Origin of the sequence: Azospirillum formosense, assembly GCF_040500525.1 — a bacterium.
In the GTDB taxonomy this organism is placed as follows: domain Bacteria; phylum Pseudomonadota; class Alphaproteobacteria; order Azospirillales; family Azospirillaceae; genus Azospirillum; species Azospirillum formosense_A.
On the sequence record NZ_CP159405.1, the window covers coordinates 505,001 to 561,572 of the forward strand.

Here is a 56,572-nt window from a genome sequence, read left to right on the forward strand (position 1 = left end):
CCGGCGTGTCTCGATGGGAGTCGTGGGAGAAGGCGCGTCAGCCCGCCGCCGCTTGCACGACGGCGCGGGCGCCCTCGGCGTAGAGCCGGCGCAGCGCGTCGGTCACCGCGGCGGTGAAGCGCGGGTCGCGCGGCAGGTCGTCGCCGAAGACGGCGGTCAGCCCGAACAGGGCGGACGCCAGACGGTCGGCGTCCGGTCCGGCCTCGGCCGCCAGCTCGGCGAGCCGGGCGGCCATGGGGTCGCGCACGTCGATGGGACGGCCGGCCTCGTCGGTGCCGGAGACGTAGCGCATCCAGCCCGCCACCCCCAGCGCCAGCCGGTCGATCGGCGCCCCGGCGGCCAGACGGTCGCGGATGGTGCCGAGCAGCCGCTGCGGCAGCTTCTGCGTGCCGTCCATGGCGATCTGCCAGGTGCGGTGGCGCAGGGCCGGGTTGCGGAAGCGCTCGATCAGCGCGTCCTTGTAATGGCCGAGGTCGGCGCCCGGCGGCATGTGCAGCGTAGGCCCGGCCTCCTCGTCCATCAGGCCGCGGATCAGCCGGACGAAGGCCGGGTCGGCCATGGTGTCCGACACCGTCTCGTAGCCGGCGAGGTAGCCGAGATAGGCGAGCGTGGAGTGGCTGCCGTTGAGCAGGCGCAGCTTCATCGTCTCGTAGGGATGGACGTCGGGGACCAGCTCCGCCCCCTCCAGCTCCCAGGCCGGGCGCCCGGTGGGGAAGCGGTCCTCGATCACCCACTGGCTGAACGGCTCGGTCACCACCGGCCAGGCGTCGCGCAGGCCCAGCCCGTCCGACACGCGGTCGCGGTCGGCGTCGGTGGTGGCCGGCACGATGCGGTCGACCATGCTGTTCGGGCAGGCGACGTTTGCGGCGAACCACGTCCCCAGGGCCGGGTCGCGCAGCTCGGCGTAGCGGCGCAGCAGGCCCGCCGCGGTGTCGCCGTTGCTCGGCAGGTTGTCGCAGCTCAGCACCGTGAAGGGCTCCACGCCGGCGGCGCGGCGGCGGATCAGCGCTTCCACCAGGAAGCCGGGCACGCTGCGCGGGCGTTCCGGGTTGGCGAGGTCGTGCACGATGTCCGGATGGGCCTCGTTCAGCGCGCCGGTCGCCGGGTCGTGGCAATAGCCCTTCTCGGTGACGGTCAGGGTGACGATGCGGACGGACGGGCGGGTCAGGAGGTCCAGAACCGCGGCGGGGTCCTCCGGCGCGACCAGCAGCTGGGTGACCGAACCGATCACCCGCAGCCGCTCGCCGGCGGCGTCGCGCACCGCGACGGTGTAGAGGCCGCCCTGCGGCTCCAGCGCGTCGCGCGTGTCGGGGCTGCGCAGGCTGACCCCGGCGATGCCCCAGGGGCCGAAGGACCGGGCCAGGGCGGCGTCGGTGTAGACGGCCTGATGGGCGCGGTGAAAGGCGCCGATGCCCAGATGGACGATTCCGGTGGTCAGCGCGGCACGGTCATAGCCGGGACGCTGCACGCCGGGGCGCAGCGAGGGCAGCGTGTCGGGGCTCAGGCGCATGGAACACTCCGCATAACGGCTTTCAGGTCTCGAAGAAGTGGCTGTTGGTTCGGGCGATTTCGTCCACCGCGGCGAAGACGGTGCGCAGGTGGGCGCGCATGGCCTCCTCCGCGCCGTCGGGGTCGCGGGCGGCGACGCGGTCCACGATGATCTGGTGCTCGCCGACGATCTTCGCCGCCCAGCCTTCGCTGTGCAGCGACAGGAAGCGCACGCGGTCGAGCTGCGCCTTGACCGCGACCAGCAGGTCCCACACCGCCGGGCGCCCGGCGATGCGGGCCAGCTCGGCGTGGGTGGCCTCGTCGAGGGCGAAGAACTCGGAATGGCGGTCGGGGGACATCACCGCGCGGTGCGAGTCGAGGAGCCGGGTGAGCGAGGCGACGTCCGCCGCCTCCGCGCGCTCGGCGGCCAGACGCACGGTCCGGCATTCCAGGGTCTCGCGGATGAACTGGCTGTCCGACACCGCGCCGAGCTGGATCGGCGCCACGAAGGTGCCGACCTGCGGCACGATGCGCAGGAACCCCTCGTCGGCCAGACGGCGGAAGGCCTCGCGCACCGGGGTGCGGCTGACGCCGTAGCGGGCGGCCACGCGGGTCTCCGAGATCCCCTCGCCGGGACGGATCTCCCCCGACAGCACGGCGGCGCGCAGCGCCTCGTAGACCCCGTGCAGGCGGGAGCCGCGGATGTCGGCGGGGGCGGAGGAGGTCGGCGTGTCGGTCATGGCGTCCATCGCGTCAACTTGCATACTAGTATGCCATCGCGAACGAGGCCTGACAAGAGGGGCTGGCGAACGCCGCGCGGGAGGACGCGCTTCACGGGCAGTTGGTTCAAGGGCAATTATGGTTGGTATAGCAAATTTTCCGTTAAACGGAATAAATCGCGTAATCCTCTGACCGCCGGGATGACGCGGGACCTATGGTCTGGAGCCCGCGGAGCACAGGCCGCCAAGGCAGCCCGCGGGCGGAACATTCATGGGAGGAATCGATGACCAGACGCTTTTCCCTGCTGCTTTCCACCGCGGCGGTCCTGGCAACGCTCGGCACCCTGCCGGCCTACGCCGCCGATCCCGCCCTGGAAGCCAACGTCCGCAAGACGGTGAGCCCGCAGGCCCAGGCCTGGCTCGCCGATCCGGCGGTCGTCGACGCCGTGAAGGCCCAGAACACCGCACACAAGGGCCTCGACCAGGCCAAGATCGACGCCATGGACAACGACTGGAAGGCCGCCGCCAAGGCCAAGGCCGCCAACCCCACCTACGACACGATCGCCGCGAACGCCGTGACCAAGCGCCTGAAGGAGGTGACGGACAAGAGCAACGGCCGGATCGTGGAGATCCTGCTGATGGACAACCGCGGCCTGAACGTGGCCCAGACCGGCGGCACCTCCGACTATTGGCAGGGCGACGAGCCGAAGTGGCAGAAGGTCTACAGCGGCGGTTCCGACCTCTACATGACCGATCCGGAGAAGGACGCCGAGACGAACGCCATGCTGACCGAGGTCAGCGTTCCCGTGCTCGATCCGGCCAGCAAGGAAAAGATCGGCGTGGCGATGATCGTGCTCGACACCGGCAAGCTCGGCAACTGACGAATCGCCGATGCCATCCCCCTTCCCCAAAGGAGGGGGGATGGCCCGCGATGGAATGGCCCGGTCGGCGGCCTCATCGATCCGGGCGGGACCGGGCTTGGGAGAAAGGCGGATTCGACACCTTTCCGCGGGCGTTCCTCGGAGCTTCACGGCATAACGGATGTCCCCGCGACCGCAACGCCGACCGCCATGCCGACACAGCACGACTCACCCGTGACCGAGACCGAATGGACGATCCGGACCGCGGAGGGCACCCTCTTCGCGAAGAGCTGGACCCCGGAAACCGACCGCGCCGCGCCGATCATCCTCTTCCACGACTCCCTCGGCAGCGTGGATCTGTGGCGCGGTTTCCCGCAACGGCTGGCGGCCGGAACGAACCGCAGCGTCATCGCCTACGACCGGCTCGGCTTCGGACGCTCCGACGCCCATCCCGGGCGGCTCGCGTTGGACTTCGTCGCCGCGGAGGCGCGGGACAGCATCCCGCCGCTGTGCGACCAGCTCGGCGTGGCGGCGTTCGTCGCCTGCGGCCACAGCGTCGGCGGCGGCATGGCCGTCGAGACGGCGGCGCGTCATCCCGAGCGCTGCCGCGCCCTCGTGACCATCGCCGCGCAGGCGTTCGTGGAGGAGCGGACGCTCGCCGGCATCCGCGACGCCAAGCGCGACTTCCAGGACCCGGCCAACGTCGCGCGTCTGGCGCGCTATCACGGCGACAAGGCCCGCTGGGTCCTGGACGCCTGGACGGAGACGTGGCTGTCGCCCGCCTTCGCCGATTGGACCCTGGACCGTGCCCTCGCGGCGGTGCGCTGCCCGGTTCTGGCCCTGCACGGCGACCGCGACGAGTACGGCTCCGCCGCCCACCCCGACCGCATCGCGGCCGGGCGGGGGACCGCGAGGCTGCTCCCCGACACCGGCCATGTGCCGCACCGCGAACGGGAGACGCTGGTGCTCGACGCGATCCGGAGTTTCCTGAACGGACTCTGAGGCGTCCGCTCAGGCCGCCAGGGGCGGTTGCACCGCGGCGCGCGCCAGGATGGCCAGCGTGTGGCTGGCGATCATCCGCTCCTCGTCGGTGGGGATGACGAAGACCGGGACGCGGCTGTCGGCGGCCGAGATGCGCGTGGCCCGGGCGCGGTTCGCCGCCCCGTCGAGGTGGACGCCGAGCCAGCCCAGCTTCTCCGCCACCCGCGCCCGCACCGGGGCGGAGTTCTCGCCGACGCCGGCGGTGAAGACCACCGCGTCCAGCCCGCCCATGGAGGCCGCCAGCCCCGCCGCCTGCTTGGCGACCTGGAAGCAGAACAGCTCCACCGCCTCCGCCGCTTGAGGATTCTCGCTGTCCAGCAGGGCGCGCATGTCGTTGGAGACGCCGGACACGCCGAGCAGGCCGGACTTGTGGTAGAGCAGCCGCTCCAGCTCGTCCGGCCCCATGCCCTTCTCGCGCATCAGATAGATCAGCACGCCGGGATCGAGGACGCCGGGGCGCGTGCCCATCGGCAGGCCGTCCAGAGCGGTGAAGCCCATGGTGGTGTCGACGCTGCGGCCCGCGCGCATGCCGCACAGGCTGGACCCGCTGCCGAGATGGCAAACGACGACGCGGGCCTCGGCCAGCTCCGGCGCGATCTGCGGCAGGCGCTGGGCGATGTACTCGTAGGACAGGCCGTGGAAGCCGTAGCGGCGCACGCCCTCGTCGGTCAACTCGCGCGGCAGGGCGAACATCTGGGCCTGCCAGGGCCGCGTGCTGTGGAAGGCGGTGTCGAAGCAGGCGACCTGCGGCAGCTCCGGATAGACCTCGGCCAGCGCGGTCATCGCCGCAATGTTGTGCGGCTGGTGCAGCGGGGCCAGCGGCACCAGGGCCTCCAGCTCCGCCAGCACCGCCGGGGTCAGCCGGACCGGCGCGTCGAAGCGGGTCCCGCCATGCACGACCCGGTGGCCGGCGGCGACCAGCCGCACGTCGCGCAGCTCGTGCCGCATCCAGGTCAGCAGGAAGCCGAGCAGCCCGGCGCGGTCGCCGGGGCCGACCTCGTCCAGGAGGCCGTCGGCCAGGACGTGGCGGGCCGCGTCCTTGGCCTCGAAGCGCGGGGCGGTGCCGATGCCGGAGATCTGGCCGGTCAGGACGGCCTCCAGATCGTGCTTTCCGGCACCGCAGAAGACGGAGAATTTCAGGCTGGAGGAGCCCGCGTTGATGACGAGACAGGCGTCACGGTGCGACATGGTGTGATCCTCACTCCGCGGCCAGGGGGGCGGCCAGGGGAGCGGCAGCGGCGTTGAGCGCGAGGGCGGGACGGCGCGCGGCGGCCACCAGCGCCGCCACGGCGCAGGAGGCGAGGCGGGTGCGGACGTTGTCGGCGCGGCTGGTCAGGATGACCGGAACCCGCGCGCCGAGAACGATGCCCGCCGCGTCGGCGTTGGCGAGGAAGGAGAGCTGCTTGGCCAGCATGTTGCCGGCTTCCAGGTCGGGGACGAGCAGGATGTCGGCTTGGCCGGAGACGGGGGACGTGATGCCCTTGATGCGCGCGGCCTCGGCGCTGATGGCGTTGTCGAAGGCCAGCGGGCCGTCGAGGATGCCGCCGGCGATCTGGCCGCGGTCGGCCATTTTGCACAGCGCGGCGGCTTCCAGCGTGGTGGCGATCTTCGGGTTGAGCGTTTCCACCGCCGACAGGATGGCGACGCGCGGCGTCTCGACGCCCAGCACCTTGGCGAGATCGATGGCGTTCTGGACGATGTGGACCTTGTCTTCCAGCGTCGGGTAGATGTTGATCGCCGCGTCGGTGATCAGAAGCGCCCGCGGGTAGGTCGGCACGTTCATCACGAAGACGTGGCTGATGCGGCGGCTGGTGCGCAGCCCGGTCTCCTTGCGGACGACCTCGGCCATCAGCTCGTCGGTGTGCAGGCTGCCCTTCATCACCGCCTCGGCTTCGCCGCTGCGGGCCAGCGCGACGGCGGCCGCGGCGGCGGCGTGGCTGTGCTCGACGTCCACCAGACGATAACGGGCGATGTCCAGCCCGTGGGCGGCGGCCAGCGCACGGATCTTCGCCGCCGGGCCGATCAGGATGGGGTCGATCAGGCCGGCTTCCGCCGCCTCCACCGCGCCCTTCAGCGAGCTTTCGTCGCAGGGATGGGCGACCGCCGTGGCGACCGGCTCCAGCCCGTCGCACTTGCGCAGCAGCGCGTCGTGCTTGTCATGGCGGATCATCTGGATCTGCGGCAGCGCGTGGGCGGCGCGGCGGACCTTGCGGGTCGGCGCCACCACCTCGGCGGTCCCGGTCACCACGACCTCGCCGTCCTGGTTGGTGCACAGGCAGTCGAAGACGACGATGTTCTTGTCGGCCTGCTTCTCGCGCACGGTGACGGTGGCGGTGATGACGTCGCCCAGCCCGACCGGGCGGCGGAAGCGCAGGTCCTGGCCGGCGTAGACGGTGCCGGCGCCGGGCAGCCGGGTCCCCAGCACGCCGGAAATCAGCGCGCCGGACCACATGCCATGGCCGATCACCTTTTGAAAGCGGCTGTCGGCGGCGAATTTCGCGTCCAGATGAACCGGATCGATGTTGCCGGAGACGGTGGCGAACAGCTCGACGTCCATCACGGTCAGTTGCCGCGCGATGCTGGCGGACTGGCCGACCACGATCTCGTCGAAAGTGACGTTCTCGATCGGGGCCGCATCAACAGGGGCCGCCTCTACAGGGGCCGCGGGGAGGTCGCCGCTGGTTTCACCATTGGCAGTCATTGCAGAACACTCCGGATAAGAGAAATAGGCATGATGCTGCCCGTTTCAGCCGATCCCTCCCGGCGCGCGCCTTGCTGAAAGGATAAGCGCGTCTTGCCGTCTTCTTCTGCGAGCGTCTTTTTGTGTACTGATATATTAGCGGAAAAGGCGGTGCGGCGCAGCAAATCCGGCATCACCGGACACTTTGCCGCAGCCGCCTTCTCTTGGGCCATTACGCCTTGAGGATGCCGCGTCCGGCGAAGCGGGCGGCGGTGCCAAGCATCTCCTCGATGCGGATCAGCTGGTTGTACTTGGCCAGCCGGTCGGAGCGCGACAGCGAGCCGGTCTTGATCTGGCCGCAGTTGGTGGCCACCGCCAGATCGGCGATGGTGCTGTCCTCGGTCTCGCCCGAGCGGTGCGACAGGACCGCCGTGTAGCCGGCCTTGTGCGCCATGTCGACGGCTTCCAACGTCTCCGACAGCGTGCCGATCTGGTTGACCTTGACCAAGATCGAGTTGCCCACGCCCTTCTTGATGCCGTCGGCCAGACGCGCCGGGTTGGTCACGAACAGGTCGTCGCCGACCAGCTGTACCTTGCCGCCGATGGCGTCGGTCAGCGCCTTCCAGCCTTCCCAATCGTCCTCGGCCATGCCGTCCTCGATCGAGATGATCGGGTAGCGGCCGACCAGATCGGCCCAATAGGAGACCATCTGCTCCGGCGCCAGCGACTTGCCCTCGCCGGCCAGCTCGTACTTGCCGTTCTTGAAGAACTCGGTCGAGGCGGCGTCGATGGCCAGCATGACGTCGTCGCCCGGCTTGTAGCCGGCGGCCTCGATGGCCTTCATCACGAAGCCCAGCGCGTCCTCGGTTGAGGCGAGGTTGGGGGCGAAGCCGCCCTCGTCGCCGACGTTGGTGTTGTGGCCGGCGTCCTTGAGCTTCTTCTTGAGCGCCTGGAAGATCTCCGAGCCCATGCGGATGGCCTCGGCGGCGCTCTCGGCGCCGACCGGCATGACCATGAACTCCTGGATGTCGATCGGGTTGTCGGCGTGGGCGCCGCCGTTGATGATGTTCATCATCGGCACCGGCAGCAGGTTGGCGAAGGCGCCGCCGACGTAGCGGAACAGCGGCAGCGCGGCCTCTTCCGCCGAGGCCTTGGCGACGGCGAGCGAGACGCCGAGGATGGCGTTGGCGCCGAGCCGGCCCTTGTTGGGGGTGCCGTCCAGCTCGATCATGGCGAGGTCGAGGGCGCGCTGGTTGGAGGCGTCCAGCCCGGCGATGGCGTCGAAGATCTCGCCGTTGACCGACTCCACGGCCTTCAGCACGCCCTTGCCGCCGTAGCGGCCCTTGTCGCCGTCGCGCAGCTCCACCGCCTCGTGCGCGCCGGTCGAGGCGCCCGACGGAACGGCGGCGCGGCCAAAGGCGCCGGATTCGAGCAGGACGTCCACCTCGACGGTCGGGTTCCCACGGCTGTCGAGGATCTCGCGGGCGTGGATTTCGGTAATGGCGCTCATGGGGGAGGATGGACCTTGTGTGGGAGGGGGGATTCTTTGGGAGGTGGTTGCGGCGGAGCCCCCACCCTTCCCACGGCTTCGCCGCGGGCCCCTTCCCTCCCCCGCTGACGCAGGAGAGGGAGTTCATCCCCTCCCCTGCGTCAGCGGGGGAGGGTCAGGGAGGGGGCAACACGTCGCTGCTCAGCAACGCTTCAATGCGCGCCGTGGAAGGTGCGGCTGATGACGTCCATCTGCTGCTCGCGGGTCAGCTTGATGAAGTTCACCGCGTAGCCCGACACCCGGATGGTCAGCTGCGGGTACAGCTCCGGATGGTCCATGGCGTGGAGCAGCGTCTCGCGGTCGAAGACGTTCACGTTGATGTGGTGGCCGCCCTGGCCGAAATAGCCGTCCAGCATGCCCACCAGATTGGCCACCCGCTCACCCTCGGTCGGCCCCAGCGCGCCGGGCACGATCGTGAAGGTGTAGCTGATGCCGTCCTGGGCGTGGGCGTAGGGCAGCTTGGCCACCGACGCCATCGAGGCGATCGCCCCCTTGCGGTCGCGCCCGTGCATCGGGTTGGCCCCCGGCGCGAAGGGCTGGCCGGCCTTGCGCCCGTCCGGCGTGTTGCCCGTCTTCTTGCCGTAGACCACGTTCGAGGTGATCGTCAGCACCGACTGGGTGGGCACCGCGTCGCGGTAGGCCTTCTGCTTGCGCAGCAGGCCCATGAAGGTCTCCACCAGCCACACCGCGATGCCGTCCACCCGGTCGTCGTTGTTGCCGAAGGCCGGGTAGTCGCCCTCGATGACGAAGTCGGTGGCAAGGCCGCGCTCGTCGCGGACCACTTTGACCGTGGCGTGCTTGATCGCCGACAGGCTGTCCGCGACCACGCTCAGGCCGGCGATGCCGCAGGCCATGGTGCGCAGCACGTCGCGGTCGTGCAGCGCCATCTCCAGCCGCTCGTACATGTACTTGTCATGCATGAAGTGGATGGCGTTGAGCGTGTTCATGTAGGCGCGGGCCAGCCACTCCATCATCGGCAGCAGGCGGGCGACCACCGTGTCGTGGTCGAGCACGTCGCCGGTGATCGGCGCGAAGGCCGGGCCGACCTGCTCGCCCGACACCTCGTCGCGGCCGCCGTTGATGGCGTAGAGCAGCGTCTTGGCGAGGTTGGCGCGGGCGCCGAAGAACTGCATCTGCTTGCCGATGCGCATGGCCGAGACGCAGCAGGCGATGCCGTAGTCGTCGCCCCAGTAGGGCCGCATCAGGTCGTCGTTCTCGTACTGCACCGAGCAGGTCTTGATGGAGGTCTCGGCGCAGAAGGCCTTGAAGCCCTCCGGCAGGCTCTCCGACCACAGCACCGTCAGGTTCGGCTCCGGCGCCGGCCCGAGATTCTGGAGCGTGTGCAGCATGCGGAAGCTGCCCTTGGTGACCAGCGTGCGCCCGTCGAGCGCCATGCCGCCGATGCACTCGGTCACCCAGGTCGGGTCGCCCGAGAAGAGCTGGTCGTATTCCGGCGTGCGCAGGAAGCGCACCATCCGCAGCTTGATGACGAACTGGTCGATCAGCTCCTGGGCGCCCGCCTCGTCCAGGCGGCCTTCACGCAGGTCGCGCTCGATGTAGACGTCGAGGAAGCTCGACACGCGGCCGAGCGACATGGCGGCACCATTGGCCTCCTTCACCGCCGCCAGATAGGCCAGATAGGTCCACTGCACCGCCTCGAAGGCGTTGGTCGCCGGGCGGGTCACGTCGAAGCCGTAGGACTTGGCCATCGTCACGAGATCGCGCAGCGCCCGGATCTGCTCGGTGATCTCCTCGCGCAGACGCAGCGTATGCTCGTCGATGCGGTCGACTTCCAGGCTCTTGTACTGGGCCTTCTTGTCCTCGATCAGGAAATCGGCGCCGTAGAGCGCCAGCCGGCGGTAGTCGCCGATGATGCGCCCGCGCCCGTAGGCGTCCGGCAGGCCGGTGATGACCCCCGACTTGCGGCAGCGCAGCATCTCTTCGGTGTAGACGTCGAAAACGCCGTCGTTGTGTGTCTTGCGCAGCGCCGGGAACACGTCGTCCAGCTTGGGCGAGGGCTTGAAGCCGTAGGCCTCCAGGCCCGTCTTGACCATCCGCCAGCCGCCGAAGGGCATGATCGCGCGCTTCAGCGGCTTGTCCGTCTGCAGCCCGACGATGACCTCAAACTCCCGGTCGATGTAGCCCGGCGCGTGGGCGGTGATCGAGCCGAAAACCTCCGTATCGGCGTCGAGCACGCCGCCCTTGGCCGCGCGCTCCTTCTTCAGCAGGGCGGTGACCTTGTCCCACAGGGCCTTGGTCCGTCCGGTCGGGCCGGTCAGGAAACGCTGGTCCCCGGCATAGGGGTGGACGTTGCGGACGATGAAGTCGCGGACGTTGACCTCTTGCTGCCAGACGCCCGGAACGAAGCGGCGCCAGGGGCGCTCGGCTTGCTGCTCCAGAGTCTCGACGAGCCCGTCTCTCAGCAGGGTGTCCATGATGTCTCCTCACGAAAAGGCGTCTGGGCGGCACGCGCCGCGTCGCTGATCGACCCTGGAGGCCCCCCAGTGGAAGGGGTCGGAAGACCGCCGGTCCCGTTGCGGGAAGGGAGCGGCGGTATGGCAACGGGCTGTGAAGCCGGCAGGGCCAAAAATCATTGTGTAGTTTTGCTACATAAACCGGAACGGCGAGGCGCGCAAGGCAAAAGCGGTTGATTTTCCACGTTCTTTGACGGGCGCACTGTGACGGAACGCCGCATCGTCGGCGGTCCCGATATGTGGGACAGCGCAGCCGATAGGGCCCTTCTATCGGCTCATGTAGTTTTACTATCCATGCTACAGTGGCGGACGGGCGGAACGGGGGAACAGGACGATGCTGGCGAGGATCATGGCGGTGCGCGACGGGCTCCGTCCTTCGGAACGGAAGCTGGCGGACTGCGTGCTGGCCCAGCCGGGCGAGGTCATCACCCTGTCGATGGCCGACATGGCGGAACGCGCCGGAGTCAGCGAGCCGACCATCGCCCGCTTCTGCGGGGCGCTGGGCTGCAGCGGCTTCCGCGAGTTCAAGATCAAGCTGGCCCAGGACATCGCCGCCGGCATGCCCTTCATCGACCAGGAGGTCAGCCCGGACGACCGGGCGGCGGGCATCGCGGGCAAGGTGTTCGACCGCACCCTGGCGACCCTGATGCAGGTGCGCAACAACCTGTCGGCGGAGGCGGTCGACCGCGCCGCCGACCTGCTGGCCGGGGCGCGGCGGATCGAATTCTACGGCTCCGGCAACTCCGGCACGGTGGCGCAGGACATCCAGCGCCGTTTCTTCCGGCTGGGCACCCCCACGGTCGCCTACAGCGACGCCCACGTCTATTTCGTGTCGGCCCTGTCGCTGGCCCCCGGCGACGCGGTGGTCGCCGTGTCCAGTTCGGGCGGCACCCGCGACATGCTGGAGGCCGTGCAGAACGCGTTGTCGTCCGGGGCCGCGGTTGTCGCCATCACCCGCTCCGGCTCGCCGCTGGCGCAGCTCGCCACGGTCAGCCTGCTCGCCGACGTCGCGGAAGACTTCGACATCCACTCGCCCATGACGTCGCGCATCAGCCATCTGGTCCTCGGCGACATACTGTCGATTGCCGTGGCGCTGCGCAAAGGCGACGCCCTGCGGGAGCGGCTGGAGCGCCACAGGCAGGCGCTCAGCCGCCACCCGCGGGAACCATAAATACTAGTATATCAATTTGAGGGCAAGCCGCCTCGGCTGGTGGCGTGCGTCCTGTGCCGTTCTGCCGCAGACCCGCGTCGCGAAGAGGACCCCGCGCAGCGAAAAGGCCCGGCCCCGTTTTCCGGGACCGGGCCTTCCGCTTCCAGCCTCAGCCGAACCGTCAGTCGCCGGCGTGCATCGGCTCGGCACCCTGCAGGGGGTGGGCGCCGGCGCGCTTGCTGCCGAACAGGCGGTAGACCGCGACGAAGAAGACCGGGACGAACAGGATCGCCAGCACGGTGGCGGAGATCATGCCGCCCATCACGCCCACGCCGATGGCGTTCTGGCTTTCCGAGCCGGCGCCGCTGCTGGTCGCCAGCGGCAGCACGCCCAGCACGAAGGCCAGCGAGGTCATGATGATCGGCCGCAGGCGCTGGCGGCACGCCTCGATGGCGGCGTCCTTCAGCTCCATGCCCTCGTCGTAGAGCGCCTTGGCGAACTCCACGATCAGGATGGCATTTTTCGCCGACAGGCCGATGGTCGTCAGCAGGCCGACCTGGAAGTAGACGTCGCTGGGCAGGCCGCGCAGCGTGGCGGCGAGCACGGCGCCGATGACGCCCAGCGGCACCACCAGGATGACCGACACCGGCACCGACCAGCTCTCGTAGAGCGCCGCCAGACAGAGGAAGACGATCAGCATGGACAGGGCGTAGAGCGCCGGGGCCTGCGAGCCGCTCAACCGCTCCTCGTAGGACAGGCCGGTCCATTCATAGCCGACGCCCGGCGGTAGCTTGGCCATCATCGCCTCCATCTCCTGCATCGCCTCGCCGGAGCTGATGCCCGGCGCCGCGGAGCCCTGGATGTTGAGCGACGACATGCCGTTGTAGCGCTCCAGCTTCGGCGAACCGTAGGTCCATTGCGCCGTGGTGAAGGCGGAGAAGGGCACCATCTGCCCCATGGCGTTGCGCACGAACCAGCGGTCGACGTCGCTCGGCTGCATGCGGTAGGGGGCGTCGGCCTGGAGATAGACGCGCTTCACGCGCCCCCGGTCGATGAAGTCGTTGACGTAGGAGGATCCCCAGGCCGCCGTCAGGGTCGTGTTGATGTCGGTCAGCGACAGGCCGAGCGCGCTGGCCTTCTCGCGGTCGACGGTCAGCTTGAACTGCGGCGTGTCCTCCAGCCCGTTCGGGCGGACGCCGACCAGCTTGGGATTCTGCGCCGCCTGTCCCAGCAGCTGGTTGCGCGCCTGCATCAGCCGGTCGTGCCCGACGCCGCCGCGATCGACGAGCTGAAGGTCGAAGCCGGTGGCGTTGCCGAGCCCCGGAACCGAGGGCGGCATGAAGGCGAAGACCACCGCGTCCTTGGCCTTGGACAGAGCGCCCATGGCGCGCCCGGCGATGGCCGTCGGCTTGCGGTCGGCGGACTCGCGCTCGCTCCAGTCGCGCAGGCGGACGAAGGCCATGCCGGCGTTCTGGCCGCGGCCGGCGAAGTTGAAGCCGGCGATGGTGAACAGGCCCTCGACGCTGTCCTTCTCGCTCTCCAGGAAATAGGTCTCGACCTGCTTGGTGGTTTCCAGCGTGCGCTCGATGCTGGCGTTCGGCGGGGCCGACCACAGCACGAACATGGTCCCGCGGTCCTCCTGCGGCAGGAAGGAGGAGGGCATCTGAAGGAACAGGTAGGCCAGACCGCCGACGATCAGCGCGTAGGCGATGCCGTAGCGCCCGAGCCGCGACACCGCCCCGCGCACGCCGCGCAGATAGACCCGGCTGCTGGCGTCGAAGCCGCGGTTGAACAGGCCGAAGAAGCCGCGCCTGGCCTGGCCGTGGCCCTTGGCCACGGGCTTCAGGATGGTGGCGCAGAGCGCCGGGGTCAGCACCAGGGCGACCAGCACCGACAGCGCCATCGCCGACACGATGGTCAGCGAGAACTGGCGGTAGATGGCGCCGGCGGAGCCGCCGAAGAAGGCCATGGGGACGAACACGGCGGACAGCACCAGCGCGATGCCGATCAGCGCGCCGGTGATCTGGCCCATCGACTTGCGGGTCGCCTCGCGCGGGGGCAGCCCCTCCTCGCTCATCACGCGCTCGACGTTCTCCACCACCACGATGGCGTCGTCGACCAGCAGGCCGATGGCCAGCACCATGCCGAACATGGTCAGCGTGTTGATCGAGAATCCGAACAGCGACAGCACGCCGAAGGTGCCGAGAAGCACCACGGGGACCGCGATGGTCGGGATCAGCGTCGCCCGGAAGTTCTGCAGGAACAGGTACATCACGACGAAGACGAGGATGATCGCCTCGATCAGCGTCTTGACGACCTCATGGATCGACAGCTCGACGAAGGGCGTCGTGTCGTAGGGGTAGATGACCTCCAGCCCCTCGGGGAAGAAGGCCGACAGCTCGGCGATGCGCGCCTTCACCGCCGCGGCGGTATCCAGCGCGTTGGCCCCGGTCGCCAGCTTGACGCCCAGGCCCGCCGCCGGCTTGCCGTTGTAGCGGGCGGTGATCTCGTAGGTTTCCTGGCCGATCTCGATGCGCGCGACGTCGCGCAGCCGCACCTGCCCGCCGTCGGGATTGACGCGCAGCAGGATGGCGCCGAACTCCTCCGGCGTCTGCATGCGCGACTGCGCCATGATGGTGGCGTTGATGCGCTGGCCGGGCACCGCCGGGGCGCCGCCGAGCTGGCCCGCCGAGACCTGCGCGTTCTCCGCCTTGATGGCGTTGGTGACGTCGATGGTGGTCAGCTGGTGGCTGTTCAGCGCGTCGGGGTCCAGCCAGATCCGCATGGCGTGCTGCGGGCCGAACACGGTGATGTCGCCCACGCCCTCGACGCGGCTGATCGTGTCCTGGAGGTTGGAGGCCACATAGTCGGCGATGTCGCCCTGGGTCAGCCGCCCGTCGCTGGACACGAAGCCGGCGACCATGAGGAAGTCGTTGCCGGCCTTCGACACCTGGAGGCCGCGCTGCTGCACCTCCTGCGGCAGGAGCGGCACGGCGAGCTGGAGCTTGTTCTGCACCTGGACCTGGGCGATGTCCGGGTTGGCCTCCGGCTCGAAGGTCAGGGTGATGGTGACGTTGCCCGACGAATCGCTGTTCGACGACATGTAGCGGAAGTGGTCGAGCCCGGTCATCTTCTGCTCGATGACCTGGGTGACCGTGTCCTCCAGCGTCTTCGCGGACGCGCCGGGGTAGCTGGCGGTGATGGACACCGTCGGCGGGGCGATCTTCGGGTACTGCTCGACGGGCAGGCCCAGGATCGCCAGACCGCCCGCCAGCATGATGACGATGGCGATGACCCAGGCGAAGACGGGCCGGTCGATGAAGAATTTCGACATGGATCGGTCCTCGGTCTCAGCGCGCCTGCGGTCCGGGCAGGGCCGCCACGGCGGCCGGCGCCGGGACCGGCTTCACCTCGCCCCCCGGCTTCACCTTCTGCAGCCCCTCGACCACGATGCGCTCGCCCGCCTTCAGCCCGTCGGAGACCAGCCAGGCGTTGTTGATCGCCCGCTCGGTCTTGATGGTGCGCGGGTTGACCTTGTTGTCGTCGCCGACGACCCAGACGCGGGCCGAACCGTCCGGACCGCGCTGCACCGCCTCCTGCGGCACGGCCAGCGCGTTCTCGGCCACGCCCTGCTCGACGCGGGCGCGCACGAACAGGCCGGGCAGCAAATTCAGGTTCGGGTTCGGGAAGACCGCGCGGAGCTGGACGGAGCTGGTGCCCGGATCGACCGACACGTCGGAGAACTGAAGCTCGCCGCGCTGGGGATAGGGGGCCTCCGCCGCGTGCAGGAACAGCGAAACGGGGATCTTGCCGGGCTCGGCCGGGCGGATGCGCCCGCTCTCCATGTCCTGGCGGAGCTGCATCAGCTGCGAGGCGGTCTGGGTCACGTCCACATAGATCGGGTCGAGCTGCTGGACGGTGGCGAGCGCCATCGCCTGGTTGGCGGTGACCAGCGCGCCTTCCGTCACGGCGGACTTGCCGATGCGGCCCGAGATGGGGGCGAAGACCTTGGTGTAGTCCAGATTGATGCGCGCCAGATTGTAGGCGGCCTTGGCGGCGGCGAGCTGCGCCTCGTTCTGCTTCAGCGCGGCCATTGCGTCGTCGTAGTCCTGCTTGCTGACGACGCTGCTGCGCACGAGGTCGCCGTAACGGGCGGCCTTGTTGCGGGCGGCCTGCAGGTTGGCCTCCGCCTTCTGGATGTCGGCCTGGGCGACGGCGAGGTTGGCCTCGTAGGTGGCCGGATCGATCTGGTAGAGCTGGTCGCCCGCCTTGACGTCGCTCCCCTCGGTGAAGAAGCGCTTCAGCACGATGCCGCTGACCTGCGGGCGGATCTCCGCCACGCGGTAGGCCGCGGTGCGGCCCGGCAGTTCGGTGGTGACGGACAGGCTCTGCGGTTGGACGGTCGCCACCGCGACCTCCGCCGGTCCGGGCGCCGGCTGGCCCCCGGCGGCGTGCTTCTTGTCCTGGCAGGCGCCCAGCACCACGGTCAGGGAGGCGGCCACGGCAAGAGACAGAAATGCGTTCCTGTTGAACATCCGTTCCTCGTGAAAACGCCGTGATGCGGCGATGAAATGTCCTAATGAGTCGGGGCCGCTCCGCGTTCCGCCCTTCGTTCCAGGCCGGCCTCCGGGGCTGGCGGAACAGGACGGTGCGCGCGGACGGTGCGAAATGACCCCTTTATTCGTACTGTCTCATACAGTACACTGTACCGGACGATACATTCAGAACGACCGTTCGCGCAAGGGGGAACCGCAATGCCCGACAAGGGGGCATCCACACCGCTCCAGGGCGGCATCGCCGGATTTGGCACCGGTGGACTGGGCACGGGCGGCTTCGACACGCCCGGCTGCGGCCCGCGCGGACAGGCGCGCTGCCGGGCGCTGCTCGACGCCGCGGCGGCGCTGTTCGTGGAAAAGGGATTCGCGCTGACCTCGCTGTCCGACATCCTGCGGCAGGCCGGCGGATCGCGCACCACGCTCTACGAGCATTTCGGCGACAAGGAGGGGCTGTTCCGCGCGGTGATGGAGCGCCACTGCGACCGCGTGCTGGAGGAGATGTCGGCCATGCGCGCCGCCGGACCGGCGGCGATGGCCGAGGGGCTGGAAGAGAATCTGTACCGCGTCGGCCTGCACGTCGCCGGCACGCTGACCATGCCGGAGACCACCGCCATCCTGCGCATCCTGGTGTCGGAGGGCGGGCGCATCCCCGACATCGCCCAGGCCTTCTTCCGGGTCGGCCCGGAGAAGACCATCGGCTGGCTTGCCGACTGTTTCCGCGAGCTGTCCGAGGCGGGCCGCCTGCGCATCGACGATCCGGAGGGGGCCGCCCACGCCTTCATCGGCATGGTGGTCGGCGATCTGCTGACCAAGCGGCTGATCCTTCCGGACGAGCCCGTCTCCATGGAGGAGCTGGAACGTTACGTCCGCCAGTCCGTGCGGTTGTTCCTTGCGGGGACGCGGCCCTGAGCGGGATCGGGAGCGGCGTATTGCCGTCTTGCCAGCGGGGGCGGCAACGGTCATAGCTCCCGCGAGGATGCGCGCGCTCGCTGTGGCGTTGCCCCCACCCCGGCCCTCCCCCGCTTCGCGGGAGAGGGTGACTTCCGCGAAGCGGCGGCAGTCCCCTCCCCTGCGAAACGGGGGAGGGTTAGGGAGGGGGCGAGGGCCGCCAGCGCAAGGAAAAAAACCGATGGACCGGGGAAACGCCAAGGAATTGACGGACAGGACAACAGACAAGGACACATCCACGGTCGGACCGCGCGGCCGGGCGCGCCGGCAGGCCCTGCTCGACGCGGCGGCGGCGCTGTTCGTCGAGAAGGGCTTCGAGAAGACCACGCTGACCGACATCATCGGCCGGGCCGGCGGCTCGCGCGCCACCCTCTACGAGCATTTCGGCGACAAGGAGGGGCTGTTCCGCGCGATGATGGAAGAGAACAGCGCCCGCATCCAGGAAGGACTCGCCGCCATCCAGGCTGACGAGCGGGCCGCGCCCGAGGACGGGCTGACCCGCTTCGCCCTGCACATCGTCGCGGCGCTGTTCGACGACCGCACCATGGCCATCGTCCGCGTGCTGGTGTCGGAAGGCGGACGAATCCCCGACATCGCCGAAGCCTTCTTCCGCATCGGCCCGGAAACCGCCCAGCGGCGGCTGGCCGACTATCTGGCGCGGCAGACCGCCGCCGGCGCCCTGTCCGTCGCGGAGCCGGAGGCCGCCGCCCGCGGCTTCATCGGCATGATCACCGGCAACATCCTGCTGCGCCGCCTGATCCTGCCGGAACAATCCTTCTCCAGGGAGGAGACGGAGCGCTACGTCGGACGGGCCGTCGCTCTCTTCCTGACGGGCGCCCGCCCCATGGCGAAGCACTGACCTTGGGCTGAGGGCGGCACGGCCGGGCGAGGAAAGCGTTAGGACCGAAGGATAGGCGTTGCAACATACTTCGGTATGTTAGGGTTCACACGATCGCTTCCTTCATCCCATCGGCCCCTGGGCCGGGACGGTCGATCGTGTCCATGGTCCGCTGGCTTCTGCTGCTCGTCTTCACCCTGGCCCCGCTGATCGGGTTCGAGGTCTATTCCCACACCCGGCTGCGGGCGGAGCGGGAGGCCGAACTCGGTCAGGAGGCGTTGCGCCTGCTCGACCTGATCGATGTCGAGCAGGGGCGGATCATCGACGACATCGAGCACATCCTTGCCACGCTGGTGGAGGCGAACATCGCCGGGCCGGGCTGCCAGGAGACGATGGAACGCCTGGGGCAGCGCCTGCCCAGCTACCTGACGCTGGGCTTCGCCGACCGTTCCGGCACCGTCCGGTGCGCCACCGACCGACGGATCGTCGGGACCGGGGTCGCCAACCAGCCGGAGGTCCAGCAGGCCCTGTCAACCGGCCAGTTCGCGTTGGGGGACTACATCGTCGCGGAAGGGCTGGGGCGTCACGTCCTGCCCTTCGCCATGCCCTACGCGCGCGACAAAGCCCGTGTTTCCGGAGACGGTTCCGATCCCGTGGTCGCGACCGCCCTGCTCGACCTCGACTGGCTGCGGCAGTATCAGGCCCACAAACCGCTGCCTCCGAACACGACGGTGCTGCTGGCCGACAACAACGGCACCATCATCGTCCGCGTGCCGGACATTCCGGGGCTGGTCGGCCAGCCGCTGCCGGAGCGGCTGAACCTCTTCCTGAGCGGCGACCGGACGGCGACGGCCCTGACCGAGGGGTTGGACGGGGTGCCCCGCATCGTGGCCTATTCTCCTCCCGGCGTGAACGGCAACGGGCTCGCCGTCGCGGTGGGCATCGATCACGCGGCCGCCTTGCGCGCCGTCGACGTGGTGGCGCTGCGCTCCTGGTTTCCCTTCCTGGTGATCCTGCTGCTCACCCTGACCGGCACCGCCTGGGGAATCGGGCGCCTCACCCGGCAGCGCGAGACGGAACGGGCCTTGCTCAAGGCCGTGCTGGAGCATCTGCGCGCCGGCGTGGTGGTGGCCGAGGCGCCCACCGGACGGGTGATCCTGCACAACGGCGCGGCGGAACGGCTGATCGGCCAGCCGCTGGGCCGGATCGAGCGCGTCGAGGACTACCCCCGCCCCTTCACCGGCGGCCCTGCGGAAGAGTCCGGGGAGCTGCCGCTGGTCCGCGCCCTGCGCGACGGCGCGGTGGTGCGGCAGGAGGAGCTGCGCCGCGACACCCCCGCCGGCCCGATCACCTGCTTGGCCGACGCCGAGCCGGTGCGCGATCCCGACGGCCGCATCACCCTGGCCGTCGTCACGCTGACCGACCTCACCGAGCGCAAGGCCAACGAGGAAGCCCTGCGGCGGAGCGAGACCCGCTTCCGCGAACTGGTCGAGAACACACCCGTGATGATGTGGATCAACCGGCCGGACGGCGGGCGGGAATACTACAACGCCGCTTGGCGCTCCTACACCGGGCGCAGCCTGGAGCAGGGGGAGCGCTGGTCCTACATCCACCCGGCCGACTACCCCCGGCTGCTCGACTGCCGCGAACGCGGCATCGCCGCCGGCGAGTCCTATGGATTCGACGTGCGCATGCAGCGTCACGACGGGATCTACCGCTGGCACGTCTGCCGGATCAACCCGATGCGCCAGAACGGCCAGATCATCGCCTGGGTCGGCACCGCCGTGGACGTGCACGACAGCCGCATGGCCCGCGAGGCGGCGGAGCAGGCCGACCGCTCCAAGAGCCGCTTCCTGGCCGCCGCCAGCCACGATCTGCGCCAGCCCATGCAGTCCATGTTCTTCTTCGCCGAGGCGCTGCACAGCCACGTCCATTCCCCGCGCGGGCGCGACGCCCTGGCGATGCTGGAGCGCGGGATGGAGACGCTGAAGGGCCTGCTCGACAGCCTGCTCGACGTCTCGCAGCTCGACGCCGGGGTGATCGAGCCGCGGATCGAGGACATCGCGGTCAAGCCGCTGCTCGACGACATCGGCTCCTCCTACGCCCCGGTCGCCGCCGCCAAGGGGCTGGACCTCCAGGTGGTGAACCACCACGACCTGACCGTGCGCAGCGACCGCAACCTTCTGGGGCGCATGGTCCGCAATCTGGTGGAGAACGCGATCCGCTACACCGAGCGCGGGGTGATCCGCCTGGAGTGCCATCCCCTGGACGGTCACGCCGGCATCCAGGTCCGCGACACCGGCATCGGCATCTCCGGCGAGCAGATGTCCTGGATCTTCGAGGAGTTCTATCAGGTCGGCAATCCCGAGCGGGACCGCAACCAGGGGCTCGGCCTCGGGCTCGCCATCGTGCAGAAGCTGTCGGCCCTGCTCGGCCACCCGGTGGAGGTGCGCTCCGAACTCGGCAAGGGGTCGGTGTTCCGCATCTCCGTGCCGCTCGGCGACGCCGCGGAAATCCCGGCCCCGGCTCCCCCACCCCGCGAAACGGAGCGCGGGCGGCTGGCCGTCCTGATCGACGACGACGCCATCGTCCTGATGGGGCTGCGCTCGATCTTCCAGGACTGGGGCTACGACACCATCGTCGCCTCCTCCACCGAGGAAGCGCTGGACCGGCTGCGGGCGGCGGGCCGGCGGCCCGACGTGATGGTCGCCGACTACCGGCTGCGGGAGCACAAGGTGGGCACCGAAGCCATCCTGAAGATCCGCGAACTGGCCGGAGCGCCGGTTCCGGCCGTCCTGCTGACCGGCGATTCCGGCCCCGACGTGATGCAGGAGGCCGAACGGCACGGGATCGGCGTGATGTTCAAGCCGGTCACCGCCCGCCTGCTCCAGGAGGCCCTGACCCGCCAGACCGGCACCGCCGCGTGAGGACGCGACCCGGTTGACCATTTGGACGCGGCAACCGGGGAGGGTGCTGCGTGTTGGATGACAACAAATTTTACACGGATTTCGCAGATTTAGGCACGGATTACACAGATATTTTAATATTGGCTTGCTCAGGAATCACTGTTCGAGGAGCCAATACTGAGTAAGCATTAAAGAAAATCCGTGTCATCCGCGTCTAAATCCGTGAAGACCCTGTCGCCCCCGGGAATCCCGGACGTCTGCGGGACGCGCTATAACCCCCGCACCGTCCGGAGTCCCCGCCGCACCTGCTCCGAATCGTAGGGCTTGCGCAGGACCAGCACGTCGCGGAATTCCTCCGGGAAGATCGCGGACTCGCCGTAGCCGGTGGCGAACAGGAAGGGGATGCCCAACTCGCGCAGCCGCTCCGCCACCGGGAAGGAGGTCTCGGTCCCGAGATTGACGTCGAGAAGCGCCATGTCCGGCGGGTCTTCGGCGATGGCGACCAGCGCCTGACGGACGCTCGCCACCGTCTCCACCTGCTTGGCGCCCAGCTTCAGCAGCATGTCCTCCGCGCTCATCGCGATGACCATGTTGTCTTCCAGAAGCAGCACCGTCCCGCCCAGCGGCACGTCCGCCGCCGCGCAGGGCGTCACCGCCGTCTCGATCACCGCCGCCGGGCGTTCCGGCGCGAGGCTGGCATGGATGGCGGGAATGGTGAAGCGCGCCTTCAGCCCGGCCAGCGCGTAGGTCACCGTCGCCTCGCCCTTCAGCTCGTGCGGAACCGAGCGCTCGATGATGGTGGTGCCGAAGCCCTGACGCGTTGGCGCCTGCACCGGCGGGCCGCCGCTTTCCTCCCAGCAGAGTTCCAGGGCGTCCCGGTCGTCGAAGCTCCAGCGGACCTTCACCCGGCCGCCGCTGTCGGCGAAGGCGCCGTACTTGGCGGCGTTGGTCACCAGCTCGTGCATGATCAGCGCCATCACCGACAGGGCCGGCGGCGACAGCAGCACCTCCGGCCCCGACAGGACCACCCGGTCCGCCCGGCTGCCCAGATAGGCGTCGACCTCCGCCGCGATCAGCGGGCGCAGGGGCGAGGGTTTCCAGTTCTCCGCCGTCAGCTGGTCGTGCGCCCGCGCCAGCGCCTGGATGCGCCCGCCGACGATCTCCGCGAACTCCTCCACACGGGTGACGCCGGCCCGGCTCTGGGCCAGCAGCGCGCGGACGAGGCTGAGGATGTTGCGCACCCGGTGGTTCAGCTCGGCGATCAGCAGTTCCTGCCGCTCGCGGGCTGTCCGGCGCTCCTCCTCCGCCTGATCGGCCAGCCGCAGCACCACCTCCATCAGGGTGATCCGCAGGGAGTCGGCGATGCGCAGGTCGGCCTCCGTCCAGGGTTCCGACTGGCCGAGGACCGTCTGCTTCCACGCCTCGAAGCTCTTGCGCGGGGTCAGCCGCTGCCCGTTGGGACCGGGCTCCACGGGTTTCTCCGGATTGCCGGCCCAGGTGACGGTGCGGACCGACTCCCGGCGGAAGAAGATGATGTAGTCGCGCGGCTTGCGCGAGACCGGAATGGCCAGCATGCCGGCGGCGCGCTCGGCGAAATCCAGCGCCGGCTGGTGGACCTGCCCGATTTCGCTGGTGGCGAAGACGCGGCTGGCATGGGCGCGGTTGAGCATGCGCACCAGCCCGAGCAACTCCTCCGGCGTCGGGGTGCTGCCGTCCAGAAGGATCTGGCCGCCCAGCACGATGGCGAAGCCGTCGCTGCGGATGTAGTGGCCGACCTCGCCGCGCAGCCGCTCCATGTTCTCCATGGAGGAGGCCCCGTCGGCCATCACCGCCATGATGCGCGTGTGGAGCAGGCGCGCCTTGGCCTCGTAGGCATCCTCCCGGTCGCGTTCCACGCTTTCCAGAAGGAAGGAGAACATCTGGCCGTACAGCTCCGCCGCCGTGCGCCGCTCCAGCGACAGCCGCCGCGGCACCATGTTGTGGCAGGCGAACAGGCCCCACAGCTTGCCGCGGCGCAGGATCGACACCGACAGCGAGGCCGCGACGCCCATGTTGCGCAGATACTCGCAGTGAATGGGCGACACGCTGCGCAGGACGCTCATCGACAGGTCGAGCGGTTCGCCCTCCGGTCCGACCGGCGGCAGGATGGCGGCGGACGGGGCGTCCACGTCGTCGATGCAGCGCAGCCAGTTCCGCTCGTACAGCGCGCGGGCCTGTTTCGGGATGTCCGACGCCGGATAGCGCAGCCCCAGATAGGAGGGCATGCCGCGCACCGCGGACTCCGCGACCACCTCCCCCGCCCCGTCGCGGTCGAAACGGTAGATCATCACCCGGTCGAAACCGGTCAGCGACCGCAGCTGCCGTGCCGCCTCGCGGCAGCAGGACTCGAAGTCGGGGGTGCGCTGAAGCCGTCCGATCATCGCGCGGACCATCGAGCCGACGTCCAGTTCGCTGTCCGGTTCGCTCGGCTCCGCCTCGACGATGATCGACTGGCCGGACAGATGGACCGCGATGTCCAGCGGCAGCGCGTTGGCCGCCAGCTTCACCCGGAAGGCGCGCTCCACCGACCCGTTGATCAGGGAGAGCTGAAGCCGCCCGCGGATGGCGTGCAGCGCCTCCTCGTCCATCACCTCGGTCAGGGGAAGCCCCAGCAGCGCCTCGGGCTCCACCCCCAGCCACGCCCCGATGTTGGACGAGGCGTGCTTGACGATCCAGTCGGTCGACAGCGCGATCAGGAATCCGCTCGGCTGGATGGACCCGACGAGATGGATCGGCTCCCGGTCGCAATTGCTCAAGTCTACGCCACCGGTCATTGCCACAGCGCTCCGGTCATTCGGCCACCATCGTCATTGTTCCGGCTTTCCTCGAATCAGTTCCGTGCATCCGGAAGGGTCGATGATTTGCCGATCCCTTGGCTTACTCCATGCCAACACACCGAAGCGGTCTCAAAGCACGTCGTGTCTCCAAAATAATCCAAAAACGAAAGGGGACCAATGCCGTCCCTCTCGGCGAAAAGCCTTAGGCCGCCCGCCGTTCCGCCAGCCCCTCCACCCGATGGTCCTCTGCGGCATTTTGGCCGAAGGGCCGGCCCGCCCCGCGAAACGGGCTTGCCTTTCAATCTGATATACTAGTATTTTATTTTGCGAAGGACAGACGCGCGGCCCGGCCGGCCCAAGCCCGCCCGTGCCGCGAGCGCATCCCCCAGGACCGCACCGACCGCCACGCGCCGCTCCCCTCACGCCGGCTCTGGCGCGACGGTCTTACCGATGACCGCCCGCGCGCCGCGCCCGCCGTTCCCGCCCTCTTTTGCGGAGCCCGTTTCGATATGACCACCACCCCCCCGATCCGCCGCTTCCGGCAGACGAAGATCGTCGCCACGCTGGGCCCGTCCTCCTCCTCGCCGGAGATGATCCGCGCGCTGTTCGAGGCCGGCGTGGACGTCTTCCGCCTGAACTTCAGCCACGGTTCCCACGACGACCACGGCGCCCGCGTGCGCGCCATCCGCGCCCTGGAGCGTGAGCTGGACCGGCCCATCGCCATCATGGCCGACCTCCAGGGACCGAAGCTGCGGCTCGGCCGCTTCGCGGACGGCGCGGTGGAGCTGACGGTGGGCCAGCCCTTCCGCCTCGACCTCTCCACCGAGCCGGGCGGCGCGACCCGCGTCGGCATGCCCCATCCGGAAATCTTCGCCGCCCTGCGCCCCGGCACCGACCTGCTGCTCGACGACGGCAAGGTGCGGCTGCGCATCGTCGCGTGCAGCCCCGACCACGCCGACACCGTCGTCGTGGCCGGCACCAGGCTGTCCGACCGCAAGGGCGTGAACGTGCCCGACGTGCTGCTGCCGCTGTCGCCGCTGACCGCCAAGGACCGCGCCGACCTCGTCTTCGCGCTGGAGCAGGAGGTGGATTGGGTGGCGCTGTCCTTCGTGCAGCGTCCCGAGGACGTGGCGGAGGCGCGCAAGCTGATCGCCGGGCGCGCCGCCCTGCTGTCCAAGCTGGAGAAGCCGCAGGCCATCCAGCATCTGGAGCGCATCGTCGAGCTGTCGGACGGCGTCATGGTCGCCCGCGGCGACCTCGGCGTGGAGATGCCGCCGGAGGACGTGCCGAGCATCCAGAAGCGGATCATCCGCGAGGCGCGCAAGGCCGGCAAGCCGGTGATCGTCGCCACCCAGATGCTCGAGTCGATGATCGGCGCTCCCGCCCCGACCCGCGCCGAGGCGTCGGACGTCGCCACCGCCGTCTTCGACGGCGCCGACGCGGTGATGCTGTCGGCGGAGACCGCGTCGGGCGCCTACCCCATCGAGGCGGTGTCGATGATGGACCGCATCGCCCGCCGGGTCGAGCACGACGACCTCTACCGCACGATGATGGACGCCCAGCACGCCGACCCGCAGGAGACGGCCGCCGACGCCATCACCGCGGCGGCGCGGCAGGTCGCCCACACCATCCACGCGGCGGCCATCGTCACCTACACCACCAGCGGCTCCACCACCCTGCGCGCCGCCCGCGAGCGGCCGGAGGTGCCGATCCTCTGCCTGACCGCGACCGTCGCCGCCTCGCGCCGTCTGGTGCTGGCCTACGGCGTGCACAGCGTGCTGACCGAGGACATCCAGAACTTCTCCGACATGGTGCACAAGGCGACCCGCATCGCCTACGCCCATGGCTTGGCCGAGGACGGGCAGCGGCTGGTCATCACCGCGGGCGTGCCCTTCGGCATGCCGGGCTCGACCAACATCCTGCGCATCGCCTGGGTGGAGCGTCCGGTGCTCGCGGCCGGCGGATACACGCAATACGCGCAGGAGTCGCGGTCAGATCAATTGACCCCGGTCATGGCCGACGCCGGGGCGTGACTTAGGATGGCACACAGCGCCGGTGCCGCATGAAGCGGACGCCGGCGCCCATTCACGAGGTGCCTCATGCTCAGCCCGATTACCCCCCAACCCGCGAACGCCGCCGGGACGGGCGCATCGGTCCGCGGCTGGGTCCATTCGGTGGAGACGGGCGGCACGGTCGATGGGCCGGGTTTGCGCTACGTCCTGTTCCTGGCCGGATGCCCGCTGCGCTGCCAGTACTGCCACAACCCCGACACCCGCCACATGCATGACGGGTCGCCGGCCCAGTCCGCCGACGTGCTGGCCGACATCGCCACCTACGCCGATTTCCTGCACCGCGCCCATGGCGGCCTGACCATCAGCGGCGGCGAGCCGCTGGTCCAGCCGGAATTCTGCGCGGCCATCTACCGCGGCGCCAAGCAGCTCGGCCTGCACACCGCGCTGGACACCTCGGGCTTTCTCGGCAGCCACGCCGACGACCATCTGCTGGCCGACGTCGATCTGGTGCTGCTCGACATCAAGGCGTTCAAGGAAGCCACTTACCGCGCGGTGACCGGCGTGCCGCTGCGCCCGACCCTGGAATTCGCCGAGCGGCTGTCCGCGATGCGCAAGCCGATCTGGCTGCGCTACGTGCTGGTGCCCGGCCTGACCGACCATCTCGACGAGATCGAGGGTCTGGCGGAATTCGCCGCCGGCCTGGAGGTGGTGGAGCGGGTGGACGTCCTGCCCTTCCACAAGATGGGCGAGTTCAAGTGGAAGCAGCTCGGCCTGCCCTACGCGCTGGCCAACACCGACCCTCCCGCGCCGGAGCTGACCGAGCGGGTGCGCGGCATCTTCCGGACGCACGGCCTGACGGCCGTGTGAGACGCCGCACGAGACGAGGAGCACCGTCATGGACACGCATTCCCTTCCGGAGGCCACCCCGCACGCCTCCCCGGCCATCTCCCCGGCCATTGCCCCGCCCGTGTCGTCCCTCGACGCGCTGATGCCCGACGCCATCGCGGTCGCGGCGGAGAATCTGGGCGTCAAGAAGGCCAACTACGACGCCGCGACGCTGTTCGCCCTGGCCGTCCTGGCCGGCGCCTTCATCGCCCTGGGCGGGCTGTTCGCCACCGTCGCCATGTCGGGGGCGGAGGGCATGCTGCCCTACGGGGTGACCCGGCTGCTCGGCGGCCTGGTCTTCTCGCTGGGGCTGATCCTGGTCATCGTCGGCGGCGCGCAGCTCTTCACCGGCGACGCGCTGATGGTCATGGCCTGGGCGAGCGGGCGGGTGAAGACCGGACGGATGCTCCAGGTCTGGACCATGGTGTGGCTGGGCAACTTCGTCGGCGCCGCCGGCACGGCGCTGCTGGTGTTCCTGTCCGGGCAATACGCCTTCGGCCACGGGGCGGTGGGCGCCTCGGCGCTCTACTTCGCCACCGCCAAGGCGGGTTTGCCCGCCGGACAGGCCTTCTTTCTTGGCATCCTGTGCAACGTGCTGGTCTGTCTGGCGGTGTGGCTGGCGCTCGGCGCGCGCAGCGTGACCGACAAGATCCTGGCCATCGTCTTCCCGGTCAGCGCCTTCGTCGCCGCCGGGTTCGAGCACTGCGTCGCCAACATGTACTTCGTGCCGCTGGGCCTGCTCATCGAGTGGGGCGCCCCGGCCTCCTTCTGGGCCGACCTGGGCCGCGCCGCGCCGGTGATCCCGGTCGGGCAGTTCCTGCTGAACCTCGCCGCGGTGACTCTGGGCAACTGGTTCGGAGGCGCGGTGCTGGTCGGCGCCGTCTACTGGTTCATCTACCGCCGCCCGAGCCGCCGCACGGCGCATTGAACGGCGGCGCTTGCCCCCTCCCTAACCCTCCCCCGCTTCGCAGGGGAGGGGACTGCCGCGGCTTGCAGAAGGCACCCTCCCCCGCCCAACGGGGGAGGGCCGGGGTGGGGGCAAGGTCAACCCATTCCCTCACCCCGCAGGGCAACCATGGCCCAGCCCATCCCCACCCATCTCCAGGCGCGCAGCGGCATCGTCTCCATGCTGCTGGCGGTGTTCCTCTACGCGGTGCTGAACGCGCTGGCGAAGCATCTCGCGGCGAACTATCCGCTGGCCGAGGTGACCTTCTTCCGCAACGCCTTCGCCCTGCTGCCCGCCACCGCTATGCTGGCCCGCGCCGGCGGCTAGCGCAGCCTGCGCACGGAGCATCTGGGCGGCCATTTCTGGCGGGCGGCGATCGGCCTGACCTCCATGGTCCTGCTGTTCCTCTCCTATCACCTGATGCCGATGGCCGACGCGGTGGCGCTGTCCTTCTCCGCGCCGCTGTTCCTGACCGCGCTGTCCGTGCCGGTGCTGGGGGAGCGGGTCGGCCCCTACCGCTGGGGGGCGGTGGCGGTGGGTTTCGCCGGGGTGCTGGTCATCGTGCAGCCGGGAAGCGCCATGCTGAACACCGGCGCGCTGGTCGGGCTGAGCGCCGCCGTCGCCTACGCCTTCGCCATGATGGCGATGCGGCAGCTGGGGCGGACGGAGGCGCCGGTCACCACCGTCTTCTACTTCACCGCCTTTTCCACGCTGCTCAGCGCCGTCGCCCTGCCCTTCGTCTGGACGATGCCGACGGCGGAGGGCTTCGCGCTGATGGCGGCGATGGGGCTGGTCGGCGGGGCGGCGCAATATTTCGCCACCCGCGCCTACGCCCTGGCCCCGGCGGCGGTCATCAGCCCGTTCAACTACGCCGGCATCCTCTGGGCCTGCCTGTTCGGCTGGCTGTTCTGGAGCGACTGGCCGGGAACCCATGTGCTGGCCGGGGCCGCCATCGTCATCGCCAGCGGCCTGCTGATCCTGATCCGCGAGACGCGCCGCCGCTCCGGCGCGGAGACGTGCGACACTTCGCCCGGCATGTCCCGAACTTTGCCCCTCAGCACCGGCCGCAAACACTAATATATTAGCTTTCATGATTTCCTGCGGGGCTCCGGCCCACGCCCGCGCGCCCCGCCCGCCCGACGAGGTGGCTCATGCCATCGGACTCCCTCACCGCCGCCCCGCCGCGTCAGCGCCGGCTGGCGGCACCCCGTCCCGCCCCGCGCTCCGCCTCCCTCATCTACCGCGACCTGCGGAACGACATCCTGGGCATGCGCCGACGACCCGGCGAGCCCATCGCCGAGGCCCGCATCGCCGCGTCCTACGGCGTCAGCCGCACCCCCGTGCACGAGGCGGTGCTGCGGCTGGCCGACGAGGGGCTGATCGACGTCTTTCCGCAGTCGGGCACCTACGTCTCGCTGATCCCGGTCGCCGCCCTGCCGGAGGCCGGGGTGATCCGCAAGGCGCTGGAGGAGGCCGCGGTGCGGATGGCCGCCGTCCGCGCCACCGCCAGCGACATCGCCCGGCTGCGCGCCGCGCTGGGGGCGCAGCGCGACCTCTGCGCCGCCGGCGACCGCGACGGCTTCCACGAAGCCGACGAGAGCTTCCACGCCCTGCTCGCCGAGGTCGCCGGATTCCCTGGTTTCTGGACGCTGGTGGAGCAGGTGAAGGTGCAGGTCGACCGCTGCCGCCGCCTGACCCTGCCCGTCCCCGGACAGATGGCCAAGGCCATCGCCGAGCACGACGCCATCGTCGAGGCCATCGCCGCCCACGACCGCGAAGCGAGCGTCCGGGCGCTCGGCGCCCATCTCGACGAGCTGCGCTTGGCGATCGACGATTTGCGGGCCGCCGCACCGCTTTACTTCACCGACGCGCCCACCGCCGCGGGGCGTCAAACCCCGTCCCGGCTTTAATCCCCAATCGGCTTGCGACATTTTGGCGTCGCGCTTTCCGACCCCCGTTTTGTGCTTGCCTCGAAAGCTGATATATTAATATAACTAGCACGACGGGACAGCGCGCGGACGTGAACAACCGGCGCCGCCCGTTCACCGGACAACATCAGGGCAGCCGCGCGGAAGAACACCGCGGGCGCTTCGGAACAAAGGACAAGTAACGCCCAGCTTCACCCCCGTCGGCACGCGCCGATGGCGCCGGGATTTTGCGCCCTCATCCCCTTCGGGATTATTTTTTGCCCCCGCCTTCGCAGCGCTGTTATTCGAGGCGCAGAGCCGGACAGCCGGGGCTTCTTCCGAACGCTGGAACTATTCGTTCGTCCATTTTCGGCGGGCCGACGTCCCGCCTCCGCTCCAACAGGCACTTCTCCTAAGGCAGGAGTACGGTCCATGAAGAACACCTTCCGCCGCCTCGGCATGGCGCTGCTGGCCGCCTGCGCCGCCGGCGCGCTGCTCGCCGCCCCGGTCTCGGCCCGCGACTTCCGGTCGGCCGACATCCATCCCGGCGACTACCCGACCGTCGAGGCGGTCAAATACATGGGCAAGCTGCTGAGCGAACGCAGCAACGGCAAGCTCGGCGTCAAGGTCTACCCGAACGGCGCGCTCGGCAACGAGCGCGACACGATCGAGCAGATCAAGATCGGCGGCCTCGACATGATGCGCATCAACGTGGCGCCGCTGAACAACGTCGTCCCGGAGACGATGGTCGTCGCCCTGCCCTTCATCTTCCGCGACACCGACCACATGCACGCCGTCCTGGACGGCCCGATCGGCGACGAGATCCTCGCCGCCATGGAAAGCCAGGGGCTGATCGGCCTGGCCTTCTACGACAGCGGCTCGCGCTCGCTCTATTCGAAGAAGCCGGTGTCGTCGCTGGCCGACCTGAAGGGCATGAAGATCCGCGTCCAGCAGTCGGACCTGTTCGTGTCGATGATCGAGGCGCTGGGCGCCAATCCGACGCCGATGCCGATGGGCGAGGTCTACACCGGCCTGAAGACCGGCATCATCGACGCGGCGGAGAACAACTACCCGTCCTACGAATCCTCGCGCCACTTCGAGGCCGCCAAGTATTTCACCCGCACCGAGCACGCGATGGCGCCGGAGGTGCTGGTCTTCTCCAAGGTGACCTGGGACCGCCTGTCCAAGGACGACCAGGCCGCGATCCGCAAGGCCGCCAAGGACTCCGTCCCCTACATGCGCAAGCTGTGGACGGAGCGCGAGGAGGCCTCCCGCGCCATCGTCGAGAAGGCCGGCTCCCAGATCAGCGACGTGAAGAACAAGCAGGAATTCATCGACGCCATGAAGCCCGTGTTCGCCAAGTTCGCCAACACGCCGAAGCTCCAAGGCCTCGTCCAGCGCATCCAGGACACGAAGTAAGGCGCGGTCGCGGCGCCGGCCAAGGGCCGGCGCCGCCCCCCGCGGGAAGGACGGCATCATGAGCATCGAACTTGAATTGGAAGAGGCCCGCCCCCTCGCCGCTCCGCGCCTGCTGACGCGGGTGAACGCGCGGCTGGCGCGGTCGGGGATGTGCGTGGCGATGGTCGGCCTGATGGCCATCGTCGGTGTGGTGTTCTATCAGGTCTTCGGCCGCTACGTGCTGAACGACTCGCCGACCTGGGCGGAGAGCCTGGCCATCGTGCTGGTCCTCTACGTCACCCTCATCGGCGCCGCCGTCGGGGTGCGCGACGCCGGCCACATCGGCCTGGAATCCTTCCTCGTCATGCTGCCCGACGCCATCCGCCGCAAGGTCGAGATCGTCATCTACGCCCTCGTCGGCGTGTTTGGCGCCTGCATGGCCTACAACGGCTGGGTGCTCGGCACCTCCGTCGCCCCCTACTACATCCCCAACCTGCACGTCTCCGAAGCCGTCCGCTACATCCCGCTCGTGCTCTCCGGCGTCCTGATCGTGCTTTTCGCCATCGAACACGTCGTCGCCATCATCCGCGGCGAGGAGGTCGCACCATCATGGAACTGACCATCCTTTCCATCAGCTTCTTCGGCTTCCTCGTCCTGGGCATCCCGGTCGCCTTCGCCATCGGCCTGTCGGCTCTGTGCACCATCCTCTACGAGGGCCTCCCCGTCGCCGTCATCTTCCAGCAGATGATGTCCGGCATGAACGTCTTCTCCTTCCTCGCCATCCCCTTCTTCGTCTTCTCCGGCGAGCTGATGCTCCACGGCGGCGTCGCCGACAAGATCGTCGCCACCGCCAAGAACATGGTCGGCCACATCCGCGGCGGCCTGGGCATGTCCAACGTCGTCGCCTGCACCCTCTTCGGCGGCGTCGCCGGCTCCCCCGTCGCCGACGTCTCGGCCATGGGTGCGGTGATGATCCCGATGATGAAGCGCGAGGGCTACCACGCCGACTACGCCGTCAACGTCACCACCCACGCCGCCCTGGTCGGCGCGCTGATGCCGACCAGCCACAACATGATCATCTACGCCCTGGCCGCCGGCGGCAAAGCCTCCATCGGCGCGCTGATCGCCGCGGGCATCGTCCCGGCCCTGCTGCTGATGGTCTGCAACCTGGGTGCGGCCTACTACGTCGCGGTCAAGCGCGGCTACCCCGCCGGCACCTTCCCCGGCTGGTCGATCCTGGGCCGCTCCTTCGCCGCCGCCGCCCCCGGTCTGCTCATCGTCGTGATCATCCTGGCCGGCATCACCTCGGGCGTCTTCACCGCCACCGAGTCCGCCTCCATCGCGGTGATCTACGCGCTGCTGCTCACCACCTTCGTCTACCGCACGCTGACCTGGGACCACTTCCTGGCGGCGGCCGCCAAGACGGTCAAGACGACCGGCGTGGTCCTGCTGCTGATCGGCGTCTCGACGATGTTCCAGTACATCATGGGGCTGTATCAGGTGGCGGAGATCACCGGCGAGCTGATGGCCGGCATCTCGACCAACCCGCTGGTCATCTTCCTGCTGATCAACATCATCCTGTTCCTGCTCGGCACCTTCATGGACATGGCGAGCACGATCCTGATCTGCACGCCGATCTTCCTGCCCATCGCCATGCAGTACGGCATGGACCCGGTGCAGTTCGGCATCGTCATGCTGATCAACTGCGCGCTCGGTCTCAACACCCCGCCGGTCGGCACCACCCAGTTCATCGGCTGCGCCATCGGCGAGGTCTCGGTCGGCCAGGTCATGCGCTCCATCACCCCCTTCTACGGCGCGCTCTTCCTCGCCCTCCTCCTCGTCACCTACGTCCCGTCCTTCTCCCTCTGGCTCCCGCACATGCTCATGCGCTGACCGGGCGCCCCCAACCGCACAGCAAGGATACCGCGGGGCGCTCCGATCATCGGGCGCCCCGCTGCAATGGAGACGAATCATGATGACCGCCGAACTCTGGCCGCAACTCGTCGCCTTCGGGCAGGTGGTCGCCATCGACCTCGTTCTGGCCGGCGACAACGCCATCGTGGTCGGCATGGCCGCCGCCGCCGTCCCGGCGGAGCAGCGGCGCCGGGTCATCCTGTGGGGCATCAGCGCCGCCATCGTCCTGCGCATCATCTTCGCCCTGATGACCACGCAGCTTCTCGCCATCATCGGATTGACGCTGGCCGGCGGCGTGCTTCTGCTCTGGGTCTGCTGGAAGATGTTCCGCGAGCTGCGCTCCCAGGGCGCCGACGAGATCACGCCGGAGGAGGCGCTGGACGCCCCCGACGTCCTGCCCGGAACCGCATCCTTCAGCAGCAACGCGGCGGTGGCCGCCGCCGGCAGCGTCTCCGTAGGAGCCGCCGTCTGGCAGATCGTGGTGGCCGACGTGTCGATGTCGCTTGACAATGTGCTTGCGGTGGCCGGTGCTGCCAAAGAGCATCCGACCGTGCTTGTGCTCGGCCTGCTGCTCTCGGTGGCGTTGATGGGCGCCGCCGCGAACGTAATCGCACGTGTTCTGCACAAACATCGCTGGATTGGTTGGATCGGTCTTGCGATCATCACTTATGTTGCGCTCGACATGGTCTGGCGGGGCTCGAACGAGGTTCTGGCCCACACGGCCTGGCTCGGCTGACGGGAAGAAAGGGATAAGGCCTGCCGCGGACGGCGTGCGGCGGCGCCAACGAGAAGCAAGACCGCCGTTGGGGAAGAGATGACATGTCCAAACCGTTAGGAATTGCCCAGGATAGGGCGGTGCGTCCGAGCCGGCTGGGGGGCGTTCAGGGGCGCCTGTTCACCGGTGTCGGCGCCGTGGTGTGCTGCACGCTCGTCGCCATCGGGGTGGCGTTGACCGGGTACGCCGGCTTCGGCCGGACGCTGCAGGTGATCACCGCGGAGGCCGTGCCGTCCGCGCTCGGCGCCCTGCGGGCCGCCCAGCACGCGGGCCGCATCGACGCGCTGGCGCCGGCCTTCCGCTCCGTCACGAGCAAGGAGGAGAAGGCGGATCTGGCGGCGCGCATCGCCATGGAGCGGCACGACTTCGAGCGTGAGCTGCGCGATCTGGCCGAGCTTGAGCAGAACAGCGCCAACGCCGCGTCCCGCGGCGGCGGTCCGTCCGAAACCGCCGCCGCCAGCAGCGCCGCCCAGGCCCTGCTCGCCAACGTCACGCTGCTCGATCAGGCGGCGGACAAGCGGATCGGGCTGAGCGACCGCCGTTCCGAACTGCTGGAGCAGGTGGTCACCGCCACGCGGCGCCTGTCCCAGCTCGTGGCGCCCTGGAAATCGATCCACAGCAGCGGCGTGGACATGCAGCGCGCCGCCTTCCGGGACGACACCCGCCCGGCGGAGGAGCGGCTGCAGGCCGGCGAGGAGTATCTCCGGACCGAGGAACAGCTCACCCTCGTCCGCAGCATCGACGACGGCGCCACCACCGTCCGCGGCCTGCTGACCGAAGCCGCCGCCAGCGTCGACGAAAACCGGCTGTCGATCATCGAGGCGCAGACGCGCATCCTCGTGACCACGATGACCGCCAGTTCCAGCCAGTTGCCCGAGGCGTCGCGCGAAGCGATGGCCGAGCCGCTGAAGGCGATCGAAACCCTTTCGATCGAGCCGAACGGGCTGATTCCCACCCGTCTGGCCGAGCTAGAGATCCTGAAGGCTCAGCGGGACCTGCTGACCAACAACCTCAGCCTGTCCGAAACGCTGTCGATGGCCGTGGTCAACCTCGTGCACACGCAGGAGGGCGCCATCACCACCGCCGCCGAGGACAGCGAAAAGGCCCTGTCCAACGGCACGATCCTGCAGATCGGGGTCGGCGTGGTCAGCCTGCTGCTGTCGGCGCTGGTCGTCCTGGTCTTCGTGCGCCGCATGGTGGTGCGCCGCCTGCTCACCCTTCAGGGCGGGATGGAGAAGATCGCCGCCGGCGATCTCGACGTGACCATCCCGTCCGGCGGCCGCGACGAGATTTCCGCCATGGCCCGCACGGTGGAGGTCTTCCGCGAGAACGCCCTCGCCAAGCGCCGGCTGGAGGCCGAGCAGATCGAATCCTCCCGCCGCGCCGAGGAGGACCGCAAGCGCTCCCTGGAGGAGATCGCCAGCAGCTTCGAGGGGGCCGTCGGCAGCGTGGTCAGCCGCTTCGTGGCGGAATCCACCGAAATGGAGGAGAGCGCCCGCAGCATGTCGGCCACGGCGGAGGAGACCAACCGCCTCGCCACCAGCGTCGCCGCCGCGACCGAGCAGACCTCGGCCAACGTGGAGACGGTCGCCGCGGCGTCCGAGCAGCTCACCAGCTCCATCGAGGAGATCACCCGCCAGATCACCGAATCCACCAACATCGTCCGCGAGGCGATGACGCTGGCCGAGCGCGCCAACGGGCAGATCGGCGGCCTGGCGGACTCCGTGCAGAGCATCGGGCGCGTCGTCGATCTCATCAACGACATCGCCAGCCAGACCAACCTGCTGGCGCTCAACGCCACCATCGAGGCGGCGCGCGCCGGTGAAGCCGGCAAGGGCTTCGCCGTCGTCGCCAACGAGGTGAAGGCGCTGGCCGCCCAGACCGCGCGCGCCACCGGCGAGATCGCCGCCCAGGCCGCCGGCATCCAGAGCGCCACCGGCGAAGCCGTGCAGGAGATCCAGGCGGTCGTGCAGGTGGTCACCCGCGTCGGCGCCATCGGCGCCACCGTCGCCGCGGCGGTGGAGGAGCAGAGCGCCGCGACCAAGGAGATCGCCCGCAACGTCCATCAGGCGGCGCTGGGCACCACCGAGGTGACGCAGACCATCGCCGGCGTCAACGCCGCCGCCGACCGCAGCGGCACCGCCGCCCGCACTCTCCTGGACAAGGCCCACGACCTCGCCGACGGCGCCAACGCGCTCAACCGCGAGCTGTCCGGCTTCCTCCAGCGCGTCCGCGCGAGCTGACGGGAACGCCCTTCCCCGCACCGTCGCGGGGAGGGGCGCCCCCCCTTACTGCGAAATCACGATCTGGCGTTCGCGCCCGCCCTTGCCGATGATTTTCAGCACGCGGCGGCCACGCTCGTCGCGGCTGGATTCGTCCAGCACGACCCGCCCCAGGGCGGCGAGCAGGTGCAGCAGCTCGCTGTTCGAAGCCACCCCGAAGCCCTGGCGAAGCTCCGCCAACAGGGTCTCCGTCTCATCGCGCGTCGTCACGGGCCCTGCCCTCCGGCTTTTGGTTGCGGGCCCCAGCCTGCCGCAGGACGGGCGCCGCTGTCGAGTGCCCTGAAAGCGGAAGAGGACGGCTTGACAGGCGGCTTGCCAGCACGCCCTGCGGCCACTACGGTCACTGCCCGTATCGTCACCCCCGCGCCCGACGGCGCCGGCGGACCAGTCAGGAGAGGCAGCATGGCAAAGACAGGCAACGGGCGGAACGGCGCAGGCAAGCCGGCCACCGGAACCTTCACGGGCACGCCGGCGGACCGCCTGGTCCGCTATTGGCGCAACAGCGACCGCCGCTTCGACGAACTGCTCGACGAGACGCTGGACGCGGGCCGCCAAGCGGTGCTGGAAGCCGCTCTGGAAAAGCTGCGCGAGGAGGAACAGCCGGAGTTCCTCGACGAGGTGGAGACCATCGCCGAATCCGTCCGCCGCACCGACTCCCAGGGCGACGACATGATCGCCACCCTCTTCTGGCTGGCGGTGGAGGTGTCCGGCGACCTGTCGCAGCCGCCCGCGGCGGCGGCCATCGAAGAGGCGCTGGATTCCACCGGCCTGCTGGAAACCGCCGCCGACACCCGCCTGCTGCCGGTCTGGCTGGAGCCGGAGGCGCTGGTCTATCTGGAGGCCGCCGACCGCCGCACCCTGCTGCTGCGCCTGCTGGATTCGACCGACGCGGCGCTGCGCTTCGTCCGCGAGGCCGATCTGCTGGCCGATCCGGCGGACGCCGGCACCCGTCTGGTCGGCGTCGTCGGCCTGATCGAGGAGGAGGCGGAAGCCGTCGAGACGGCCGGCGAGGACGCGGTTCCCGATTTCCTCGGCCTCGCCCGCATCGGCGAGGACGGCGAACCCGAACTCGACCCCGCCGAGGAAACCCGCATCCGCGAGGCGCTGACCCGCTTCACGGCGGCGATCCAGGGCGCCGACCCGCGCGTCCAGCGCTGCGAGCCGGCCGGCGGGCTGAACGACCTTCTGGACCTGATCGCCGAAGCCGATTGGACGGACGGCGGCGAACTGGCGGAGCTCGCCTCCTTCATCGACGTGGCGAGCGACGAGACGGCGGACGCGGTGGTGGACGCCGTGGTGACCAGCACCGCGCACGGCCTGTTCGTCCGCGCCTTCAACGCCGACGGACGGCTGCTGGACGAGCGGGCCTTCACCCTGCAGGGCGACGAGGCCGCCCAGGCCGTCGCCCTGCTCCAGCAGCGCTGCCGGACCGTCACCAAGGAGTAAAAAGAGGCGTCTTCCGGGCGTCTTGTGGCGGGACGCCCCTTCGCCACCCTGTTGTTCGGCGCGGAAATCGGGTACACCCCTATTGGCAACCCGGTTTCCTGTCCCACCCCAGTCTTGGAGCTTCTTCGATGCGCGACCAGTCACTCTCCATCGCCGAGGCGGCGGCCTGGCTGAAGTGCTCGGAAGCCGAGGTGGAGGAACTTGTTCAGGCGGGCCGGCTGCGCGCCGACCGGATGGAACCGGCGATCGACCGGATCTCGCTCAACACCGTCATCGTCCTGGCGGAGAGCCTGCCGGTCGAACGCCGCATCTTCGAGGTGCGCGAGGCCGCCGGGCGGATGGACTCCTCCGAATCCCGCGGCCACTACCCGTCCCGCCCCTCCGGCGGCATGGACCAGCGCCCGCCGGTTGTGGTGGAACGCCGCCCCTCGCGGTCCTTCACGCCCCGCTGATCGCGTCAGACCAGGGTCCGCTGTGAGGCCGCCGCCGCCGGGTGGAGAACCCGACGGCGGCGGCCTCCCGTTTGCTCAGACCAGCTCGACGCGCAGCGCCGTCGGGCCGCCGTCGCCCGGCACGGCGACGAAACGCACGTCCTCGCCGTCGGCCACAACCTCAAGCCCGGACTGGCGCAGGATCGCGCGGTCGAAATAGACGCCGATGCCCGTCTCGTCGTCCCACGGGTCGATCAGGCCGGACTGGCTGTCCAGATTGTACCAGCGCACGGTGCCGTAGATCATCTCGCCCGAGGGCACCGGCATCAGGGCCGGGGCCGACCGCTCGCGCCGCGGCTTGGGTTCGCGGACGGCGGCCGGGGCGGGACGGGGCGCCTGGGGATCGCCGGCCTCGGCCTGACGCTGGCGGCGCTGCTTGGGCGCGCGGGCCGGCTTGGCCTCCGCCGGGTCGGCGGGGGTGATGGAATGGATGGCCACGACCTGCGGCCCCTTCGGGGTTTCGGCGATGTCGCAGACGAGGCCGGTGCCCTCGGTCAGCGACACCTCGCCCAGCGAGGCGAGAACCCGGGAATGCAGAAACGCCTCACCGCTTCCGTCGGCGAAGCGGACGAAGCCGAAGCCCTTGTCGGCCTTGTACCATTTGACGACCGCCGTAACCTGCTGCTTTTGCTCTTCGCTCACTCTGGACACTCGATGCATGGAGGACAACCGGTCCAACAGTGACCGGATTTGGCGATCCGCGCAATGCGGCATCCGTTCGCCGCCCCCGCAATCGCACCTCGATTTCACTCTTGTCCCATGGGCGAGACCGCGCATCCGGCCACCGCTCCAGCCGGCGGCCACCGCAAAAGAGCGGAAAATTTTAAGTAAACGCCTGAAAACGCTCTTTAAATCCGCTTTAAAAGCCGCCCTGTACTCTCCCTTCCGAAGTCCATCGCGGAGAATCCCGTGGCTCGCTTCCGGTCCAACCGAATTGAGATGAGGATCTCCCGATGAGCCTGTTCAGCGCCATGCGGTCCGGTGTGAGCGGGATGTCCGCGCAAAGCTCGCGGATGGCCGCCATTTCGGACAACATCAGCAACTCCGCCACCATCGGCTACAAGCGCGCCGCGGTGGACTTCTCGACGCTGATGACCTCCTCCGGATCCACGAGCAACTACTCTGCGGGCGGTGTGCGCTCCAACGTGCATTATGAGGTGTTGAAGGACGGGACCATCCAGGGCACCCAGTCCGCCACCGACTTGGCCATCGAGGGGCGCGGCTTCTTCGTCGTCGCCGACAACGCGGGCAACACGGGGTCCTCGTCGGGCTACGCGCTGACCCGCGCCGGCAGCTTCCTGCCGGACGACCAGGGTTTCCTGCGCAACAGCGCCGGCCAGTATCTCCAGGCCTGGAAGCTGGGTCCCGACGGCAGCCTGCCCGCGGTGAACCGCAGCAGCTTCGACGGGCTGAGCGCCGTCTCCATCGCCGGCCTGGCCTACGGCGGCAGCAAGACGACGCAGATGAGCTTCGCCGGCAACCTGCCGGCGCAGTCTGACGGCAGCTCCAGCTTCGACACCTCCACGTCGCTTTATGACGGCCTCGGCAACCCGCTCGAGGTCAAGCTGAGCTGGCAGAAAACCGGGAACCCAACCGATCCCAACGAATGGAGGCTGACGGTCACGCCGCCTCCCGGCTACACCGCCGACCTTCCGACCACCACGATCTCATTCGCCGCCAGCGGCGACTCCTCCGGTCTGCCGACCGGCGCGCTGCCGCAGATCACGCTGACCTCGCCGGCCAACCCGACGCCCGATACGATCAAGCTGTCCATCGGCAACCTGACGCAGCTCAACGGCGATTACGTGCCGCAATTCATGGGCGACGGCGCCCGCGCCGGCCGCGTCAGCACGGTGGACGTCGACAAGGCGGGCACGCTGTGGGCCGTCTACGACAACGGCGCCCGCCAGCCGCTCTACCAGGTGCCGGTCGCCGACGTGGTCAACCCCGGCGGTCTGGTCCCGCAGGACGGCAACACCTACACGCTGGGCATCGACAGCGGCACGATGACGCTGAGCAACGGCAACAGCGGCACCGCCGGTTCGGTCGCCGGCTATGCGCTGGAACAGTCGAACGTCGACATCGCCGAGGAGCTGGTGTCGCTGATCGAGACGCAGCGCGCCTATTCCTCGAACGCCACGCTGGTGCGCACCGCCGACGAGATGGTGGACGAGACCACCCGCCTGAAGCGCTGACGGACGGGAAAGGGGATAGCCCGCCATGAGCCTCCAACTGGCCCTCAGCGCCGCCCTGTCCGGGCTGCGCGCGACCCAGCAGCAAGCCGCGCTGGTCTCGCACAACATCACCAACGCCACCACCGCGGGCTTCGTCCGCAAGGATCTGGCCGTCTCCACCGCGATCAGCGGCGGGCGCGGCCAGGGCGTGCGCGTCGACGGCGTGCTGCGCAGCGTGGACGAGTTCCTGATCCGCGACGCCCGGTTCGAGCAGAGCCGCTACACCGCGCAGGAAACCCGCGCCTCGGCGCTGGCCGACTACGCCACGGCGCTGGGCCAGCCGCAGGACGAGCGGTCCGTCTCCACCGCGCTGGCGAAGCTCCAGCAGTCCTTCAGCCAGCTCCGCAACCAGGCGGACAACGAGGCGGCGCGCACCGCCGTGGTGGATTCCGCGGAATCGCTGGTGCGCCGCCTGCACGACACCGCCGCCGCCGCCATCACCGTGCGGAACGACGCCAAGGCGCGGCTGCAATCCTCCGTCGACGAGGTCAACCGCTCGCTCGTCCGCATCGGGGAGCTGAACAGCGCCATTGCCACCCAGAAGGCCAAGGGCGCCGAGACCGGCGATCTGATGGACGAGCGCGACCGGCTGCTCGATCAGGTGTCGAACGAGATCGGCATCCGCACCCACACCCGTGAGAGCGGAGAGGTAGTAGTGATGACGCGCAACGGCCAAACGCTCCTCGACCGCGAGCTTCCCATGGGTGCCCAGCCGCTTCAGGTCGTCGGCGGCGATCTGGTGGCCGGCGGCAAGATCATCTCCGACCACCCGGACCAGGACATCCAGAGCGGGCGCATCATGGGCTACGTCCAGACCGCCCACCAGGACATGCCGCGGGCGCTGGCCCAGCTCGACGAGCTGGCGGCGGGCATCGTCCAGCAGTTCCAGGCGGCGGAGGCCGACCCCACCCAGCCGGGCCTGTTCACCGACGCCGGCGCCGCCTACGGCACGACGGAAGGGCTGGCCTCGCGCATCGCCGTCAACGGCAGCGTGCGCGGCAACCCCTGGAAGGTGCAGAGCGGCGTCCAGGCGGGCGCCCCGCTGGCGTCGGGCGACACCACGCAGATCGACCGATTCCTCAACGCCTTTTCCACCACCCGCAGCTTCGCCGCGGCGGACCTGCCCTCCTCGGCCACGCTGGGCGACTACGCCACCGGCATGGTCTCGACCCAGCAGGGCTACCGCACCACCGCCGAGTCCGAGATGAAGACCCGCAAGATCAGCGCCGACGCGCTGCAATCGGCGCGGCTCAACCGAGACGGCGTGAACGTCGACGACGAAATGCAGAAGCTGCTGCTGATCGAGCAGAGCTACGGCGCCAGCGCCCAGGTGCTCCAGGCCGCCGGGCGGATGCTCGACACGCTGCTCCAGATCCGGAACTGACGCCATGCTCTACAACGCCGTCTCCACCCTCGGCCTTAGCAAGCGCCTGCAGACCGCCAACACCGAGCTTCAACTCGAACGGCTGCGCAACAACGACGAGATCGCCAGCGGCAAGCACTTCGACGTCGCCAAGGCGCTGGGCGCGCGCACCGGGCAGGCGATCGCGCTGCGCAACCTCTATGACGAGACCGAGCAGACGCTGAAATCCACCGCCCTGCTGCAGGGCCGGCTGGGCACCATGGACAGCGCGCTGACCAACATCCTGTCCGCCGGGCAGGACGTCCTGGCCGCCGCCTCGGTCGGTCTGGGACAGCCCTCGCCCACCGGCAGTTCGCTCCAGGTGCGGGCGCGCGCCATGCTGGAGCAGGTGGTGGGGATGCTCAACGCCTCCTCCGGCAACGGCTACCTGTTCGGCGGGGTGGAGGTGAAGGCCGCCCCCATGCGCGCCGTGCAGGGCGACGAGTCCGGCCTGCCCTCCCCCATCCAGATCGTGCAGGACACCATCGCCGCGGCCACCGGGGGCACCGCGTCGCCGCAGACGCCCGCCGAGACCGCGGCCGCCGTGGCGGCTCTGGACGACCTGTTCGCCACGCCGTCGGCCGCGCCGCTCGGCTTCGAGGGCGGGTTCTACCAGGGGGCGCCCTCGACCGCGCCGCGCCTCAGCGCCCGGCTCGACCGCACGACCGAGATCCCCTACGGCATCCAGGGCAACGACCCGGCCATGCGCGACCTGCTCCAGGGCCTCTACATGCTGGCCAGCATCGACACCAGCCAGCTGCCGCTCGACGCCTACAAGCCCTACATGGAGGCGGCGGTCGCCAAGGTGTCGGGTGGCATCGAGGGGGTGCGCGACGCCACCGCGCAGCTCGGCATCCACCGCGCGCAGCTCGACGACATCGCGGCGATGAACACGACGCAGCTCCGCGTCCTCAACGATCAGCTCGACGCGATGGAAAGCGTCGATCCGGCGGAGGCGAGCCTGCGCATGAACCAGCTCGAGGTGCAGATCGAGGCGACCGCGGCGGCCACCGCCCGCATCGCCCGGATGAGCCTCGCCAACTACCTGTAGGACGGCGCGGCCTTCCTGCGGGACGATGAAAGACGGTCTGATGAAGCACCGCCCGACGAAGCACGGCCCGACGAAGCATGGCCCGATCCGCCGAGCCCTCCGCGTGGCCGCGCTGGCCGCGGCCTGCCTGCTGGGCGTCGCCGCCCTGGCGGGCGAGGGGCTGGCCCAGACACGGGTGAAGGACCTCGTCACCTTCGACGGGGTGCGCCGCAACCAGCTCATCGGCTACGGCCTCGTGGTCGGGCTGAACGGCTCGGGCGACCGGCTGATCAACACGCCCTTCACCGAGCAGAGCCTGAAGGGCATGCTGGAGCGGCTGGGCATCAACACCCGCGACGAGGTGTTGCGCACCCGCAACGCCGCGGCGGTGATGGTCACGGCCTCGCTGCCGCCCTTCGCCCGCCAGGGCACGACCATCGACATCACCGTGTCGGCGCTGGGCGACGCCACCAGCCTGCTCGGCGGGACGCTGCTGGTCACGCCGCTGCTGGGCGCCGACGGGCAGGCCTACGCCGTGGCCCAGGGGTCGCTGTCGGTCAGCGGTTTCTCGGCCGGCGGGGTGGCCGCCAACGTGACCAAGGGCGTGCCGACGAGCGCCCGCATCGCCAACGGCGCCATCGTCGAGCGCGAGCTGAAATTCGCGCTGGACGAGACGACCGCGGTCCGCATGGCGCTGCGCAACCCCGACTTCACCACCGCCAACCGCATCGCCGACGCGGTGGCGGCGCGGCTGGGCGGCAGCGCCGTCCATGTGCTGGACGCGACCACCGTCGACGTGCGCATCCCGCCCCGCTACACCGGCGCGGTCGCCCGGCTGATCGGCGACATCGAGCAGCTCACCGTGCGCCCGGACGGAATCGCGCGGGTGGTCGTGGACGAACGCAGCGGCACCGTGGTCATCGGCGACGACGTGCGCATCAGCCGCGTCGCCATCACCCAGGGCAACCTGACGGTCCGCGTGGTCGAGACGCCCCAGGTGTCGCAGCCGCAGCCCTTCTCCGACGGGCAGACGGTGGTGGTTCCGCGCACCGACGTGCAGGTGCAGGAGGGCAACGGCCGCCAGTTCGTCACCATCGGCGGCAACGTCAGCCTGCAGCAGCTCGTCAACGGGCTGAACGCGCTGGGCGTCGGGCCGCGCGACATGGTCGCCATCCTCCAGGCGATCAAGGCGGCGGGCGCCCTGCACGCCGATCTGGAAATCATCTGATCCCCTCCGGCTGGACGACGACGCGATGGACATCCCTCCCCTTTCCACGACCGCCCCCACCACGAAACCCGCCGCCCTCGACCCCGCGGCCGCCCGGAAGGCCGGGCAGGAGTTCGAGGCGCTGATGGTCGGGCAGATGCTTGAATCCATGTTCGCCGGGGTGGAGACCGGCAGCGCCTTCGGCGGGGGCCAGGGCGAGCGGACATGGCGCGGCTTCATGCTCCAGGAATACGGCAAGGCCATCGCCGAGGCCGGCACGCTGGGGATCGGCCGCATGGTCGAGGCCGATGTGGCCCGCCTCTACGGCCAGACGAGCGAAGGAACCAAGGGATGAGCCGCCGTTTCAAAGACCTGATCCGCGAATTCGCCCCCGACGCCAAGCCGGTCGAGGACACCATCGCCATCGCCGCGCCGGAGCCCGAGATGCCCGCGCTGGCCGACGGACTGACCGCCGTCGTGATGATGGAGTTCCTCGACACGGTGGCGGAACTGAGCATCCTGCTCGACGAGGAGACGGCGGCGCTCGCCGCCGGCGAACTGGAGGGGCTGGAGGTTTACGCCCGGCGCAAGCAGGCTATGGCCGACCGGCTGGGCGGCATCATGACCCAGGCGCAGTCGGGCACGCTGCGGCTGAACGACGACCTGCGCGCGATGATCCTGGAGCGGGTGGAGCGGCTCGACCGCGCCATCAACGACAACGCGGCCGGGCTGGTCGCCATGCGCAAGGCTGTGCTGTCGATCAACCGCAGCCTCCTGGTGGCGTTGGAGAAGGCGGCCAGCGACGGCCTCTACGCCCCCTCCGGCCACGCCGTGCGCCCGGTCGAGCTGTCGGCGTCGGGCCTGAACGCCGAGCTGTAGGCCGGACTTTCCCTCTCCCGGGACAGGAGAGGGACTGGAAGCGCCTTGCGGAGGGTTCCGCCGCCGGATGCGGGCCGCTATAGTCCGGCGTCCGCTTGGCCGCATCTTCCCAAGGCTTCCGCATGCCCGCAACCGACCGCGCCGGCTCCCCGTCGCTCGCCGTCTTCACCCATGGCGAGCTGATCGGCGACGCGCTCATCAAGATTCCCTTCGTGCGCGCCCTGCGCGGGCTGTTCCCGGACCACCGGATCACCTGGATCACCACCGAAGGCACCCATCTGGCGACCACGCTGCGCCCGATGATGGATGGGCTGATCGACGAGTTCCGCGCCGACACCGGCATCGGGCGCAGCCCGCTCGGCCTGCTGAAGCCCATGCCCATCAAGGATCGCTTCTCCCTGGTGCTGGACACCCAGTCCCTGCCCTGGCGGACGCTGCTGGCACGGCGGCTGAAGCACGACCTGTTCGTCTCGGCCTGCGCCGGCTACCGTCTGTCGGACCGCCGCCCACCGCCCGGCTACACGGAGCCGCGGCATGTGCTCGACCGCCTCTTCGATCTGCTGGAGGTGGCCGCCGGCCGCCGGCCGCCGCTGGACATGGCCGTCCCCATCCCGGCCGACGCCGAGGCGGAGGCGCGCGCCGTCCTGCCCGACGGGCCAAGCTACGTCGCCATCGCGCCGGGGGCGGGCAAGCGGGTGAAATGCTGGCCGCTGGACCGCTTCGTGGAACTGGCCCGTTCCCAGGCGGCGAATGGCCGGGTGCCCGTCTTCATCCTCGGCCCGGCGGAGCTGGACTGGCTGCCGGAGCTGCGCGCCGCCGTGCCGCAGGCGCTGTTCCCGCTCCAGGACGCCGCGCTGGCGGAGCCGCGCTACTCCCCGATCCGCACCATCGCGCTGACCCGGCGCTGCGCCGCTGCGGTCGCCAACGACAGCGGGACCAGCCACCTGTTCGGCCTCGCCGACGTGCCGCTGCTGACCCTCTACGGCCCGACCATCGCGGAGAAGCTGCGCCCCAAGGTGACGCGGGGCGCCGTGCTGACGGCGTCATCCTTCGGCGGCCGCGAGATGGAGCGCATTCCCGCCGATGCGGCGATCCGCGCGGTTGAGGCGCTGGTCCGTTCGTAATCCGGCAAACACCTTCGGGCCACCCTCCGGGGAGAGGGGACCGGCACCCGGATCCGTGCCTCAAACCTTCACCGCTTCACGGCGGGGGTGATCTCCCCCGCCTCTTCCAGCCGCCGCAGGCAGGCGACCAGGGCGCGCTGGAAGTTGCGGCCCTCAGAGGGCAGGTTTACGCCCTGGCCGGTCGTCCAGAACTCCACGAAGGCGCAATCGGCCGCGCGGTCCGCGGTCGGCCACTCGACGGCCACGCCCAACCCGATTTCCGCCGTGCGGCGGCGGCTGTCGGTGACCAGGATCTTCGCCTCCCAATGCATGCCGCCGCTGCCCGCCTCGGCGCGGCGGTGGCTCCACAGGCGCAGGTAATCCCGGAAACTCTCGGAGGAGCGGTCGTGCTGAACGTAAGCGCCCCGGTCCACCACCGCCGGGGCAAGGCGCAGCGTGTAGCGCGCCTGGGCGAGCGCCTGGGTCACCTCGGCGATCAGCCGATCCATCTCGGCGAAGCTGCGCCGCACGTTGTCGGCCAGCGCGGTCGCCAGCGCCTCCCCCTTCAGCGCGCCGGAGGCGGCGCGGTCGGAGCGGTACATCTCGAACAGATCGTCGCTGTCGCTCATGGCCGTGATGCGCCGCGGAAGGGAAGGAGTTCCTTCGTCTACCGCCAAACCCGTTGAGAAGACATTAAGCGGACTTCCAAACCATCCGGCGCCCCCGTCATGCCCGCCCTCCTACGCCCGTTGCGCCGGCGGCGCGGCCCCTCCGTTCTTCAGGCGCAGCACATACATCATCACCTCGGCCACCGCCTGGTAATGCTGGAGCGGAATCACCGCGTCGACCTCCGACGCGGCATAGAGGGCGCGGGCCAGCGGCGGGTTCTCGATCACCGGCACGCCGTTCTCCTCGGCCACCGCGCGGATGCGCAGCGCCACGAGGTCGGCCCCCTTGGCGAGGCAGACCGGCGCCGGCATCTTGGCGCGGTCGTATTCCAGGGCCACCGCGAAGTGGGTCGGGTTGGCGATGACCACCGTGGCGCGCGGCACGTTCGCCATCATGCGGCGCTTCGAGCGGTCGCGCCGGATCTCGCGCAGCTTCGCCTTCAGATGGGGGTCGCCCTCGGTCTGCTTGAACTCGTCCTTCAATTCCTGGAAGGTCATGCGCAGGCGCCGCCGCCATTCCAGCCGGTTCCACAGCACGTCCACGGCGGCCATCACCACCGTCGCCAGAAGGACGGCCAGCAGCAGCCGCAGGGTCAGATCCCGCAGCAGGTCGGGAAGCGCCGCAACGTCCATGCCCACGATCCCCTCCGTCCAATCGATGTAGGGCGCCACGGCGAACCAGACGGCGCAGGCGATGATCGCCAGTTTCACGAGACTCTTCACGAACTCGACCAGCGCGTGGCGCGCGAAGATGCGGCGCCAGCCGCTGAGCGGCGACAGGTGCGACAGCTTGGGCCGGATGCGGTCGCCGGCCGCCAGAAGCGGCCCCTGCCCCACCGCCGACACCACCGCCCCGCCGACCAGCAGGCCGAACACCGGCAGCATCGCCACCGCCACCCCGCCGATCAGCCAGCGCAGGCTGTTCATCACGTCGTAGGGACCGCCGTCGAGCCGGATGTCGTTCGGATTCTCGATCAGCGGCAGCAGCACCTCGGCGATGCGCGAGGCGGCGAGCGGTCCGCCGGCCGCGGCGATCAGCCAAGCCGCCGCCATGGTGGCGGCCAGACCGACGTCGCGGGCGCGGGGGACGTCGCCCTTGTCCATCGCCTCGCGCAACCGTTTCTCGGTCGGCTCCTCGGTTTTCTGGTCCTCGTCCTGGCTGTCCGACATCGCCGCCCCCTCACCGCCCCCTTCTCATCGCCCGCCGAGCCAGCCGGCCAGCGCCGCCAGCGTGGCGGTGACCATGGCGCCCGCCGTCACCAGGAAGACCAGCATCCCGCCGCCGACCATCGCCGGGGTGGCGACGAAGTAGACGGGCATGGAGGGCATCACCCGGTTGACCAGGGCCAGCGCCATGTTGGCGATCATGCCGAACACCAGGAACGGCGCCGCCATCTGCACCCCCAGCCGGAAGGTGACGCCGACGAGCTGGGCGTAGCGCCCCGCCACCATGCCGGGATCGGGCAGCGTCGCCGCCGGCCAGCTTCCGTAGGAGCGCACCAGCGCGTCGATCATCAGGTAATGCAGGTCGAGCGCGAACAGCAAAGCCAGCCCGGCGATGACCAGCGTGCCCGACAGGATCGACCCGCTCTCGAACCCCGCCGCGTCGGTGCCGAAGGGATTGGCGAGGCCCATTGCCTGGGCGGCGATGTTGCCGGCGACCTGGAGCGAGGCCAGGAACAGCTTGGCCCCCAGCCCGAGGAAGGCGCCGGCCACCGTCTCCGCGAAGATCTGCTCCAACATCACCGCGGCGTCGGGCGGCAGCCGGTCCGGCAGGCCGGGCACCGTCGGGGTCAGCGCCAGCGCCACCGGAATCGCGATGCACAGCCGGACGCGCGGCGGCACCGCCAGCTCGCCGAAGCCCGGCAGCAGGCTGACCGCCGCCGCGACGCGCGCGAAGACCAGGAAGGCGCGGTAGACCTCCAGGCTGAGCAGGTCAGCGAGCGTGTCCATCACCGTTCCCTCAGACCTGATCGATCGTCTTGACGGACACCTTGCGGTGCAGTTCGGCATGGCTGATGACCGGGGTCATCGGGCTGACCCGCTCCAGCAGGGAGCGCACGAAGGGCCGCACCTCCGCCCCGACCAGCAGCGCCGGCCAGACCTGCGGCGTGGCGTGCTTCTGGATGGTGATGCGCAGCGCGGTCAGAAATTCCTGCACCTGGGTCGGCGGCATGGCGAAGCGGCGGTCCTCGCCCTCGGCGACGATGCTCTGCTGGAGCGCTTGCTCCCAGCGCGGGGTCAGGACGATGACCGGGACGAAGCCGTCGGGCGCCGTCAGCGACTGGCAGATCTGCTGGCCCAGACGCGCCCGCACATGCTCGGTGACCAGCGTGATGTTGCGCGTCCAGTTCACCGCCTCGGCGATGGCCTCGACGATGGCCGGCAGGTTGCGGATCGACACCCGCTCCGCCAGCAGCGCCTGGAGCACGCGCTGCACCACCACCAGCGTGATGCGCGACGGCACCATGTCGGAAATCAGCTTCTGGTACTCCCGCCCCAGCCCGTCCAGCAGCTTCTGCATGGCGGCGAAGGTCAGCAGGGTCGAGAGATGGTCCTTGATGACCTCGGTCAGGTGGGTGGTGATGACGCTTTCCGGGTCGACCACCGTGTAGCCCTTGGCGATGGCCTCCTCGTGGCGCGCCGGGTCGATCCAGCGGGCCTGGAGGTTGAAGGTCGGTTCCCGCGTCGCCTCGCCGGGCAGGTCGGGGGCCGCGCCGCCGGACGGGTCGATGGCGAGCAACTGCTTGGGCCGCACCTCGCCGCTCGCCACCTCGACGCCCATGACGCTGACCACATAGCCCTTGGGGGGCAGGAAGCTGCTGTCCTTGATGCGCACCGACGGCAGGATGAAGCCGAACTCCTTGGCGAAGCGCTTGCGCAGCGTCTTCACCTTGCCGGTCAGCGGCCCGTTCTTGTTGAGGATCAGCGGGACGAGGTGGTTGCCGACCTCCACCTTCACCTCGTCGACCTTCAGCATGTCCTCCACCGCTTCCTCGGCCGGGGCGGTGGGCGCCTTGCGGCTTTCCTCCAGCCGGGCGAGTGCGGCGCGGCGCATCTTGCCGCGCATCGCGTACCAGCCCGCCGTTCCGAAGCCGCCGCCCAGCAGGATGAAGGGCGCGGCGGGCAGGCCCGGCGTCACGCCCAGCGTGCAGAGCAGCCCGCCCGCTACCATCAGCGCCTTGGGGTAGCCGCCGAGCTGGGCGAGCACCGCCTGGTCGGCGGAGCCGACGTTGCCGCCCTTGGTCACCAGCAGGCCGGCGGCCAGCGAGACGACCAGCGCCGGGATCTGCGTCGCCAGACCGTCGCCAACCGTCAGGATGGTGTAGACCGACGCCGCGGATTCGAAGGACATGCCCTGCTGGGCCATGCCGATGGCCATGCCGCCCAGCACGTTGATGGCGGTGATGACCAGCCCGGCCACCGCGTCGCCGCGCACGAATTTCGACGCGCCGTCCATGGCGCCGAAGAAGGTGCTCTCGTCCTCCAGCTCCTTGCGGCGGCGGCGGGCCTCGACGTCGTCGATCATGCCGGCGGACAGGTCGGCGTCGATGGCCATCTGCTTGCCGGGGATCGCGTCCAGCGTGAAGCGCGCGCCGACCTCGGCGATGCGGGAGGCGCCCTTGGTGATGACGACGAAGTTGATGACGATCAGGATGGCGAAGATCACCACGCCGATCACGAAGTTGCCGCCCATGATGAACTGGCTGAAGCCCTCGATCACATGGCCGGCGGCGGACGGGCCGGTGTGCCCGTGGCTGAGGATCAGGCGGGTGGACGCGATGTTCAGCGCCAGCCGCAGCACCGTGACGACCAGCAGCACGGTCGGGAAGGAGGAGAAGTCCAGCGGCTTGCCGATCCACAGCGAGACCATCAGGATCAGCACGCTGACCGCCAGCGACAGCGCCAGCCCGAGGTCGAGGAACCAGGTCGGCACCGGCAGGAACAGCACCGCCAGCACCAGCAGGATGCCCAGCGCGAACAGCACGTCGCGGTTCGCCAGCCCGGCATCGCCGAGGCTGGTCATCCGGTTCCGAAGGGTGTCCGTGAAAGCCATGCGGGAACTCCAGGGTGCGGCACCGTTGGTACGCTAGCGCCCCGCGGTAAAACCGGCTTTTACGTCGGGATCAGTCCGCGCCCGGCAGAAGGGGTTTCACCGCCGCGTTGGCGTAGAGGCTGGACAGGAAGGACAAGCGGCCCAGCTCGGCCCGGCCCCAGGCGGGCAGCGCGCCGGGGGCGGCTTGGGAAGTGGCCGCTTGGGGGCCGGCGGCCAGCGTCTTCAGGTAATCCATGGCGCCGGCCACCCAGCGCCGGTTGCCGCCGACGCGCTCGCGGTAGGCCGCTCCGCGCTCCGACTGGGCGGAGTGGTAGCGGGCGATGGCGGCGTCCAGCGATCCCTGCGCGCGGTGCAGGTCGCCCAGGAAGCGCGCGGCGTAGCGGGCGTTGGCGCGCGGATCGAAAGCGGTCTCCAGGTCGGGGAAGGCGTCGGGGTGCCATTTCAGATTGACCTGGAGACAGCCGACGTCGATGGAGCGCGTGCCCCGCGCCTGCGCGGCGCGCACGAAGGCGATGGCCTCCTCCCGCGTCGGGAAGTAGCGGGAGGCGCCTTCGGTGTTGACGGTCCAGGGCCAGACGGTGAACAGCCGGTCGGCGGTCATCCGCCCGGCCTCGGTGAAGCCCATGGCGAGCAGCATGTGGTCGGTCACCCCCGCCTCGCGCTCCGCCGTCAGGATGGCGTCGATGCAGACGGCCTCCGGCGGCAGGCTGCGTGTGGGCAGGACGCGCGGCGCGTAGAGGGCGGTGGACCAGGTACCGATCTGGGCGGCGGGCGGCTTCACCTCCGCGGCGGTCGCGGTTCCGGCCAGGAGCCCGGCCAAGAGCAGCATCGCCAGTCCGGCAAGCCGGCGCATATCACCGCACCGAGACGATCAGGCTGCCCAGCCGGTCGGCGTAGGTGGTGAGCGCGCCGTACATGAAGGGCAGCGCCAGCACGGTGGTGACCAGGATGGCGACGATCTTCGGCACGAAGGTCAGCGTCATCTCCTGCACCTGGGTCAGCGCCTGGACGAGCGAGATCGCAACGCCGACCAGAACCGCGACGACCAGCGGCGGGGCGGCGATCAGCAGCATCGTCCAGATGCCCGTGCGCAGGACTTCCAGCACGTCGGCTTCGTTCATGGGGGTTCTCCTGGGGGAGCGGTTGCCCCCACCCTAACCCTCCCCCGCTGGGCGGGGGAGGGGACTGCCGCCGCTTCGCGGAAACCTCCCTCCCCCGCCCAGCGGGGGAGGGCCGGGGTGGGGGCAATACGTCCCGACGACTGCACTCAAATCGCCATCCGCATGACGTCCTGATACGCCTGCACCATGCGGTCGCGGATCGACACGACCGTTTGCACGGTCATCTCGGCGGCAAGCACGGAGCGCACGACCTCGTGCGTGCCGGCCTTGCCGGTGACGGCGGCGACGGACATGCGCTCGCCCTCGTTCAGCGTCTCCACCGCCTGCGACACCTGACGGTCGAGGAAGGCGCCGAAGCTGCTCTCCGCCGCCGACGCCGACGCCGCCATATCGGCGGACGGTGATGCCGCAGCCGCCGCGTTGGGCGGGGTGGCGAGCGAGGCGGCGGGCGCCGGCTGGGCCAGGGGCGCGCGGTGGAGGCCGTAGGCGGCGGCGGCGCGGCCGATGGGTTCGATCATGCTTTTGGGTCTCCTCAGCCGCGCAGAAGGTCGATCATGCGGCTCATCATGCTGCGCGACTGCTCGATGACGTTGACGCTCGCCTCGAAGGACCGGCTGGCCTCGCGCATGTCCATCATCTCGATCAGCGGCTGGACGTTCGGGCGCTTGACGTAGCCCTTCTCGTCGGCGGCCGGGTGCGAGGGCTCGTAGACGAGCTGGAAGTCGCTGCGGTCGCGTCCGATCTGCTTGACCTTCACGAGTTCCGACCCGGCGGCGCGGTCCATCGTGGTCGCGAAGGAGACGGTCTTGCGGCGGTAGGGATCGCCGCCCGCCGTCATGGCGGTGGAGTCGGAATTGGCGATGTTCTCGGCAACCACGCGCAGCCGGGTGCCCTGCGCCTGCAGGCCCGAACTGGCGATCCGCATCGTCGCGGCCAGAGGATCGGTGAGCATGGAAGGGGTCTCCGAAGGCGTCAGCCGGCGCGCCAGGCGGCGCGCAGGATCTGCAGGTTGCGCTGGAACAGGCCGGCGGTCAGGGCGAAGGCGTCGCGCGTCTCGCTGCCCTTGGTCATTTCCTGCTCCAACGACACGGCGTTGCCGTCCGGCGTGGTTTCCCACTGCTCGGGCTTGCGCGCCTCCTGCACCGCGCCGGACGGGTTGAAGCCCGTCAGGTGCATGGGCGAGGTGAGCGCCGGCGCCACCGTCTGCGGACCCTCCATCAGCGCCGCGAAGGGTTTCAGGTCCTTCGGCTGGTAGCCGGGCGTGTTGGCGTTCACGACGTTGGCGGCGATCAGCTTTTGCCGCTCCGCCAAGTAATCGAGGCGCGCGCCGGTCAGCCGAAACACCGAAATATTGCTAAAATCCATTGGAACAGCCCTATCGCAAAGCCGGAAAGCAAGGCAGGGCCAAGATGACTCCCGCCGTTTAAAACCGGATTTAAAATCCTCGTGGCAGGATCACCGTATTCCGACACGGCGGAGACGTCCCGGCGATGCGCGTGCTTTCCAACCTTCTGTCCGAGATCGAGCGGATGCCGACCCGATCCTGGCGCGGCGAGATCCGCAGCGCCACCGGCATGACGCTGGAGGTGGAGGGGCTGCGCCGTGTCCTGGCGGTGGGCGACAAATGCTGGGCGGAGACGGCGCGCGGCCAGCGCCTGCTGTGCGAGACCATCGGTTTCCGCCAGGGCCGCACGCTGCTGATGGCCTTCGACACTCTCGACGGCGTGGCGGAGGGCTGCGCCGCCGTCACCGACGACACCGCCTTCACGCTACGCCCCGGCCCCGGCTGGCTGGGCCGCGTGGTCAACGCGCTGGGGGAGCCGATCGACGGGCATGGCCCGCTGCGCAACGGCCATCACGCCCGCCCGCTGCGCGCCGCCCCGCCACCGGCCTACGCGCGCCGCCGGGTGGGGGCGAAGATGGACACCGGCGTGCGCGCCATCGACGTCTTCACGCCCATTTGCCGCGGCCAGCGCATGGGCGTCTTCGCCGGGTCGGGCGTCGGCAAATCGACGCTGCTGTCCATGTTCGCCCGCCACGCCGGGGCCGACGCCATCGTGATCGGGCTGGTCGGCGAGCGCGGGCGCGAGGTGCAGGAGTTCATCCAGGACGATCTGGGCGCGGACGGCCTCGCCCGCTCCGTCGTCGTCGTCGCCACCTCGGACGAGCCGCCGCTGATGCGCCGGCAGGCCGCCTATCTCTGCCTGACCGTGGCCGAGGAGTTGCGCGACCGCGGCCTGCATGTCCTCTGCCTGATCGACAGCGTGACGCGCTTCGCCATGGCCCAGCGCGAGATCGGGCTGGCCGCCGGGGAGCCGCCGACCGCCAAGAGCTACCCGCCCAGCGTCTTTTCCGAACTGCCCAAGCTGATGGAGCGCGCCGGGCCGGGATCGGAGGGCCAGGGCGACATCACCGGCATCTTCACCGTGCTGGTCGACGGCGACGACCATGACGAGCCCATCGCCGACGCGGTGCGCGGCATCCTCGACGGCCACGTCGTTCTGGACCGCCGCATCGCCGAGCAGGGGCGGTATCCCGCCGTCAACGTGCTGCGCAGCGTGTCGCGCCTGCTCCCCGGCTGCCACACGGCGGAGCAGAACGCCCTGCTGCGCCGCGCGCGGAGCCTCGCCGCCACCTACGACAACATGCGGGAGCTGGTGCGCATCGGCGCCTACAAGCAGGGCACCGACGCGGAGGTTGACGGCGCCGTCGCGCTGAACCCGGCGCTGGAGGAGTTCCTGCGCCAGGGCAAGGATGACGCCACGCCGTCCCCCGAGTCCTTCCGAATCCTCGACCGCATCCTCGCCGTTCCCGCCGGAGCCACGCCATGACCAACGCCAACGCGCTCGCCGCCCGCGCGCTTGCCCCGACCACCACAGCACGGGACGCCGTGAAGGCCCCGACCAAACAGGAAACGGCGGACCTCAGCCTGGATTTCGGCGACCTGCTGGACGCGGTCAATCCCCTGCAGCATCTGCCGGGGGTGTCGCAGGTCTACCGCCACGCCACCGGCGACGGGATCGGCCTGCCGGCGCGGCTCGCCGGCGGCTTCCTGTTCGGCGGCCCCATCGGCCTGCTGGGCAGCGCCGCCATGGCCGCCTTCGAGGCGGTGACCGGCGACGACCCGCTGGGCCACCTCGTCACGCTGGCGGAGGGCGGCGCGGACGAGACGAAGGCTCCGGCGAAGGAAACGCCCGCCGCCGCCCCGCCCCTGCCCTTCCTCGCCGGCCCGGCGCGGGAGCCGCAGACGGAGCCGCCGCCGGACCATCGCCCGTCCCCCGCCGTGCTGGCGGAGGCGCTCGCCCGCAAGACGCCGGGCAGCGACACCACGGCGGAGGTGCCTGTGCCCAAGGCGGAGCAGCCCGCCCCGCAAATCCTGGCGAAGCTCTACGAACTGCACGCCACCCAGCCGGCGGACCGCCCGGCGGTCCGGCTCTGAGGCTTCCGCTCAGCGCAGCGCCTTCGCCAGCGCGTCCATGAACAGCCGCACCTTCGGCGGCACGAAGCGCGCCGATGGGTGGACGCCCCACACCGCCAGCGGCTCCAACGCCCCGTCGGACAGGGTGAGCGCCATCAGCGCGCCGCGCGCCACCTCGTCGCGCACGTCCCACTCGGACAGGACGGCGATGCCGAGCCCGGCGAGGCAGATGTCCCGCAACCCCTCGATGGAGTTCGCGGTGAAGCGGCCTCGCACCCGGATGCGCCGCTCCCGCCCGTCGCCCGCGAAGCTCCAATGGGTCGTTCCGGACAGGCACAGGCACTCGTGCCCCGCCAGATCGGCGACGGCGGCGGGCGTGCCGCGGGCCGCCAGATAGCCGGGCGTGGCGTAGAGGCCCCGCGGGTTGTCGGCGAGCCGCCGCGCGATCAGCGCGCTGTCCTTCAGACGCGCGATGCGGATGGCGAGGTCGATGCCCTGCCCGACGATGTCCACCACCGTGTCGGTCAGCAGCAGATCGACCGCGACCTGCGGGTTGTCCTTCAGGAAGTCGGCGACCACCGGCACCACCACCTTGCGCCCGAAGGCGGCGGAGGCGGTCAGCCGCAGCAGCCCCGACGCCCCGGCGGAGGACGGGCGGACGCTGGCCCGCGCCGCCGCCTCGTTCTCCAGCATCGCCTGGGCGAAGGGCAGCATCGCCTCCCCCTCCGGCGTCAGGGCGAGGGAGCGGGTGGTCCGCTGCATCAGCCGCGTCCCCAGAGCGTCCTCCAGCGCGGCCAGCCGCCGGGTCGCCATCAGCGGCGAGATGCCCAGCCGCCGCCCCGCCCCGGCCAGGCTGCCGGCCTGGGCGGCTTCCACCAGAACGGCGAGTCCGGCGAGGTCCATTGCTTCATATTCCGATGCACAGGCCGTTCATTCTGCATGACTGATGCGGTTTGTGAAAGTGCGATAGGGTCGGTTTCAAGGTTTTCGCACGTTGAGACCCTCTTTTCCGGGGCGGGAGAGGGGGTTTCGGAAAGGACCCCTGTCATGAGCATCACCGACACAATGCCCCACGCTTCGACCCACACACCGGAACAGACCCGGCTCGGGCGCGGGCTGACCTTCGCGATGGCGACCGCCGCGGGGCTGGCCGTCGCGAACATCTACTACAACCAGCCCATGCTGGGCCTGATCGAGGGCGACCTGCCCGGTCCGCTGACCGGCATGATCCCGACCGCCACGCAGCTCGGCTACGCCGCCGGACTGCTCCTGCTGGTGCCGCTGGGCGATCTGGTGGAGCGGCGGCGGCTGATTGTCGGGCAGTTCCTGCTGCTGGCCGCGGCGCTGGTCGCGACGGCGCTGGCGCAGGGCC

General features: G+C 69.8%; 51 protein-coding genes (1 of these 51 only partly in view). 29 read left to right on the forward strand and 22 right to left on the reverse strand.

Features of this window, described 5'->3' with window-relative positions:
* Positions 1-37: 37 nt before the first annotated feature.
* Both ABVN73_RS26675 and ABVN73_RS26680 read right to left on the reverse strand, forming a co-directional pair.
* Positions 38-1,510 carry a mannitol dehydrogenase family protein gene (locus ABVN73_RS26675; RefSeq protein WP_353861591.1) on the reverse strand — a complete coding sequence of 491 codons (1,473 nt, stop codon included), beginning with the start codon at positions 1,508-1,510 and terminating at the stop codon, positions 38-40.
* Positions 1,511-1,532: 22 nt separating this feature from the next.
* Positions 1,533-2,228: a GntR family transcriptional regulator gene (locus ABVN73_RS26680; protein WP_353861592.1), complete on the reverse strand. Its 696-nt coding sequence runs from the start codon at positions 2,226-2,228 to the stop codon at positions 1,533-1,535.
* A 263-nt stretch (positions 2,229-2,491) separates the two neighbouring features.
* Between ABVN73_RS26680 and ABVN73_RS26685 the strand changes: the two genes are divergently transcribed.
* Both ABVN73_RS26685 and ABVN73_RS26690 read left to right on the forward strand, forming a co-directional pair.
* The gene (locus ABVN73_RS26685; protein WP_353861593.1) at positions 2,492-3,088 is read left to right on the forward strand and encodes a hypothetical protein; all 597 of its coding nucleotides are present in this window, start codon (positions 2,492-2,494) and stop codon (positions 3,086-3,088) included.
* A gap of 189 nt (positions 3,089-3,277) precedes the next feature.
* Positions 3,278-4,069, forward strand: a complete 792-nt coding sequence (locus ABVN73_RS26690) for an alpha/beta hydrolase (RefSeq protein ID WP_353861594.1) — start codon at positions 3,278-3,280, stop codon at positions 4,067-4,069.
* Positions 4,070-4,078: 9 nt separating this feature from the next.
* Here the strand turns inward: ABVN73_RS26690 and ABVN73_RS26695 are convergent, their stop codons facing one another.
* From ABVN73_RS26695 to pflB, 5 genes are all read right to left on the reverse strand, one after another.
* Positions 4,079-5,296, reverse strand: a complete 1,218-nt coding sequence (locus ABVN73_RS26695; protein WP_353861595.1) for an acetate/propionate family kinase — start codon at positions 5,294-5,296, stop codon at positions 4,079-4,081.
* A gap of 10 nt (positions 5,297-5,306) precedes the next feature.
* Positions 5,307-6,809 (reverse strand): bifunctional enoyl-CoA hydratase/phosphate acetyltransferase, encoded by a 1,503-nt coding sequence (locus tag ABVN73_RS26700; RefSeq protein WP_353861596.1) that lies wholly within the window; start codon positions 6,807-6,809, stop codon positions 5,307-5,309.
* Positions 6,806-6,982, reverse strand: coding sequence for a hypothetical protein (locus ABVN73_RS26705; RefSeq protein ID WP_353861597.1), 177 nt, complete (start codon positions 6,980-6,982; stop codon positions 6,806-6,808). Before ABVN73_RS26705 ends, ABVN73_RS26700 begins: the two co-directional genes overlap by 4 nt.
* A gap of 38 nt (positions 6,983-7,020) precedes the next feature.
* Entirely contained in the window at positions 7,021-8,298 is a 1,278-nt protein-coding gene (gene eno, locus ABVN73_RS26710; protein ID WP_353861598.1) for a phosphopyruvate hydratase, read from the reverse strand.
* 191 nt (positions 8,299-8,489) lie between these two features.
* Positions 8,490-10,772: a formate C-acetyltransferase gene (gene pflB / locus ABVN73_RS26715; RefSeq protein WP_353861599.1), complete on the reverse strand. Its 2,283-nt coding sequence runs from the start codon at positions 10,770-10,772 to the stop codon at positions 8,490-8,492.
* Positions 10,773-11,145: 373 nt separating this feature from the next.
* On the opposite strand from pflB, the gene ABVN73_RS26720 reads away from it, so the two are divergent.
* Complete coding sequence (locus ABVN73_RS26720) at positions 11,146-11,982, forward strand: MurR/RpiR family transcriptional regulator (protein ID WP_353861600.1); 837 nt, start codon at positions 11,146-11,148, stop codon at positions 11,980-11,982.
* Between the two features lie 160 nt (positions 11,983-12,142).
* Here the strand turns inward: ABVN73_RS26720 and ABVN73_RS26725 are convergent, their stop codons facing one another.
* Entirely contained in the window at positions 12,143-15,295 is a 3,153-nt protein-coding gene (locus tag ABVN73_RS26725; RefSeq protein ID WP_353861601.1) for an efflux RND transporter permease subunit, read from the reverse strand.
* A gap of 16 nt (positions 15,296-15,311) precedes the next feature.
* A complete protein-coding gene (locus ABVN73_RS26730) occupies positions 15,312-16,496 on the reverse strand; it encodes an efflux RND transporter periplasmic adaptor subunit (protein WP_353861602.1) in 1,185 nt (394 codons plus the stop codon).
* A gap of 219 nt (positions 16,497-16,715) precedes the next feature.
* Here ABVN73_RS26730 and ABVN73_RS26735 point away from each other — a divergent pair, with 219 nt between their 5' ends.
* From ABVN73_RS26735 to ABVN73_RS26745, 3 genes are all read left to right on the forward strand, one after another.
* Complete coding sequence (locus ABVN73_RS26735; RefSeq protein WP_353861603.1) at positions 16,716-17,426, forward strand: TetR/AcrR family transcriptional regulator; 711 nt, start codon at positions 16,716-16,718, stop codon at positions 17,424-17,426.
* Between the two features lie 220 nt (positions 17,427-17,646).
* On the forward strand, positions 17,647-18,324 hold the full coding sequence (locus ABVN73_RS26740) for a TetR/AcrR family transcriptional regulator (RefSeq protein WP_353861604.1): 678 nt from the start codon (positions 17,647-17,649) through the stop codon (positions 18,322-18,324).
* A 143-nt stretch (positions 18,325-18,467) separates the two neighbouring features.
* Complete coding sequence (locus ABVN73_RS26745) at positions 18,468-21,230, forward strand: ATP-binding protein (protein WP_353861605.1); 2,763 nt, start codon at positions 18,468-18,470, stop codon at positions 21,228-21,230.
* 248 nt (positions 21,231-21,478) lie between these two features.
* Here the strand turns inward: ABVN73_RS26745 and ABVN73_RS26750 are convergent, their stop codons facing one another.
* A complete protein-coding gene (locus ABVN73_RS26750; RefSeq protein WP_353861606.1) occupies positions 21,479-24,022 on the reverse strand; it encodes an HWE histidine kinase domain-containing protein in 2,544 nt (847 codons plus the stop codon).
* Between the two features lie 512 nt (positions 24,023-24,534).
* Between ABVN73_RS26750 and pyk the strand changes: the two genes are divergently transcribed.
* From pyk to ABVN73_RS26805, 11 genes are all read left to right on the forward strand, one after another.
* A complete protein-coding gene (gene pyk / locus ABVN73_RS26755) occupies positions 24,535-26,058 on the forward strand; it encodes a pyruvate kinase (RefSeq protein ID WP_353861607.1) in 1,524 nt (507 codons plus the stop codon).
* Positions 26,059-26,124: 66 nt separating this feature from the next.
* The gene (pflA, locus tag ABVN73_RS26760; protein WP_353861608.1) at positions 26,125-26,904 is read left to right on the forward strand and encodes a pyruvate formate-lyase-activating protein; all 780 of its coding nucleotides are present in this window, start codon (positions 26,125-26,127) and stop codon (positions 26,902-26,904) included.
* 28 nt (positions 26,905-26,932) lie between these two features.
* A complete protein-coding gene (locus ABVN73_RS26765) occupies positions 26,933-27,850 on the forward strand; it encodes a formate/nitrite transporter family protein (RefSeq protein WP_353861609.1) in 918 nt (305 codons plus the stop codon).
* Between the two features lie 147 nt (positions 27,851-27,997).
* Positions 27,998-28,195 carry a hypothetical protein gene (locus ABVN73_RS26770; RefSeq protein WP_353861610.1) on the forward strand — a complete coding sequence of 66 codons (198 nt, stop codon included), beginning with the start codon at positions 27,998-28,000 and terminating at the stop codon, positions 28,193-28,195.
* 63 nt (positions 28,196-28,258) lie between these two features.
* Complete coding sequence (locus ABVN73_RS26775) at positions 28,259-28,945, forward strand: DMT family transporter (protein ID WP_353861611.1); 687 nt, start codon at positions 28,259-28,261, stop codon at positions 28,943-28,945.
* Positions 28,946-29,019: 74 nt separating this feature from the next.
* A complete protein-coding gene (locus ABVN73_RS26780) occupies positions 29,020-29,778 on the forward strand; it encodes a GntR family transcriptional regulator (RefSeq protein ID WP_353861612.1) in 759 nt (252 codons plus the stop codon).
* A 429-nt stretch (positions 29,779-30,207) separates the two neighbouring features.
* The gene (locus ABVN73_RS26785) at positions 30,208-31,194 is read left to right on the forward strand and encodes a TRAP transporter substrate-binding protein (RefSeq protein WP_109072220.1); all 987 of its coding nucleotides are present in this window, start codon (positions 30,208-30,210) and stop codon (positions 31,192-31,194) included.
* A 58-nt stretch (positions 31,195-31,252) separates the two neighbouring features.
* Entirely contained in the window at positions 31,253-31,792 is a 540-nt protein-coding gene (locus tag ABVN73_RS26790; RefSeq protein ID WP_353861613.1) for a TRAP transporter small permease, read from the forward strand.
* Positions 31,783-33,066 carry a TRAP transporter large permease gene (locus tag ABVN73_RS26795; RefSeq protein WP_174438785.1) on the forward strand — a complete coding sequence of 428 codons (1,284 nt, stop codon included), beginning with the start codon at positions 31,783-31,785 and terminating at the stop codon, positions 33,064-33,066. The genes ABVN73_RS26790 and ABVN73_RS26795 overlap by 10 nt, the downstream gene beginning before the upstream one ends.
* A 79-nt stretch (positions 33,067-33,145) precedes the next feature.
* Entirely contained in the window at positions 33,146-33,823 is a 678-nt protein-coding gene (locus ABVN73_RS26800) for a YjbE family putative metal transport protein (RefSeq protein ID WP_353861614.1), read from the forward strand.
* 83 nt (positions 33,824-33,906) lie between these two features.
* Entirely contained in the window at positions 33,907-36,105 is a 2,199-nt protein-coding gene (locus tag ABVN73_RS26805; protein ID WP_353861615.1) for a HAMP domain-containing methyl-accepting chemotaxis protein, read from the forward strand.
* Positions 36,106-36,150: 45 nt separating this feature from the next.
* On the opposite strand, the gene ABVN73_RS26810 is transcribed toward ABVN73_RS26805, so the two are convergent.
* On the reverse strand, positions 36,151-36,354 hold the full coding sequence (locus tag ABVN73_RS26810; RefSeq protein ID WP_353861616.1) for a hypothetical protein: 204 nt from the start codon (positions 36,352-36,354) through the stop codon (positions 36,151-36,153).
* Between the two features lie 192 nt (positions 36,355-36,546).
* Between ABVN73_RS26810 and ABVN73_RS26815 the strand changes: the two genes are divergently transcribed.
* Both ABVN73_RS26815 and ABVN73_RS26820 read left to right on the forward strand, forming a co-directional pair.
* Positions 36,547-37,590 (forward strand): hypothetical protein, encoded by a 1,044-nt coding sequence (locus ABVN73_RS26815; RefSeq protein ID WP_353861617.1) that lies wholly within the window; start codon positions 36,547-36,549, stop codon positions 37,588-37,590.
* Between the two features lie 128 nt (positions 37,591-37,718).
* Positions 37,719-38,042, forward strand: a complete 324-nt coding sequence (locus tag ABVN73_RS26820; protein ID WP_014199685.1) for a hypothetical protein — start codon at positions 37,719-37,721, stop codon at positions 38,040-38,042.
* Between the two features lie 75 nt (positions 38,043-38,117).
* Here ABVN73_RS26820 and ABVN73_RS26825 read toward each other — a convergent pair whose 3' ends face one another.
* Positions 38,118-38,723: a cold shock domain-containing protein gene (locus ABVN73_RS26825; protein WP_353861618.1), complete on the reverse strand. Its 606-nt coding sequence runs from the start codon at positions 38,721-38,723 to the stop codon at positions 38,118-38,120.
* A gap of 311 nt (positions 38,724-39,034) precedes the next feature.
* Here ABVN73_RS26825 and ABVN73_RS26830 point away from each other — a divergent pair, with 311 nt between their 5' ends.
* The 7 genes from ABVN73_RS26830 to ABVN73_RS26860 all read left to right on the forward strand — a co-directional run bounded on the left by ABVN73_RS26830 (position 39,035) and on the right by ABVN73_RS26860 (position 45,957).
* A complete protein-coding gene (locus ABVN73_RS26830) occupies positions 39,035-40,276 on the forward strand; it encodes a flagellar hook protein FlgE (RefSeq protein WP_353861619.1) in 1,242 nt (413 codons plus the stop codon).
* Between the two features lie 25 nt (positions 40,277-40,301).
* On the forward strand, positions 40,302-41,699 hold the full coding sequence (flgK, locus tag ABVN73_RS26835) for a flagellar hook-associated protein FlgK (protein ID WP_353861620.1): 1,398 nt from the start codon (positions 40,302-40,304) through the stop codon (positions 41,697-41,699).
* A gap of 4 nt (positions 41,700-41,703) precedes the next feature.
* Positions 41,704-42,768, forward strand: coding sequence for a flagellin (locus ABVN73_RS26840; protein WP_353861621.1), 1,065 nt, complete (start codon positions 41,704-41,706; stop codon positions 42,766-42,768).
* 40 nt (positions 42,769-42,808) lie between these two features.
* Complete coding sequence (locus tag ABVN73_RS26845) at positions 42,809-43,975, forward strand: flagellar basal body P-ring protein FlgI (protein WP_353861622.1); 1,167 nt, start codon at positions 42,809-42,811, stop codon at positions 43,973-43,975.
* 25 nt (positions 43,976-44,000) lie between these two features.
* The gene (locus tag ABVN73_RS26850) at positions 44,001-44,309 is read left to right on the forward strand and encodes a rod-binding protein (RefSeq protein WP_353861623.1); all 309 of its coding nucleotides are present in this window, start codon (positions 44,001-44,003) and stop codon (positions 44,307-44,309) included.
* The gene (locus tag ABVN73_RS26855) at positions 44,306-44,833 is read left to right on the forward strand and encodes a flagellar protein FlgN (protein ID WP_353861624.1); all 528 of its coding nucleotides are present in this window, start codon (positions 44,306-44,308) and stop codon (positions 44,831-44,833) included. The genes ABVN73_RS26850 and ABVN73_RS26855 overlap by 4 nt, the downstream gene beginning before the upstream one ends.
* Positions 44,834-44,955: 122 nt before the next feature.
* Complete coding sequence (locus tag ABVN73_RS26860; protein ID WP_353861625.1) at positions 44,956-45,957, forward strand: glycosyltransferase family 9 protein; 1,002 nt, start codon at positions 44,956-44,958, stop codon at positions 45,955-45,957.
* 68 nt (positions 45,958-46,025) lie between these two features.
* Here ABVN73_RS26860 and ABVN73_RS26865 read toward each other — a convergent pair whose 3' ends face one another.
* From ABVN73_RS26865 to ABVN73_RS26905, 9 genes are all read right to left on the reverse strand, one after another.
* The gene (locus ABVN73_RS26865; protein WP_353861626.1) at positions 46,026-46,565 is read right to left on the reverse strand and encodes a hypothetical protein; all 540 of its coding nucleotides are present in this window, start codon (positions 46,563-46,565) and stop codon (positions 46,026-46,028) included.
* Between the two features lie 111 nt (positions 46,566-46,676).
* A complete protein-coding gene (gene flhB / locus ABVN73_RS26870) occupies positions 46,677-47,774 on the reverse strand; it encodes a flagellar biosynthesis protein FlhB (protein ID WP_353861627.1) in 1,098 nt (365 codons plus the stop codon).
* Positions 47,775-47,798: 24 nt separating this feature from the next.
* Positions 47,799-48,557, reverse strand: coding sequence for a flagellar biosynthetic protein FliR (locus tag ABVN73_RS26875; protein WP_109072436.1), 759 nt, complete (start codon positions 48,555-48,557; stop codon positions 47,799-47,801).
* Positions 48,558-48,567: 10 nt separating this feature from the next.
* Entirely contained in the window at positions 48,568-50,661 is a 2,094-nt protein-coding gene (gene flhA / locus ABVN73_RS26880; RefSeq protein ID WP_353861628.1) for a flagellar biosynthesis protein FlhA, read from the reverse strand.
* 70 nt (positions 50,662-50,731) lie between these two features.
* Positions 50,732-51,514, reverse strand: coding sequence for a lytic transglycosylase domain-containing protein (locus tag ABVN73_RS26885; protein ID WP_353861629.1), 783 nt, complete (start codon positions 51,512-51,514; stop codon positions 50,732-50,734).
* Position 51,515: 1 nt separating this feature from the next.
* Positions 51,516-51,782: a flagellar biosynthesis protein FliQ gene (gene fliQ, locus ABVN73_RS26890; RefSeq protein WP_035682228.1), complete on the reverse strand. Its 267-nt coding sequence runs from the start codon at positions 51,780-51,782 to the stop codon at positions 51,516-51,518.
* Between the two features lie 146 nt (positions 51,783-51,928).
* On the reverse strand, positions 51,929-52,300 hold the full coding sequence (locus ABVN73_RS26895) for a flagellar hook-basal body complex protein FliE (RefSeq protein WP_353861630.1): 372 nt from the start codon (positions 52,298-52,300) through the stop codon (positions 51,929-51,931).
* 14 nt (positions 52,301-52,314) lie between these two features.
* A complete protein-coding gene (flgC, locus tag ABVN73_RS26900; protein WP_035682224.1) occupies positions 52,315-52,734 on the reverse strand; it encodes a flagellar basal body rod protein FlgC in 420 nt (139 codons plus the stop codon).
* A gap of 20 nt (positions 52,735-52,754) precedes the next feature.
* A complete protein-coding gene (locus ABVN73_RS26905; protein ID WP_353861631.1) occupies positions 52,755-53,147 on the reverse strand; it encodes a flagellar basal body protein in 393 nt (130 codons plus the stop codon).
* A gap of 125 nt (positions 53,148-53,272) precedes the next feature.
* Here ABVN73_RS26905 and fliI point away from each other — a divergent pair, with 125 nt between their 5' ends.
* Positions 53,273-54,613: a flagellar protein export ATPase FliI gene (fliI, locus tag ABVN73_RS26910; protein WP_353861632.1), complete on the forward strand. Its 1,341-nt coding sequence runs from the start codon at positions 53,273-53,275 to the stop codon at positions 54,611-54,613.
* Positions 54,610-55,221 (forward strand): hypothetical protein, encoded by a 612-nt coding sequence (locus tag ABVN73_RS26915; protein WP_353861633.1) that lies wholly within the window; start codon positions 54,610-54,612, stop codon positions 55,219-55,221. The genes fliI and ABVN73_RS26915 overlap by 4 nt, the downstream gene beginning before the upstream one ends.
* 9 nt (positions 55,222-55,230) lie before the next feature.
* Here ABVN73_RS26915 and ABVN73_RS26920 read toward each other — a convergent pair whose 3' ends face one another.
* Complete coding sequence (locus tag ABVN73_RS26920; RefSeq protein ID WP_353861634.1) at positions 55,231-56,103, reverse strand: LysR family transcriptional regulator; 873 nt, start codon at positions 56,101-56,103, stop codon at positions 55,231-55,233.
* Between the two features lie 144 nt (positions 56,104-56,247).
* Between ABVN73_RS26920 and ABVN73_RS26925 the strand changes: the two genes are divergently transcribed.
* A protein-coding gene (locus tag ABVN73_RS26925; protein WP_353861635.1) for an MFS transporter crosses the window boundary here: on the forward strand, positions 56,248-56,572 show its 5' end (the start). The gene runs 872 nt beyond the window's last position; 325 of the gene's 1,197 nt are visible here — the first part of the coding sequence; its start codon is at positions 56,248-56,250; its stop codon lies beyond the right edge, outside the window.

Bases quoted from the DNA above. Each gene is read 5' to 3' on its own strand.
- ABVN73_RS26800 (WP_353861614.1), top strand. From the start codon at position 33,146: ATGATGACCGCCGAACTCTGGCCGCAACTCGTCGCCTTCGGGCAGGTG.
- flgK (WP_353861620.1), top strand. From the start codon at position 40,302: ATGAGCCTCCAACTGGCCCTCAGCGCCGCCCTGTCCGGGCTGCGCGCG.
- ABVN73_RS26820 (WP_014199685.1), top strand. From the start codon at position 37,719: ATGCGCGACCAGTCACTCTCCATCGCCGAGGCGGCGGCCTGGCTGAAG.
- pyk (WP_353861607.1), top strand. From the start codon at position 24,535: ATGACCACCACCCCCCCGATCCGCCGCTTCCGGCAGACGAAGATCGTC.
- ABVN73_RS26695 (WP_353861595.1), bottom strand. From the start codon at position 5,296: ATGTCGCACCGTGACGCCTGTCTCGTCATCAACGCGGGCTCCTCCAGC.
- ABVN73_RS26765 (WP_353861609.1), top strand. From the start codon at position 26,933: ATGGACACGCATTCCCTTCCGGAGGCCACCCCGCACGCCTCCCCGGCC.
- fliI (WP_353861632.1), top strand. From the start codon at position 53,273: ATGCGCGTGCTTTCCAACCTTCTGTCCGAGATCGAGCGGATGCCGACC.
- ABVN73_RS26700 (WP_353861596.1), bottom strand. From the start codon at position 6,809: ATGACTGCCAATGGTGAAACCAGCGGCGACCTCCCCGCGGCCCCTGTA.
- ABVN73_RS26735 (WP_353861603.1), top strand. From the start codon at position 16,716: ATGCCCGACAAGGGGGCATCCACACCGCTCCAGGGCGGCATCGCCGGA.
- fliQ (WP_035682228.1), bottom strand. From the start codon at position 51,782: ATGAACGAAGCCGACGTGCTGGAAGTCCTGCGCACGGGCATCTGGACG.
- ABVN73_RS26920 (WP_353861634.1), bottom strand. From the start codon at position 56,103: ATGGACCTCGCCGGACTCGCCGTTCTGGTGGAAGCCGCCCAGGCCGGC.
- ABVN73_RS26790 (WP_353861613.1), top strand. From the start codon at position 31,253: ATGAGCATCGAACTTGAATTGGAAGAGGCCCGCCCCCTCGCCGCTCCG.
- ABVN73_RS26675 (WP_353861591.1), bottom strand. From the start codon at position 1,510: ATGCGCCTGAGCCCCGACACGCTGCCCTCGCTGCGCCCCGGCGTGCAG.
- ABVN73_RS26845 (WP_353861622.1), top strand. From the start codon at position 42,809: ATGAAGCACCGCCCGACGAAGCACGGCCCGACGAAGCATGGCCCGATC.
- ABVN73_RS26730 (WP_353861602.1), bottom strand. From the start codon at position 16,496: ATGTTCAACAGGAACGCATTTCTGTCTCTTGCCGTGGCCGCCTCCCTG.
- flhB (WP_353861627.1), bottom strand. From the start codon at position 47,774: ATGTCGGACAGCCAGGACGAGGACCAGAAAACCGAGGAGCCGACCGAG.
- ABVN73_RS26750 (WP_353861606.1), bottom strand. From the start codon at position 24,022: ATGACCGGTGGCGTAGACTTGAGCAATTGCGACCGGGAGCCGATCCAT.
- ABVN73_RS26840 (WP_353861621.1), top strand. From the start codon at position 41,704: ATGCTCTACAACGCCGTCTCCACCCTCGGCCTTAGCAAGCGCCTGCAG.
- ABVN73_RS26915 (WP_353861633.1), top strand. From the start codon at position 54,610: ATGACCAACGCCAACGCGCTCGCCGCCCGCGCGCTTGCCCCGACCACC.
- ABVN73_RS26745 (WP_353861605.1), top strand. From the start codon at position 18,468: ATGGTCCGCTGGCTTCTGCTGCTCGTCTTCACCCTGGCCCCGCTGATC.
- ABVN73_RS26725 (WP_353861601.1), bottom strand. From the start codon at position 15,295: ATGTCGAAATTCTTCATCGACCGGCCCGTCTTCGCCTGGGTCATCGCC.
- ABVN73_RS26815 (WP_353861617.1), top strand. From the start codon at position 36,547: ATGGCAAAGACAGGCAACGGGCGGAACGGCGCAGGCAAGCCGGCCACC.
- ABVN73_RS26705 (WP_353861597.1), bottom strand. From the start codon at position 6,982: ATGCCGGATTTGCTGCGCCGCACCGCCTTTTCCGCTAATATATCAGTA.
- ABVN73_RS26850 (WP_353861623.1), top strand. From the start codon at position 44,001: ATGGACATCCCTCCCCTTTCCACGACCGCCCCCACCACGAAACCCGCC.
- ABVN73_RS26775 (WP_353861611.1), top strand. From the start codon at position 28,259: ATGGTCCTGCTGTTCCTCTCCTATCACCTGATGCCGATGGCCGACGCG.
- ABVN73_RS26785 (WP_109072220.1), top strand. From the start codon at position 30,208: ATGAAGAACACCTTCCGCCGCCTCGGCATGGCGCTGCTGGCCGCCTGC.
- ABVN73_RS26740 (WP_353861604.1), top strand. From the start codon at position 17,647: ATGGACCGGGGAAACGCCAAGGAATTGACGGACAGGACAACAGACAAG.
- eno (WP_353861598.1), bottom strand. From the start codon at position 8,298: ATGAGCGCCATTACCGAAATCCACGCCCGCGAGATCCTCGACAGCCGT.
- ABVN73_RS26905 (WP_353861631.1), bottom strand. From the start codon at position 53,147: ATGGATTTTAGCAATATTTCGGTGTTTCGGCTGACCGGCGCGCGCCTC.
- ABVN73_RS26805 (WP_353861615.1), top strand. From the start codon at position 33,907: ATGTCCAAACCGTTAGGAATTGCCCAGGATAGGGCGGTGCGTCCGAGC.
- flhA (WP_353861628.1), bottom strand. From the start codon at position 50,661: ATGGCTTTCACGGACACCCTTCGGAACCGGATGACCAGCCTCGGCGAT.
- pflB (WP_353861599.1), bottom strand. From the start codon at position 10,772: ATGGACACCCTGCTGAGAGACGGGCTCGTCGAGACTCTGGAGCAGCAA.
- flgC (WP_035682224.1), bottom strand. From the start codon at position 52,734: ATGCTCACCGATCCTCTGGCCGCGACGATGCGGATCGCCAGTTCGGGC.
- ABVN73_RS26685 (WP_353861593.1), top strand. From the start codon at position 2,492: ATGACCAGACGCTTTTCCCTGCTGCTTTCCACCGCGGCGGTCCTGGCA.
- ABVN73_RS26720 (WP_353861600.1), top strand. From the start codon at position 11,146: ATGCTGGCGAGGATCATGGCGGTGCGCGACGGGCTCCGTCCTTCGGAA.
- ABVN73_RS26780 (WP_353861612.1), top strand. From the start codon at position 29,020: ATGCCATCGGACTCCCTCACCGCCGCCCCGCCGCGTCAGCGCCGGCTG.
- pflA (WP_353861608.1), top strand. From the start codon at position 26,125: ATGCTCAGCCCGATTACCCCCCAACCCGCGAACGCCGCCGGGACGGGC.
- ABVN73_RS26860 (WP_353861625.1), top strand. From the start codon at position 44,956: ATGCCCGCAACCGACCGCGCCGGCTCCCCGTCGCTCGCCGTCTTCACC.
- ABVN73_RS26875 (WP_109072436.1), bottom strand. From the start codon at position 48,557: ATGGACACGCTCGCTGACCTGCTCAGCCTGGAGGTCTACCGCGCCTTC.
- ABVN73_RS26895 (WP_353861630.1), bottom strand. From the start codon at position 52,300: ATGATCGAACCCATCGGCCGCGCCGCCGCCGCCTACGGCCTCCACCGC.
- ABVN73_RS26690 (WP_353861594.1), top strand. From the start codon at position 3,278: ATGCCGACACAGCACGACTCACCCGTGACCGAGACCGAATGGACGATC.
- ABVN73_RS26795 (WP_174438785.1), top strand. From the start codon at position 31,783: ATGGAACTGACCATCCTTTCCATCAGCTTCTTCGGCTTCCTCGTCCTG.
- ABVN73_RS26855 (WP_353861624.1), top strand. From the start codon at position 44,306: ATGAGCCGCCGTTTCAAAGACCTGATCCGCGAATTCGCCCCCGACGCC.
- ABVN73_RS26770 (WP_353861610.1), top strand. From the start codon at position 27,998: ATGGCCCAGCCCATCCCCACCCATCTCCAGGCGCGCAGCGGCATCGTC.
- ABVN73_RS26680 (WP_353861592.1), bottom strand. From the start codon at position 2,228: ATGACCGACACGCCGACCTCCTCCGCCCCCGCCGACATCCGCGGCTCC.
- ABVN73_RS26865 (WP_353861626.1), bottom strand. From the start codon at position 46,565: ATGAGCGACAGCGACGATCTGTTCGAGATGTACCGCTCCGACCGCGCC.
- ABVN73_RS26830 (WP_353861619.1), top strand. From the start codon at position 39,035: ATGAGCCTGTTCAGCGCCATGCGGTCCGGTGTGAGCGGGATGTCCGCG.
- ABVN73_RS26885 (WP_353861629.1), bottom strand. From the start codon at position 51,514: ATGCGCCGGCTTGCCGGACTGGCGATGCTGCTCTTGGCCGGGCTCCTG.